Source organism: Rhodobacter capsulatus (assembly GCF_005144475.1).
GTDB lineage: Bacteria > Pseudomonadota > Alphaproteobacteria > Rhodobacterales > Rhodobacteraceae > Rhodobacter > Rhodobacter capsulatus_C.
The window spans coordinates 1-55,790 of the sequence record NZ_SWJZ01000082.1; the positions used below are offsets into that span (position 1 = coordinate 1).

Here is a 55,790-nt window from a genome sequence, read left to right on the forward strand (position 1 = left end):
AAAGCGGCTCGGAGACCGTGATGGGGCTGTCGGTCGATCAGTTCTGATCCGGGCGCGGGTTTCGCCTCGGGCTTGCGCCCGAGGCGACCCGCCGGGGGCTCCGCCCCCGGACCCCCGGACTTCAGATGCGTATTTGACCCAAGAAGAAACCAAACCCGGTCTTGCGTTTCGGACATGGAAAAGGGGCCCCGCCGTCACCGGAAGGGCCCCTTTCTTTGAAACGGCGGGACGATCAGCGGCGCGGATCGTGGCTGTCGTCTTCGTCCTCGTCGTCGTCGCCATGCGGCAGGTTGAAGAAGCTGTCGGCATCCGAGAAGTCTTTCGGATCCTCCGCCTCTTCTTCGCGCGGGTCGTGGCCGAAGCCCTCGATCCCGGTGCCGGGCAGGCGCGGTTCGGTGGTCATGCCAAGGCTCTGCTCGGTCGAGACCAGTTTGCGGCGCTCGTCATCGCTCATCACGCCCTCGGCGGCGCGTTTCTTCGCGGCCTTCTGCACTTCGCCATCCAGTTCCGACTGACGGCACAGGCCGAGCGCCACCGGGTCGATGGCGGTCATCGAGCCGATGTTCCAGTGCGTGCGTTCGCGGATCGAGGCGATGGTGGGTTTCGTCGTGCCGACCAGGCGGGCGATCTGCGCATCGGCGAGTTCCGGGTGGAACTTGACCAGCCAGAGGATCGCATTCGGCCGGTCCTGCCGCTTCGACAGCGGCGTGTAGCGCGGGCCGCGGCGCTTGTCCTCGCCCAGGGCGGCGGCATTGAATTTCAGCCGCAGCTTGTAGACCGGGTCTTTCTCGCCCTTCTCGATCTCGCGCGGGTCGAGCTGGTTCGAGCCGACCGGATCGAAGCCCTTGACGCCAACCGCGACGTCGCCGTCGGCAATCCCCTGCACTTCCAGTTCGTGCATGCCACAAAAGTCGGCGATCTGTTTGAAGGTCAGGGTCGTATTGTCCACGAGCCAAACGGCGGTGGCCTTCGCCATCAGGGGCTTGTTCGTCATCGGAGCGATCCTCTACACATATCTCTCCCGGGCCGAGAAACCGGCTGCGGCCCGGTTCCCCCCGGCCGCGGTCCATTTCTGGTGGGGAATTGCCGGTTTATATAGGGCCGAATGGCTGCGGAGGAAAGAGAAAATGAGGCTTTTCGCCATTTGTGCCGCAGGTCTGCTTGCCTGTCCTGCCTTTGCCGAGGGCGAGCGGGCGGGGGAGTTCGATTATTACGTCCTCGCATTGAGCTGGTCGCCCGGCTGGTGCGCGACCGAGGGCCGGGACCGGGCAGCGCGGCAATGCGACCCGGGCAGCGGTGCCGATTTCGTTCTGCACGGGCTTTGGCCGCAGTTCGAGGCGGGCTGGCCGAGTTACTGTCGCAGCGCGTCGCGCGATCCTTCGCGGGCGCAAACGGCGGCGATGGCGGACATCATGGGGGCGGATGGCGCGGCCTGGTACCAATGGAAGAAGCACGGCCGCTGTTCCGGCCTTGCGGCGGCGGACTATTACGCCCGGGCGCGGCAGGCCTATGAGAGCATCGCCATTCCCGTTCCGTTTCAAGAGCTTGCGCAAGATGTCCGGCTGTCGGCCGCCGCTGTGGAAGCGGCGTTTCTGGCGGCCAATCCGGGGCTGTCGCCCGAGGGGGTGACGGTGACCTGTGCGGGCGAGCGGATCGACGAGGTGCGGATCTGTCTGACAAAGGATCTGCTGCCGCGGCCCTGCGGGGCGGATGTGCGGCGCGATTGCCGCAAGTCCGATGCGCTGATGGAGCGCCTGCGATAGGCGCCGAAAAGGGCGTATTTGGGCCAAGAAGAAGCCGCAGGGTTTTTTCCTGGTGCAAATCGCCCTTTCCGGGGGCGTTCTCAGGACAGGCGCAGCACGATCTTGCCGATATGGGCGCTGGTTTCCATCCGCGCATGGGCGGCGGCGGCCTCTTCCAGCGCGAAGCTGCTGTCGTGCACCACCTTCACCTTGCCCGCTTCGATCATCGGCCAGACATGGGCGCGCAGCTGCCTTGCGATCTCGGCCTTGGCGGTGTCGGATTGCGGGCGCAGCGTCGCGCCGGTGAGCGTCAGGCGGCGCAACATCACCTGGGCGAAGTTGATCTCAGCCTTCGGGCCCTCAAGGAAGGCGATGAAGACCAGCCGCCCGTCATCGGCCAGAGCCTTGATATTGCGGGCGATATAGCTGCCCCCCACCATGTCGAGGATGAGGTTCGCGCCGCCCTCGGCGCGCAGGATTTCGGCGAAATCGGTCTCGCGATAGTTGATCGCGGTGGCGCCAAGGCTGTCGCAGGCGGCGCATTTTTCCGCGCTGCCCGCGGTGGCCCAGACCCGGGCGCCGAGCGCGCGGGCGATCTGGATCGCCGTCGTGCCGATGCCCGAGGAGCCGCCGTGCACGAGGAAGCGCTCGCCCGCGGTCAGGCCGCCGCGCATCACCACGGTCGACCAGACGGTGAAGCAGGTTTCCGGCAGGCAGGCGGCGTCGCGCAGGCTGATCCCCGCGGGGACGGGCAGGGCATGGGCGGCGGGGCAGGTGGCATAATCGGCATAGCCGCCGCCGGGCAGCAGCGCGCAGACCGGATCGCCGACCGCCCAGCCCGAGACACCGGGGCCAAGCGCTGCGACATGGCCCGAGCATTCGAGCCCGGGCAGGTCCGAGGCGCCCGGAGGGGCCTTGTAGGCGCCCGCGCGTTGCAGCGCATCGGGGCGGTTCACCCCGGCAAAGGCGATCTCGATCAGGATCTCGCCCGGACCCGGCACCGGCACGGCGCGACTGGCCGGTTTCAACACCTCGGGGCCGCCGGGGGCGGTGATCTCGATGCAGCGCATCGCTTGCGGCAGGGTGTTCACGGCCTGTCCCCCCGCGGCGACAGGCTGCCCGGCGCCTGCATCGGTTCCGGCGCGCGAATCACATCGAGGACCCCGCGCAGGCCGGGCAGGCGCAAAAGCCCGCCCTTGAGTTTTTCGAACTGCAGCACGTTTTCGATCCGGTGATCGAGGAAGGCCCAGGTGTCGGCGCGATCGGGGCTTTCGTCGCCGATCCAGAACAGCACCGTCGCCGAGAACACGCCCGAAAGGGTCAGGCGCTTCGAATACCAGTTGTAATCGCGGCTTTCGTCGCCAAGGCCAAGCCAGATCGTGTCGGCGGTTTCCCAGACAAGGCGCCCGCCCAAGGCCATGTTCTGCGGCAAGGCAAAGGCGGAACTGGCGCGGCGGACGAGTTCCGCATCGACCAGACCGATCCGCATCTTCACCGCCGCCGCGACCTTGTCCCGAAAACGAAGACCTTGAAAATCCTGCGCTTTCAGCGCCTCGGCCAGGGCGCGGTCGGCGCCTCGGTGGTATTCGGCGACCAGATCGATGGCGCCGCGCGGGCAGACCAGACGCGCCAGCGCCGGATCGACGCCCAGATCGGTCACCGCCGCCGCAAAGGCCGGATCGGACCAGCCATCGAAAGGCACATGCGGGGTGATCGCCTCGAGCAGCTCGGCCCGCAGGCGCGATGCCTCCAAATGGTCGTTTTTCATTGCTTTTCCCTTGCGCGGCAGCGGTGGACAAATGTCCGGACCTTTGCTATATGGCCGCTTCCTGCAAACTGATGCAACTCAAACTTAGGAAGGTGGTGACACCACATGCAGGTCAGCGTTCGCGACAACAACGTCGAACAAGCGCTTCGTGCCCTGAAGAAAAAACTTCAGCGCGAGGGGGTTTTTCGCGAAATGAAGCTCAAGCAGCATTTCGAAAAGCCGTCCGTGAAGAAAGCGCGCGAGAAAGCTGAAGCCGTTCGCCGTGCCCGTAAACTGGCGCGGAAGAAAGCTCAGCGCGAAGGCGCACTTTAAGAGGCGTTTGATAACGCTGGCGGGCTTGCCCGCACCGCGAACCCCCGTGGCCCTGCCAACGGGGGTTTCTGGTTTTTGGGGCCCGGGTTTGGGGCCGTGCCGGGCTCAGGCCACCCGGCGCTGCGCTGCCGCCACCGACTCGGTGCGAAAGAGCACCATCGCCTCGCGCAACTGCCCCGACATGCCCGAAAGCACCCGGCTTGCCGCCGTCGTCTCCTCGAACATCGCGACATTCTGTTGCGTCACCGCGTCCAGCTGCTCGACCGAACCGTTGATCTCGGTCAGCGCGCGCGCCTGTTCCTCGGCCGAGCGGGCGATTTCGGCGACCCGGGCGGAGATATTCTCCACCGCCGACACGATGCTGTCGAGCGTGGTGACCATCTGATTGACCAGATCCACCCCGGTCTTCACCTGCCGTTCCGACGACTGGATCAGGGTCGAAATCTCGCGCGCCGAGGCCGAGGAGCGCTGCGCAAGGTCGCGCACCTCCGAGGCGACGACGGCAAAGCCGCGCCCGGCCTCGCCCGCGCGGGCGGCTTCCACCCCGGCATTCAGCGCCAGAAGATTGGTCTGGAAGGCGATGTCGTCGATGACCGAGGTGATCGAGGCGATCTGATGCGAGCTTTGCTCGATCTCGCCCATCGCCTGGATCGAGGCGTTGACGACATGGGTGCTGTCGCGCGCCATCTTTTCCGCCGCCTGCGCCGCCTGCGCGGCCGCGGTCGCCATCTGCGCCGCCGAACCCACCGAACTGGACAATTCATTCATCGCCGAGGCGGTATTGGCCAGCGCATGCGCCTGCCGTTCGGTCCGGGAGGACAGATTTTCCGACGCCGAGGTGATGTCGGCAATCTGCGCGGTGATCTCCTCGGAACAGGAGAGCGCCACCCCGATCGCCTGCGCCAGCTGGGTCACCGCGGCGTTGAAATCCTCGCTCAAAGAGCCGTAATCGCCGCCCTCGATCCGGGCCAGCCGCACGGTCAGATCGCCGTCCGACAAGGCCCGCAACACGTCGCGCAGACGGGTGACGACCGCTTCCTGACGCGACGCATGGCTGTTGCGTTCATCGGCCAGACGGGCCGAAGCCTCCATCGCGCGGGCATTGGCCTCGGCGGCGGCGCGGGCGGTTTCCTCGGCCTCGGCGCGCAGCCCTTCGGCGTCCTGCGCCATCCTTTCGGACTCGTGGCGGCGGGTTTCGGCCTGCGCGGCGGCTTCTTCGGCGCGGCGTTGCGCGGCCTCGGCGCTTTGAGAGATCTGTTGCACGCTGTCGAGCTGCGCGGAGAGCGAGGCTTCCATCCGTTGGCGATAAATCACGCTGGCGACCAGCACCGCGGTTTCCGCCACCACCACCGCGCCGTGGAACAGGGTGCGCAGGATGTTCGGCCACAGCTCCGTGCTGGGATAGACGAGGCTTGGCAGCAGAACGCTGAGCGTCAGGTGATGCAGCGCGATCGTCGCGGCCGAGATCAGCAGCACCCGAACATCGACCATCGCCCCCAGCGCCGCGAGGACGGCGAAATAGATCATGTGGCTGTCGATCTGCCAGGGATGCCCGGAGAGCGCCGCGGTGAAGGCGATCGCCTGCCCCACAAGCCCCTGCGCGACCAGCATGCGGCCGGTCGTGGTGTCGCCGCGCAGCGTGCCAAGCCCCGCCACGGCCGCGAAACTCCAGGCGATCAGGGAAGCGGCGACGGCGGCCGTGCCGACCAGAAGCGCAACGCCGGTGACAAGGACGGCACAGGCGAGCGTGGCGATCAGGAACACGCGCAGCCGCATCGGGATCCTGTCCTGGTCCGTCGCAGGGATCATCATGTCAGTATTCTCCACAAAACCGGGCGACCGACGCGGCATCGAGGACCGCCCAGGCCCCCGCCTCCGCAAGGCGCTGCGCGGCGGTCGGGTCCGTCGCAGCCACCATATGTCCGAGAGGTGCCCCGGTCGGGCCGATCAGCCGTGCGCCCGCCTGCGCGGCGACCAGATCGGCGCTGCGCCAGGGGGGCACGACCATGACCCAGGGGCCCGCGCCCGATGCCTTGGCATCCAGCAGCGTCGCCGCCGGGGCGATCGTGATCGAGAGAGCCAGAACCAGGAATTCGAGTCGCATCGGAACCTCCGCCCGGAAGCCTAGACGCAAGCTCTTAACAACCAATTTTCAGGCGTTTCCGGCTCAGATCGGCAGCGCGGTGGTCTTGAAGACGGTGCGCAGCGCGAAGGAGCTTTGCATCCCCTGCACCCCGGGCAGCCGCGCCAGCTTCGAGCGGTGGATGCGGGCGAAATCTTCGGTATCCTCGGCCACGACCTTGAGCAGATAATCGGCCGAGCCCGCCATCAGATGGCATTCGAGCACGTCGGGGATCTTTTTTACCTCGTGTTCGAAGGCTTCCAGCACCTCGTCGGCCTGACCCGAGAGCGTGATTTCGACAAAGACGGTGGTCGGGCGGCCGAGGCGGCGGGCGTCCACCAGCGCGACGTAATCCTTGATGTAGCCCTCGTCCTCAAGCCGCTGCACCCGGCGGTGACAGGCCGAGGCCGAGAGGTTGACCCGCTCGGACAGTTCCGCATTCGAGATGCGGCCCTGTTTTTGCAACACCGTCAGGATGCGGCGATCTGTGGCGTCAAGGGTCATGGGCGCGCAAGTTTCTTCGAAGGTTTTGCGGATCGGTGGAAGATATGCGCGCAGAAACGGGTGTTTTGCAAGCATATTTGAACGCATTTTTCATGCCGACACGCGCAGAGTGGGGGCAGAAATGGCAGGGAGGAACGCCATGAAGATCGGATGCGTGAAAGAGATCAAGGCACAGGAATTCCGGGTCGGCATGACCCCGGCGGCGGTGCAGGAGGCGGTGGGGCAGGGCCATGCGGTCTTGATCGAGACCGGGGCGGGGCTTGGCGCGGGCTTTGCCGATGCCGATTATGTCGCCGCCGGGGCGGGGATCGCGGCCGATGCCGCGACGGTCTGGGCCGAGGCCGAGATGGTGGTGAAGGTGAAGGAACCGCAGGCCGCCGAGCGGGCGCAGCTGCGCCCCGGGCAGGTGCTGTTCACCTATCTGCATCTGGCGCCCGATCCGGAACAGACCGCGGATCTGCTCAGATCCGGGGCGACCTGCATCGCCTATGAGACGGTGACCGACCGTATGGGCGGGCTGCCGCTTCTGGCGCCGATGTCCGAGGTGGCGGGGCGGTTGGCGCCGCAGGTGGGCTCCTGGGCGCTGCAAAAGGCCAATGGCGGGCGCGGCGTGCTGATGGGCGGTGTGCCCGGGGTGCGTCCGGCGAATGTGGTGATCATCGGCGGCGGGGTCGTCGGCACGGCGGCGGCGCGGGTGGCGACCGGGATGGGGGCGCATGTGACGGTGCTGGACCGCTCGATCCCGCGGCTGAGCTATCTGGACGATGTCTTCATGGGGCGGCTGACGACGCAATATTCCGACCGCGCCGCCACGGCCGAGCTGATCCGGGATGCCGACATGGTGATTGGCGCGGTGCTGGTGCCGGGGGCGGCGGCGCCGAAACTGGTCAGCCGCGCGATGCTGAAGACGATGAAACCGGGCGCGGTGCTGGTCGATGTGGCGATCGATCAGGGCGGCTGCTTTGAGACCTCGAAGGCCACGACGCATCAGGATCCGATCTACGAAGTCGATGGAATCATTCACTATTGCGTGGCGAACATGCCCGGAGCCGTGGCCCGGACCTCGACGCTCGCGCTGGGCAATGCGACGCTGCCCTTCCTGCTGGCGCTGGCGAACAAGGGCTGGCGGCAGGCCTGCGGCGACGATCCGCATCTGCTGGCCGGGCTCAATGTCCATGCGGGCCGGATCACCTGTGCCCCGGTCGGCGCGGCGCAGGGGCTGACGGCGATCGACCCGGTGACGGCGCTGAAGCTGTAAGACATTCCCTGTTCCGGCGTGCAGGCCGGAACAGGGGCTGTTCGCGGCTGCGGCTTGCGCGCGGGCGGATTTCGGGCAGTCTGAGCCGACAGGAGGCCCCCATGACCGATCTTTCGTCCTTCCCGATCACCCGGCGCTGGCCCGCGACCCGTCCCGAAGTGATCCAGCTTTATTCCCTGCCGACGCCGAATGGCGTCAAGGTCTCGATCCTGCTGGAGGAGACCGGGCTGCCCTACGAGCCGCATCTGGTCAGGTTCGACACGCAGGACCAGATGACGCCCGAGTTCCTCTCGCTCAACCCCAACAACAAGATCCCGGCGATTCTGGATCCGAACGGGCCGGGGGGCAAGCCGCTCGCGTTGTTCGAAAGCGCGGCGATCCTGATCTATCTGGCCGAGAAATCAGGACAATTCCTGCCCGAGGCGCAGCGCTATCAGGTGCTGCAATGGCTGATGTTCCAGATGGGCGGCGTCGGGCCGATGTTCGGGCAGCTGGGCTATTTCCACGCCTATGCCGGCAAGGAGATCGGGGATCCCCGCCCGAAGGAACGCTACCGCGCCGAGGTGGCGCGGCTCTTGCGGGTGCTCGATGGCGTGATGGCCGACCGGGACTGGATCGCGGGCGACTATTCCATTGCCGATATCGCGATCTGTCCGTGGTTGCGCGGGTTGAACGTGCATTACAAGGTGACCGATCTGGTCGGATGGGAGGATCTGCGCCACGTGCCCGCCTGGCTCGACCGGTTCCTCGACCGCCCCGCCGTGCAGCGCGGTCTGTTGGTGCCCGAACGCCCTCAGCCCTGAGACGGGCTTTCCGTCATGCCGCGGCCGACCCGTTCGGCGATCCGCGCGGCAAGCCAGGCCATCCAGCCCTCGGGCTGGGTGAAATGGAAGGGCGAGCCCTCGGGCATCGGGATCGGCGCCCCGGCCTGACGGGCCTCGGCCTCGCGGCGGGCGGCGGCGATGATCTGCGCCGGGCTGCGTTCCAGCGCGGCCATGGCCAGTTCGACCGCCTCCTCCCGTGTCAGGGCCGGATCGAACAGGTCGGGCTGCATCCCCACGGTTTCGATGAAGGTGCGCAGCCGCGATTGCGCGGCTTCGATGCGGGCGACGGCATGGTCGCGCTGATCGGCGCGGAAGGCGCGTTCGAGCGGCAGGGTTTCCTCGAACGACGACAGCTCTTCGCCCAGACCATCGATCGCGGCGGCCAGTTCCATCGCCACTTTCGACTCCTGGCTCCGGGCGATTTCGCTGCGGCAGGCCTCGATCATGTCGCGCAGCACGGTGATCCGGTGCAGCGCGATCACATCGGCGGTTTCGGCAAAGGCAATGTCGCGCGCGGCGCGGCCAAGATCGTCCATCGCCGATTCGAGCGGGTAAAGCGCCCGGGCAGGGCGGGCGGCGCCGAAGATGTTTTCGGCAAGTGTCCAGGCAGCGTCGTGAAGCATGGTGCATCCCCTTCTGGTGATGCGGCCACCCTGTCATAACGGGGTGAACAAGCGGTGAACGCGCAGCGCTGTGTTCGCGTTGCGTTCACGCTTTGGGCGGATCAGTTCACGTCGCGGATGATCTTGCACAGCGGTTCGAACAGCTCGCCGTTGCCCGCGATCACCGTGCCGCTTTCGAAAATGCCGCGGTCGGCGCGCACCGGGCCGACGAAGCCGCCCGCTTCCTTGACCAGAATCAGGCCGGCGGCCATGTCCCAGGCGTTGATGCCGCGTTCCCAGTAGCCGTCATAGCGGCCCGAGGCGACATAGGCGAGGTCAAGCGCCGCCGAGCCGAAGCGGCGCACGCCCGCGCAGACCGGCATCAGCCGCGCCAGATCCTGCAGCGTCGCGGGCAGGGTGGACCGGCCGCCAAAGGGCACGCCGGTTGCAAACAGCGCCTCGATCATGTGGCGCCGCCCCGACACGCGCAGCCGGCTTTCGTTCATGAAGGCGCCAAGGCCTTTTTCCGCATAGTAAAGTTCGTCCTTGGCCGCGTCGAAGACGACGCCCGCGACGACCTCGCCCTTGTGTTCCAGCGCGATCGACACCGCCCAATGCGGCAGGCCGTGCAGGAAGTTCGTGGTGCCATCGAGCGGATCGACGATCCAGCGCCGGGTCGGATCTTCGCCCGCTTCCTCGCCGGTTTCCTCGCCCAGCCAGCCATAGGTCGGACGCGCGCCGCGCAGCTCTTCCTTGATGATCCGTTCGGCCTCGCGGTCGGCTTTCGACACGAAGTCCCCCGGCCCCTTGGAGGAAACCTGCAGGTTCTCGACCTCGCGGAAGTCCTTCACCAGAGCCCGCCCCGCCTTGCGCGCGGCCTTGATCATCAGGTTGAGGTTGGCACTGCCTTGCATCGGGGGGGCTCCTTCGGTTCAAGCGCCTGCCTTACACGGCAGAGGTGAAGATTCCAAGAGGTCAGCCGCGGATCAAATCGGCGCGTTTCGGCAGGAACACGGTCAGCACGCCCATGACGGGCAGGGCCGAGCAGATCAGATAGACGGTGCGGATGCCCCAATGGTCGGCCATCAGCCCCAGACCCGCCGCGGCGATGCCGCCCATGCCGAAGGACAGGCCGAAGAAGATCCCGGCCACCATGCCGACACGGCCGGGCAACAGTTCCTGTGCCAGCACGACGATGGCGGAAAAGGCCGAGGCGAGGATCAGCCCGATGCAGACCGTCAGCACGCCCGAGGCGACAAGCCCGACATGCGGCAAGGCCAGGGTGAAGGGCAGCACGCCCAGGATCGAGATCCAGATCACCACCATCGGCCCGAAGCGGTCGGCGACCGGCCCGCCCAGCACGGTTCCGGCGGCCACCGAGCCGAGGAACAGGAACAGCATCAGCTGCGCGGTGCGGGTGTCGACGCCGAAGCTCTCGATCAGGTAGAAGGTGTAATAGGAATGCAAGGACGCCATGTAGGCGTTCTTCGAGAAGGTCAGGATCACCAGCACCGAGATCGCGGCGATGGTCCGGCCCTTCGACAGCGGCAGGGTCTTGTCCACCCCCCGTTTCGCCCGCGCGGCCAGATGGTCGGCATACCAGCGGCTGACCTGCACCAGCACGATCCCGGACAGCACGGCGAGCCCGGCAAAGATCGCGACCGAGGGGCGGCCAAAGGGCAGCACGACGAAAGCCGCCAGCAGCGGGCCGATCGAGGTGCCGAAATTGCCGCCGACCTGAAACACCGATTGCGCCAGGCCGAACCGCCCGCCCGAGGCGACGCGGGCGACGCGGCTCGATTCGGGGTGGAAGATCGCCGAGCCAAGCCCGACCAGCATCGCCGCCGCGATCAGCGCCGGGTAGCTGGGCGCAAAGGCCAGCCCCATCACGCCCAGAAAGGTGCAGCAGGACGCCAGCGGCAGCGACCAGGGCTGCGGCTTGGCATCGGTGTAAATCCCGATCGCCGGTTGCAACAGCGAGGCCGTGCCCTGAAACGCCAGCGTCAAAAGCCCGATCTGCCAATATTGCAGCGCGAAATCCGCCTTCAGGATCGGATAGATCGACGACAGCATCGACTGCATCACATCATTGAGCATGTGACAGGCGGACACGGCCAGAAGGATCGGGAACACGGTCGCTTGCGCGGCGCGCGGCTGGGGAATGGCGGTCATCGGAGGTCCTCGGGCTGAAGCCGCGATCTAACGCCGGTGTCGACAGCCCGTCACGCGCAACTTTGTGACGGTTACATCACCCTTGCGTGACGACCCCTACGCCCGTTGCAGCTTGACCGGCTCGGTCCGCGCCAGCCGCAGGAAATGCGCCATGTAAGGGGCGGTCACGTCTTCCTCGCGCGTCGCGGCATAAAGCCGCTTCGTCAGGCCGTGTTCCGTCACCCGCTTCGTCACGTAATCGGGCTGGTATTTCGCCTCGCGCAGCACCCAGTCGGGCAGCACCGCCACGCCCCGCCCCGAGGCGACAAGCATCAGGATGACGGTGGTCAGCTCCACCTGCCGATGCGCTTTCGGCTCCACTTTCGCGGGGGTCAGCAGCAGCGAGAACACATCCGACCGCGCCCGGTCGATCGGATAGGTGATCAGCGTCTGATCGGCGAAATCCCGCGCCTCGACATAGGGTTTCGCGGCGAGCGGGTTGCTGGCGGACGCGATGAAGGTCGGCGAATAGTCGAAAAGCGGGTTGAAGGTGATGCCCTCGAGCCGATCAGGGTCGGAGGAGATCACCAGATCGACGTCTTCGCGCGCCAGCGCCTGCAGCGCGGTGAAGGCGAGGCCGGGGCGAATGTCGATGTCGATTTCCGGCCAGACGCGGCGAAAGGCTTCCAGCACCGGGAAAAGCCATTCGAAACAGGCGTGGCATTCGATGGCGATATGCAGCCGCCCGGCCCGTCCCTGCCGGATCGCGGCGAATTCCGCCTCGGTCGCGTCGATCTCGGGCAGGATGCGCTCGGCCAGACGCAGCAGCTTCAGCCCCGCGGCGGACAGGCGCAAGGGCTTGGAGCGACGCGCAAAAAGCTCGACCCCCGCCTGATCTTCCAGCCCCTTCACCTGATGCGACAGCGCCGATTGCGTGATGTGCAGGATCTCGGCCGCCTTCGCGAGGCCGCCTGCATCGTGAATCGCCTTGATCGTGCGCAGGTGCCGAAACTCGATGTGCATTATGAGGCGGCCTCATCACCTTCTTGAAGATTATGAATTTGTCTCACATCGCAGAATCGGCGACAAGGGGGCAACACAAAAAGGACGCCCCCGATGACCACGCCGAAAGTCAGCTTTGAATTCTTCCCGCCGCAGACGCTCGACGCCTCGTTCCGGCTGTGGGAGACGGCGCAGGTTCTGGCGCCGCTGAAACCCGGGTTCGTCTCGGTCACCTATGGCGCGGGCGGCACCACGCGCAAGCTGACCCACGAAGCCGTGGCGGCGATCCACAAGAATTACGGGCTCAATGTCGCCGCGCATCTGACCTGCGTCGATGCGACGAAAGCCGAAACGCAAGAGATCATCGACGCTTACGCCGAGGCTGGCGTGACCGAGATCGTCGCGCTGCGCGGTGATCCGCCGAAAGGCGCCGCCCGCTTCACGCCGCATGCCGAGGGTTTTGCCTCCTCGGTCGATCTGATCGAATGGCTGGCCAAGGACGGCCGCTTCACCCTGCGCTGCGGCGCCTATCCGGAACCGCATCCGGAAGCCGCCGACACGCTTGCCGATGTGCGCTGGCTGAAACGCAAATGCGAGGCGGGGGCGACCTCGGCGATCACGCAATTCTTCTTCGAGGCCGAGACCTTCTTCCGCTTCCGCGACGCCTGCGTGAAGGAAGGGATCACCGCGAAGATCATCCCGGGCATCCTGCCGATCCAGTCCTGGAAAGGCGCCAAGGGGTTCGCGCAGCGCTGCGGCACCTCGATCCCGGCCTGGGTCGAAGAGGCCTTCGATCATGCGATCCGCGACGACCGCGAGCAACTTCTGGCCACGGCGCTGTGCACGGAACTGTGCGACAACCTGATCGCGGGTGGGGTGGAGGATCTGCATTTCTACACGCTGAACCGGCCGCAAATGACCCGCGATGTCTGCCATGCGCTGGGCGTGAACCCGGATGTGGTGCTGGAAAACGTCGCCTGAAGTGACGTGACGGAACTTTTGCGGGGGGCTTCGGCCCCCTTTTCCGTTTCCTTCCCCTGCGTCACGCTGGCGCAAAGGGAGAGAGAGATGACCGAACCGAACTATGCCGCGGGGCCCGCGGATTTCCTGACCCTGGCCGAGGTGCAGGCGATGACCGGGCTTGAGTACATGCGGGCGATGCTGGCGGGGCAGGTGCCCACGACCACTTTTGCGCGCGGCTGCAATTATCGCGTCACCCGGGTCGAGCCCGGGCTGGTCGAGGTGACGGGCACGCCGGGGCACGATCACACCAATGCCTTTGGCGGCGTGCATGGCGGCTGGTATGGGGTGCTTCTGGATACGGCCCTGACCTGCGCGGTGATCACCGGGCTGAAGCGCGGGCAGTATCAGACGACGACCGAATACAAGGTCAACATGCTGCGCGCGATCCCGCCGGGCACCGAGGTCCGCGCCCTGGGCCGGGTCGAGCATGTCGGGCGGTCAACGGGCGTCGCACGGGGCGAGATTGTCGGCACCGCCGATGGCAAGACCTATGCCCTTGGCACGGCGACCTGTCTGATCATGGGCGGTTCCGGCTGAAACGGCACCAGCGCCAGTTCGGGTTTCGGGCCGCGGCGTTTCAACCCGGTGCCGACGCGGATCCACCATTCCAGCTTGCGCTTGCGCACCGAATCGTGCAGCCGCTCCGACCCGTCCACGCCGACCCGGCGCGGCTGGCGCATGATGTAAAGCTTGCCCCAGCCGCCCCAGCTGCCGACCGAGGGCGCGGCGGGATCACAGGGAAAGTCCCCCCGCCAGCCCTGCGGCAGCGCCAGGCCCAGATTTTCCGCCTGCTCCAGCATCCAGACGAGGGGGATGTTCGACAAGGGCCGCGCCGCATCGTAATCGGCCAGCTGCCCGCCCACATCGGCATGGCAGCCGCGAAACCAGACCTGCTCGATCCGCGCCGCGCCGGTGCCGTTGCTGTTCCACAGCAGCGGCGACAGCACCGGCCGCGTTTCATGCAGCGCCAGCGCCTGAAACCCGTGCCGGACCGACCGGCCCAGCCGGTGATCGTGAAACCGCACCCGATCCGCGCTCATCGTCCAGAACAGCGGCAGCCGCACGCCCAGCGCGGCGACGGTATCGAACACCCCCACCATCTCGATCGGCGCGGTGGGGTGACAGAGCGCATCGCGAAAGGCCACGGGCGAGACTTCGGCCCGGTAATGCCGCCAGGCCTGTTCGACATTGCGTTCGGTCGCGGCATCCTTGCGCAGCAGACCAACGCGGTCGATCAGCCCCGCCAGCGAGCGCGCCGCAAAGGCCCCCCGCGAATAGCCGATCAGGAAGATTCGGTCGCCCGGACGGTAGCGCATCGCCAGCCAGCCATAGGCGCGCAGGATCTGCGCCTCCACCCCCCAGCCCAGCCAGATGTCCTTGATGTCGCGCCATTCGCGATATTGCAGACCTTTGCCGTAATAGACCGAGGCCCGCGGCGAGGACCGGCGCAAAAAGCGGTAGATCATCCCGATCGAGGTCAGATGCGCCGGCGAGAGCGAGCCGAGCGTGCCATCCAGCAAGATGACATGATCGACCGATCCGCGCGCCGGTCGCGGGGGCGGACTTGGATCGACGCGCGCCGAACTGGCCTTGCGTTGCCGCCAGTTCCCGATCACGCGATGCAACAGTCCGACCATGACGCGACCCCATCGTCTGCGGCCCTGAATCTCAACGGCCTCGCCTCGAATTTAAGGCAAGGCCGTTAATCCTCAATTACGCAGGCGCCAAAGTGTCGCGGATGTCGGCGCCTGTTGCTTTCGGGTCAGCCCTTCAGCGCCAGCGCGGTGACGATTTCCATCTGCCCGAAGCCGTTGAAGCGGGTGTTGGTGGCCGAGCAATAGGCGCCCATGCCGTGGAACACCAGATAATCGCCCTCGGTCAGTTCGCTCGGCAGCGCGACGTCGCCCGGCAGACGGTCGACCGAATCGCAGGTCGGGCCGAAGACGATGCGTTCGACCATGTCGCCGCCGCGTTCGAACCCCTCGGGCGACCAGACCTCGATCCGCTCGATGTTGCCGATCAGCGGCAGTTCCGCCAGACCGCCATAGACGCCGTCGTTCAGGAACACATGCGTGTCGTCGCGCAGCGCCTTGACCTTGGTGATATGGGTGAAGGCATCCCCCACCAGACCGCGGCCGGGTTCGCAGACCAGAATCGGACGGTCACTGCCGAAGGCTTCGGTGGTGGCGCGGTCGATCAGCGCGAAGATGTCTTCGAGCACCGGCGCCGGGCCCATCTTGCGATGGTTCGGGAAGCCGCCGCCGACGTTCAGCCGATGCGCCTGCACCCCCGCGGTGGCACAGATTTCCGACGCGACCAGGATATAGGCCTCCCACGCCGCCGGATCGGTGCATTGCGTCCCCGGATGGAAGGTGAGCGAGGGGATGAACCCCGCCTCTGCCGCCCGGCGCAAAAGCTCCGCCGCCAGATCCGCGGTGGCGCCGAACTTGGCGCCGAAGTTGTAGGCCGCGCCCTGTACCGGCAGCTTGAAGCGCACCGAGATTTCGCAGCCCTCGGTGGGCACCAGCGCGATCAGCTTTTCAAGCTCGCTGCGCGAATCGACCGACCAGGTCTTCACCCCCGCCCGCACCGCATGGGCGATTTCCTCGCGGCCGCGGACCGGGTTGTGATAGTGCAGCGCGGCACCGGGTGCGAGACGACGGATCAGGTCGATCTCGAAGGGCGAGGCGACGTCGAACCCCTTGACGCCCGCGGCGACGAGGTTCTGGATCACCATTTCATCCGGGTTCGACTTCACCGCATAGGTGACGACGCCCGGAAAGCCCTTCAGGAACCGCCGCGCGGTCGCCTGCAACGCGGTGGGCGAGAACACCAGCACCGGATGATCGGGTTGTTTCGTCCGGATGATTTCGGACGGTTGAGTCCAAATAGTTTTGGAAAGTCCCATCGGCTTCTCCTCGCCAATAGAACGCAGCCACCTCTTGCCCCGGCTATGTTACGGGTGGGGAGACGCTTACGACGCGTTTCGACCTAACCCAGGCCAGGTGCGTATGAGCCGCCCTTTTCCTGCTCTCTCATGTTGCGCGATATGAGGCACATTTTCACCGATCAAAAGAGTAGAAATGCTGCGATCTATCGTTATAATGACGAAAGCATCGGTCAATCTGCAAGTGTTGCACAATGGACGAACTTGATACGGCAATCGTGGGGCTTCTGTCGGGCGACGCCCGGATTTCGGTGGCGACGCTGTCGCGCCGATTGAAGGTGGCGCGCTCGACGATTCAGGCCCGGCTGGAGCGGCTGGAGACCTCGGGGGTGATCGCGGGCTACACCGTGAAGCTGGGCGAAGCGGCCCGGGCGGGGCGGCTGCGGGCCACCGTTTTGCTGATGGTGGAACCCCGCGCGCAGGCGGGCATCCTGACCCGGCTGAAGTCGATCCCCGAGGTCGAACGGATTTCGACCACCTCGGGCCGGATCGATCTTTTGCTGCAGGTGGCGGCGAATTCGACGGCGCAGCTGGATGTGGTGCTTGACCAGATCGGCGAGATGCAGGGGGTGCGCAGTTCCGAAAGCCTGATCCATCTGAGCACGAAGCTTGACCGGGCGGTCTGAGCGGCCGGTTGCGGCGCGGGGGTTTCACACCCCGTTCGACGGGAAAGCCTTCCACCGGAAGGCTTTTCGATCCCGTCTCACCCCGTGGGATATTTGCGCCAAGGTGAAAGCAGGACGCAGGGCTGTCATTCGAATCGTGCTAGGCTGAGGTGTCTTTTCATCCGGAGGTTTTCATGTCCTTTCATGGTGTTCCCTGCTGGTTCGAGGTGATGGTGGCCGACCCCGACGCGGCGCAGGACTTCTATGCCAAGGTCTTCGGCTGGGACTGGGTTGATGCCGGGATGGAGGGCTTCGATTACCGCCTTGCCCGGTCGGGCGCCGACCTGGTGGCCGGGCTGATGGCGCTCAAGGACTGCACCGAGGGGACGCCGCCGAACTGGACGCTCTATCTGGCGGCAAAGGATTGCGACGCGACGGCGGCGCAGCTGCGCGATCTGGGCGGGCAGGTGTTGAAGGCCCCGGCCGACATTCCCGGCACCGGGCGCTTCGCGGTTCTGGCCGATCCGCAAGGTGCGGTTTTCGGCATCCTCACGCCCCTGCCGATGGATCCGCCGCCGCCGGGCGGGGCCTGGAACCAGCGGGCGCCGGGCCATGGCGCCTGGATCGAGCTGATGACCCCCGATCCGAAAGCGGCGCTGGAAACCTATCGCAAGCTCTTCGACTGGCGCCCCGACATGCATGTCGACATGGGCCCGGCCGGGGTCTACCACGTCTTTGCCCATCGCGGCGCGCAGATCGGCGGCATGATGGGGCTGGGGCAGGCCCCCTGTCCGACCTGGCTGCCCTATTTCGGCGTCGCCTCGGTCACAAGGACGATCGCGGCGATCACGGCGGCGGGCGGCACCGTGCTGCATGGCCCCACCGAGGTTCCAGGTCCGGCCTATGTCGCCGCCTGCCGCGATCCGCAAGGCGCGCATTTCGCCATCGTCGGTCCCAATCGCTAGGCCGAAACGTCTCAGAGGCTTTTCCTTGCAGGGGCTGCGCGCTAAACAGCCTCAAGCCCTGAAAGGACAGAACCGATGAGCATGGAAAAGACCTTCGACGCGCGCGAAGCCGAGCCGCGGCTTTATGCGAAATGGGAACAGGCAGGCGCCTTCAAGGCCGGGGCCAATGCCTCGCGTCCGGAGACCTTCTGCATCATGATCCCGCCGCCGAATGTCACCGGCGCCTTGCACGTCGGCCATGCCTTCAACAACACGGTGCAGGACATCCTGATCCGCTGGCACCGGATGCGCGGCTTCGACACGCTCTGGCAGCCGGGGCAGGACCATGCGGGCATCGCCACCCAGCTGATGGTGGAGCGTGAACTGGCCAAGACCGGCCAGCCCTCGCGCGCGGACCTCGGCCGCGACGAATTCCTGAAAAAGGTCTGGGACTGGAAGGGCAAATACGGCTCGACCATCATCAACCAGCTGAAACGGCTGGGCTCTTCCTGCGACTGGGAGCGCAATGCCTTCACCATGTCGGGCGCGCCGAATGCGCCCGCGGGCGAGGAGGGCAACTTCCATGACGCGGTGATCAAGGTCTTTGTCGATCTTTACAACAAGGGCCTGATCTATCGCGGCAAGCGGCTGGTGAACTGGGACCCCCATTTCGAGACCGCGATTTCCGACCTTGAGGTCGAGAATATCGAAGTCGCCGGGCATATGTGGCACTTCAAATATCCGCTCGCGGGCGGGGAAACCTATGAATATGTGGAAAAGGACGCCGAGGGGAATGTGACCCTGCGCGAAACGCGCGGCTACATTTCCATCGCCACGACGCGGCCGGAAACCATGCTGGGCGATGGCGCGGTGGCGGTGCATCCGTCCGATGAACGCTATGCAGCCATCGTCGGCAAGCTCTGCGAAATTCCGGTCGGGCCGAAGGAACACCGCCGTCTCATTCCGATCATCACCGACGAATACCCCGATCCGACCTTTGGCTCCGGCGCGGTGAAGATCACCGGCGCGCATGATTTCAACGACTATCAGGTGGCCAAACGGGCGGGCCTGCCGATGTATCGGCTGATGGACACCCGGGCGAAGATGCGGGCCGACGGGGCGGATTACGAAACCTGCGCCCGCCGGGCGATGGAGATTTCGAAAGGCGCGGCCTTCACCGAAGCCGAAGTCGACACGCTGAACCTGATCCCCGACACTCTGCGCGGCCTTGACCGGATGGAGGCCCGCAAGATCGTGGTCGAGGAGATCAACGCCGAGGGTCTGGCGGTGATGATCGCCAATCCGAAGGCGGGCGAGGAAGGCCAGCCGGACCTCATCCCTTACGTCGAAGCGAAACCGATCATGCAGCCCTTCGGCGACCGCTCCAAGGTCGTGATCGAGCCGATGCTGACCGATCAATGGTATGTGGACGCCGAAAAGGTCGTCGGCCCCGCGCTCGACGCGGTGCGGAGCGGCAAGACGAAGATCATGCCCGAGGCGGGCGAGAAGACCTACTACCACTGGCTTGAGAACATCGAGCCCTGGTGCATCTCGCGCCAGCTCTGGTGGGGGCATCAGATTCCAGTGTGGTATGGGCCGAAAGTTGTCGACAGCTCTGGTGTTTCCCTATTCGGTCAACATGAGACTTTCTGCGCTTCAAACCAAGATGAGGCCATTGCTCTCGCCCATGCCCACTATGGAAAGCTCCTTGAGGGCGAATTTAGCGTGGTCGTTCGCTCGCAGAATTTCATGGAAGCCGTCGGGGTTGAGAAACCCGGTGTCGGTCAAGAGAGTTTGGCTACTGGCGCGGGCTTCGACGCAAACGATCAAATTCAGATCGAGCTTTGGCGTGACGAGGACGTGCTCGACACTTGGTTCTCCTCGGGGCTCTGGCCGATCGGCACGCTGGGCTGGCCCGAGGACACCGAGGAAATGCGCAAGTATTTCCCCACCGATGTTCTGGTGACGGGCTTCGACATCCTGTTCTTCTGGGTCGCCCGGATGATGATGATGCAACTGGCGGTGACCGGCGAAATCCCCTTCCACACCGTCTACCTGCACCAGCTTGTCCGCGACGAGAAGGGCAAGAAGATGTCGAAAACGGCGGGCAACGTCATCGACCCGCTCGAAATCATCGACGAATACGGCGCCGATGCGCTGCGCTTCACCAATGCCTCGATGGCCGCCATCGGCGGGGTGCTGAAGCTTTCGAAAGACCGCATCGCGGGCTATCGCAACTTCGGCACGAAACTGTGGAACGCCACCCGCTTTGCCGAAATGAACGGCGTCTTCGAGGCCGAGGTCGCGGGCATTCCCGCGCCCACGCAAACGGTGAACCGCTGGATCATCGGCGAAACCGCCAAGGTCCGGGCCGAGGTCGATGAAGCCTTCGCCGCCTATCGCTTCAACGATGCCGCGAATGCGCTTTACGGCTTTGTCTGGGGCAAGGTCTGCGACTGGTATGTCGAATTCTCGAAGCCGCTTTTCGATGGCGAACACGCGGCCGAAACCCGCGAAACGATGCGCTGGGTGCTGGATCAGTGCTACATCCTGCTGCATCCGATCATGCCCTTCATCACCGAGGAGCTGTGGGGCCTGACCGGCACCCGCGCGAAGATGCTCGTGCATGGCGACTGGCCGAGCTATGGCGCCGAGCTGATCGACGCCGAGGCGGATCGCGAGATGAACTGGGTGATCGCGCTGATCGAGGAAATCCGGTCTTCCCGCGCGCAGATGGGCGTGCCCGTCGCGATGAAGCTGCCGATGATGCTGGCCGAGGCCGATGGACAGGCCCGCGCGGCGCTGGCGCGCAACGAGGCGCTGATCCTGCGTCTGGCCCGGCTCGAGGCGATCACCGAGGGCGCGGTCGCCAAGGGCTCGATCTCGATCCCGGCGGCGGGGGCGCTGTTCGGCCTGCCGCTGGAAGGCGTGATCGATGTGGCGGCCGAAAAGGCCCGGCTGGAAAAATCGCTGGCCAAGGTCGAGAAGGAAGCGGCGGGGCTGAAGGCGCGGTTTGCCAACCCGAAATTCGTCGCCAATGCCGCCGAAGAGGTGATCGAGGAAGCCCATGATAACCTCGCCGCGCGCGAGGAAGAGGCGGCGAAGATCGGCGCCGCGCTGAAGCGTCTGGCCGAGCTTGGATAGAAGACGGGGGGCTCTGCCCCCCTCTTGCCTTCGGCAATTCACCCCCCGGGATATTTGGAGCAAGATAAAGGGCCGGAAGCTTTCATTTTATCTTGCCGGAAATATCCCACGGGGGTGCGGGGGTGTGAAACCCCCGCCACTGCCGCCGGTTCAGCCGCCCATCCCGAACCATTGCGCCCAAAGACCCGCCGCCCAGAACATCAGGCTCAGTGTCATCATCAGGATGCCGAGCCCGAACTTGTCGCGCAGCGCGAAGACGATCGGGTCGTGATCCTGCTTGCCGAACCAGCCGAGCGCCACCATGCGGACAAGCCACCCGCCCATCGGCAGCATCGCCAGCCACAAAAGCCAGGTGTCGGGGTAAAGCAGCCGCGCCTGATCCGAGATCGAGTAAAGAAAGAAGACCACCAGCGCGCCCACGACGCCGATCGCCGCGACATTGAGCAGATCGCCGCGGTCCGGGCGGCCATAGCCGCGGCCGGGCAGGGGCTCGTTTTCCGTGGCAAGGGTCAGTTCCGTCAGCCGCTTCACGCAGCCGAGGCTGAGGAAGATCGGGAAGATGAAGATCAGCATGTAGATCGAGACATCGACCGCCCCCGCCGCGGCCCCGGCGACGACGCGCAGCGTGTAAAGCGCCGCCAGCGTGGTGATGTCGATCCAGCGCATGCGTTTGAGCTTCAGCGAATAGGCAAGCGACATCGCCATATAAAGCGCGAGGATGCCGAGGAAGCCCGCGTTCAGCGCCGCCGCAAGGCCCAGCGCCGTCAGCGCCAGACCGGCGCTGGCGATCATCCCCACCCTGATCGGCACCGCGCCGCAGGCGAAGGGGCGGCGGCATTTCACCGGATGCAGCCGATCGGCCTCGAGGTCGAGCAGGTCGTTGACGATGTAGATCGCCGAGGCGGCCAGCGAAAACGCCACCATCCCGATCAGGATCGGCAGCAGCGTGGCGGCGTCGAAACGATGCGCCGCGATCATCGGCAACAGCAGCAGCAGGTTCTTCACCCATTGATGCGGCCTGAGCGCCTTCAGAAGCGCCGCGGGTCTCCAGCCGCCGGGCAGGGTCACCACGCCGATGCCGCGCGCGGGCAGGGCGGCGGTCTCGGGCACCCGGCCCACCACCACCGCGGTTTCCGCATGTTCCCAGACCGCCATGTCGGTGGCCTCGTTGCCCGCATAGACGAAACCGCGCGGCCCGAAGACCCGCACCAGCGCCCCGGCCTTGGCCGCGCCCTTCAGATTGAGCCGCCCGTCCGAGGCGAAGATCCGCTCGGAAAGCCCGTGATCCGCCGCCAGCTGCGCCACCAGCCGCTGATCCGAGGCCGAGGCCAGACAGACCTCCCGGCCCTCGTTCAGCGCGCCGATCACCACCTCGGCCACGGCGGGGGAAACCGGCATCAGATCGGTGCGCAGGGGCCCCAGCGCGGCCAGTTCCGCCTTCAGCCGGGCGCGGTCGCGAAATGTGGTCGCCGCGATGCGCAGCGTGCGCAGCGGCGCGCGGCCCAGACCGGCCCAGAAGCTTTCCTGCAGCAGATCCGTGCGCAGAAAGGTGCCGTCGACATCCAGCACCAGCGGTTTGTCGTTGCTCATCCTCATCCCTTCGATGCGAAGACGCAGCCGTCGGTGACCAGTTCGGGCGGGCTGAGGCACAGGCCCCGCGCCACCTGCCAGGCCGCCAGCACCTTGGGCACGTAATCGCGCGTTTCGGCATAGGGCGGCACGCCGCCATTGCCTTTCACCGCGTTTTCCCCGGCATTGTAAGCGGCGATCACCATCAGCGGATCGCGGTCGAATTCCTTCATCAGCCAGTTCAGATAGGCGACGCCGCCCTTGATGTTCTGGCTCGGATCGCGGCTGTCGGAGACGGCGAAGCGGGTCGCCGTCGCCGGAATGAGCTGCATCAGCCCGACCGCCCCCGAGCGCGAGATCGCATCGGCCTGCCCGCCGGATTCGGTCGAGATCACCGCCAGCACCAGCGCGGGCGAGACCTCGGTGCCGATCGTCGCGGCGAGGATGTCGCGGCCATGCGTCTGGGCGATCGCCTGCAGGCTGGCCAGCCGCGGTCCCCGCACCGCCTGTCCGCCCGGGCCCATGCTCAGCGCGTCGATCGCCTGCTGGAATCGCCCCGAGCGGTCGGCAAGCGCGGGCGAGACGACATTCCAGAACCAGGCATAAGAGGCCGCGCCGCCATCCGCCGTCCGGCCCGTCCCTGTTCCGGTGGCGGGCGGCGGGGTCGCGGTCAGCGGCGCGAAGGGTTTGGCCGCCTGGGCCGCCAGCGCCGCCGCCTGTTCCTCGGGGTTGATCTGGATCGTCAGGAACCGCGTCTGCCCGGCTTTCGGCGGCAGCACGCGGCGGGGCTCGAAATGATGCACGGTCGGCGATTTCGGGCCGATTTCGGCACGGGCGGGCACGACCGCAACGGTCGCGCTCAGGGCGAGACTGACGACAAATATCCGGCGCATGTGCGCGATCCTGCTCTGGTGATCCGGTTTTGGACCTTTTGTCCGGCGAAGGCCGGTTGCGAGCACTATTCCCGAAACCCGGTCAAAAACCAAGAAAAACGCGATTTCCATGCAAAGCCGGGGCGATATTCCCGCCGACCTGTTGCACGAAGGCTTGTCTGGCAGGCCCCGGGGCGGCTGCCGCCGGGCGTCGGTCCGATTCTCCGGCTGTCGTGACAAACCCGCGGCAATGACGCGGAAATGGTTAAGATTGCATTTACTTCGGCAGGTTTTCGGCCTTGCCGCGAAGATATACCGCTTCCGCCCCAATCAGGTCACGATTCACCGCCAGAAAGAGCCCATACCGCGAGGCTGGATGCAACGAAGCCCGGCAGCAGCGCGGAGCAACCTGAACCGAAGGAGAGACCCGATGAAATTCTTCAAACTCGCCCGCAAGATCCGCACCGAAGAAGACGGCGCCGTGACCGTTGACTGGGTCGTGCTGACCGCTGCCGTCGTCGGCCTCGGCGCTGCCGCCCTGACCCTGGTGCGCGGCAAGACCGAAGGTCTGACCGAAAAGATCGGCACCTACCTCGACAACGCCGAAGTCAAGACCACGTTCTGATCTCCCTTCGGGATCGATCGCAAGGGCCGCCTTCGGGCGGCCCTTCGCCTGTTTCGGGCTGATCTTGCGCATTGGGCGGCGGGTTCGTCGAAAAAAATGCGCCGATCCGCCCCAATTGTGCCGCCTTGCGGCGCCAGGATGGCGCAGAATTGCTCAGTGCAGAAGGGAACACCGAAATGCGAGAAGGACTTTTGTCGGCCGCCCTGGTCGGGATCTGCCATGACGACGAAGGCGCCATCACCGTCGACTGGGTGGTGCTGACCGCGGCCGTGGTGTCGCTGGGCATGGTTGCGGGCTCGCTGATCTGGAGCAATTCCGGCAGTGTCGCCCGCAATGTCGGAGATTTTCTGGACACGCAGTCGGTGAAGGCCACCTTCTGATCCGCGGACGGCGGCGCTTGCGCGTTGCCGGGCCGGATGGTGTCTGGGCAGTGACCGAGGGTTCGGTCTGAAAGGGAAAAGGGGGCGCGGATGCGTACGATTGTCGCTTTGGTGCTGGTGCTGGGTGTCGCCCTTGCCGGTCTTGCGGTCTACATGGCGCAGCAGCAGATCTCTCAGTTCCAGGCCGAACGGGACATGCTGGTGGCCGAACGGCGCAATGCGCCGCAACTGGTCGACGTGGTGGTGCTGCGCCGGCCGCTGGCCTATGGCGAACGCTTCACCGCCGCCGATCTGGGCGTGATCAAGATGCAGGTGGGCCACCTGCCCGCGGGCATCTTCCACAGCGTCTCGACGCCCCAGGGCGCCCCCGAAGAGGCGCAGACCGCCTCGGTCTTCCCCGGCGGCGAGACCCGTCCGCGCGCGGCCCTGCGCGCCTATGACGCCTATGAGGCGATCCTGGCGAACAAGATCACCGCCCCCGGCGTCGATGCCGGGATCACCGCCAGCCTGTCGCCGAACATGCGCGCCTTCACCATTTCGGTCAACGCCACCACCGGGGTTTCGGGTTTCCTGCGGCCGGGCGACCGCGTCGATGTCTATTGGTCGGGCGAGGTGAACGGCGAACGGGTGACGAAGCTGATCGACACCAACCTGCGGCTGATCGCCATCGACCAGAGCGCCGATGCCGACCGTGCCGAGGAAACCCAGATCGCCACCGCGGTCACCGCCGAGGTGACGCCCGAACAGGTCGCCTCGCTGACGCTGGCGCAGGGCACCGGAGAGCTGACCCTGTCGCTTGTGGGCATGCAGAACACCGCCGATCTGGGCGCGATCGAGATCGACCGCAACAAGCTTCTGGGCATTCAGGCGCAGGAGGCCGTCAAGGTCGAGGCCGAGCGGGTCTGCAGCATCAAGATGCGCAAGGGCACCGAAGTGGTCGAGATGCCGATCCCCTGCAAGGATTGAGCGCGGCCGGTGCCGGGCACGGCCCGCGGCGGCGCGGCAGGAAACGGGCCGCCAAACCGGTTGATTCTTGCAAAAAAATCAACACTCGGGCATTGTCTGCACCACACGGGTGAAAATCACCGATACCGGGCGACAGATCCGGGGGTAGCAGCGTGATCGGAGAGGCAGGATCACCATGAAAATGAAGAGTTTCTTCGGGGCTTGCGCGCTGGGTGCCGCGCTGGCGACTGCTGTGTCCCTGCCGGTTGCCGCGGAGACGCTGCGCATCGTCTCGGGAACGGGCAGCACGCCGCTGGCGGTGCCGATGAACCGTGCCGTGGTGGTGGAAAGCGACCAGCCGTTTTCGGAACTGTCGATCGCCAATCCCGGCATTGCCGATGTCACCACGCTCTCCGACAAGACGATCTATGTGCTGGGCAAGGTTCCCGGCCGCACGACGATGACGATTCTGGGCGCCGATGGCACGCTGCTGTCGAATGTCGAAGTGCAGGTCACCCCCGACATCGCCGAATTCAAGGAACGGCTGAAACAGATCCTGCCCGGCGAGAACATCGAGGTCCGCACCGCCAATGACGGCATCGTGCTGTCGGGCACCGTGTCGTCCTCGGCGAAACTGGACCGCGCGCTGGATCTGGCGCGCCGCTACGCGGGCGACCGGGTGTCGAACCTGATGAATGTCGGCGGCACGCAGCAGGTGATGCTGAAAGTCCGCTTCGCCGAGATGCAGCGCTCGGTGTCGAAGAACCTCGCCTCGTCGCTGGCGATGCGCGGCACGGTGGGCGGCGGCAATGCCCAGACCGGCGTCGTCACCGGCACCGGCAATTTCACCGCGACCGATGCGGTGGGCAATGCCTTCGACAAGGGCACGATGCCGATTTCCCCCAACACCCAGGGCGCGCTGGGTCTTGGCTTCACCGTCGGCAACATGGAGTTCGGCGTCCTGCTGGAAGCGCTGGAAAGCAAGGGCATGGTCCGCACCTTGGCCGAGCCGAACCTGACCGCGCTGTCGGGGCAGCAGGCGAAGTTCCTGGCGGGCGGCGAATATCCGATCCCGGTGGTGGACGACGATGGCGTGTCGATCGAATACAAGCCCTTCGGCGTCGAGATGTCCTTCATCCCGCGCGTCGTCGACGGCGATCTGATCAACCTCGAAATCGCCGCCGCCGTTTCCGCCATCGACACCTCGGTGACGATGTCGAACAACGGCACCACGGTGAACGCCTTCAAGCGCCGCGAGACCTCGACCACGGTCGAGATGCGCGACGGCGAAAGCTTTGCCATCGCCGGGCTGCTGCAGGACGATTTCAACGATCTGAACACGCAGATCCCGTGGCTGGGCGATGTGCCGGTGCTGGGCTCGCTGTTCCGCTCGACCGCGTTCGAACGCAAGCAATCCGAGCTTGTCATCATCATCACGCCGCATCTGGTCACGCCGACGCATGGCGAGGCGCTGGCCTTGCCGACCGACCGGATCCGGCTGCCCAGCGAATCCGAGCTGTTCCTGCGCGGCAAGACCGAGGGCGGTGCCGCGGGCGAAGTGGCGCGGCAGGATTTTTCCGGCTCCTACGGCTATGTGATGGAGTGACGGGATGAAGCTGGGGGGCCAGAGGATGCGCTATGGGGTGATCGTCGCGGGCGCGCTGGCGCTGGCCGGGTGCAGCAGTGGCGAAGTGGGCAGCCAGTATGAAACCGGCGGCTTCGGCAATGCGACGATGAACAACACCCTGATGATGACCGGACAACGCGATTTCGCCGTCAGCCTGACGCGCAAATTCGCCCAGGACGTGCCCAATACCGTCAACTTCGCCTTCAACTCGGATCAGCTGGACGGCACGGCGCAGGCGGCGCTCGTGCAGCAGGCGAACTGGATCCGGCAATTCCCCGAAGTGAAATTCCGCGTCTACGGGCACACCGACCTTGTCGGCTCGGATGCCTACAACAAGGCGTTGGGCCTGCGTCGCGCCCGCGCCGTCGTCGCTTTCCTGACCGGGCAGGGGATTTCCCGGTCCCGGCTGGAAGCGGTCGTGTCCTACGGCAAGACCCAGCCGCTGGTCTATGACCCGGGTCCGAATGCGCAGAACCGCCGCACCGTCACCGAGGTTTCGGGGTTGGTCAAGCGCACACCGCAATATCTGGATGGCCAATATGCGGAACTGGTGTTCCGGCAATATGTCGTCTCGGCCATGCCGGTCAGCATCATCACGCTGTCGACCGGCCAGAGCAACGGCGGCAGCGGCGGCGGCAGCGGTGGTGGCGCAAGCGGCGGCGCGCCGCAATAAGCCCGACGCAGATCTTCGTCTCGGGCGGGCTTTGGCAACAAGGCCCGCCTGTTTCATCGATCGTCGCCAAATACCCCACAATTGGAACAATCCGGCCCAAATGTTGCCCTGATTGGCCGCGACCTTCGGACAGCAGGAAATGGCGCGTCCCCGAGTCGTGCCCCTTTCGTGGCTGTGCCGGGCGCAGGCTTCCCCGGTTCCGGTCGCGAAATGCGTAACAAAGGACCGAGGCAATGAGTGCAGCAGCAAGTCTTTCTCCGGAACCGGCCCCGATCGTGGCCTGCACGGTCTCGCGGGACGTCTCGAATTTCGACCTGCTGATCGAGGACATGGAAGCCGAATTGGGCGAAAGCTGGGGCGACCTGACCTTCGAGGATGCGGTGGTCTTCCTCAACCAGCCCGATTCCGAACTGCTCGAATTCATCGCCATCGCGGTCGACAACGAGGATGAAAACAACCTCGCGCGGATTTCCGGCATCATCGGCACCGCCAAGGAAAAGGGCATCCGCGTCATCCTGATCGCCGAGGAAGTCAGTCCGATCGCCCTGCATCAGCTGCTGCGTCTGGGCGCCGATGATTTCGTGCCCTATCCGCTGCCCGAAGGCGCCCTGCACGAGGCGATCGAGCGGCTGGGCCAGTCCGATCTGCCGCCCGAACTGCCCGCTGCCGCCGCGCCGCCCGCCTTCAAGGCCTCGGGCGGGCGCGATGGCGTCGTGTTGCCGGTGCATGGCCTGTCGGGCGGGGTGGGGGCGACGACCTTTGCCGTCAATCTGGCCTGGGAACTGGCCACGCCCGAGGCCTCGAAGAAATCCCCGGCGCCGGCGCCGCGGGTCTGCCTGCTCGATTTCGACCTGCAATTCGGCTCTGCCTCGACCTATCTGGACCTGCCGCGCCGCGATCTGGTGTTCGAGATGCTGCAGGATACCGCGCATATGGATGCCGAAAGCTTCAATCAGGCGCTTCTGACCTTCAACGACCGGCTGCATGTGCTGACCGCGCCGTCGGAAATGCTGCCGCTCGACATCCTGACCGCCGAGGATATTTCCCGCATCATCGAGATGGCGCGGTCGAATTTCGATTTCGTGGTGATCGACATGCCGACCACCGTCGTCAGCTGGACCGAAACCGTGCTGAGCCAGGCGCATCTTTACTTCGCGCTGATGGAGCTGGACATGCGCTCGGCGCAGAACACGCTGCGGATGATCCGGGCGCTGAAGGCGGAAAACCTGCCGATCGAGAAGCTGCGCTTCGTGCTGAACCGGGCGCCGAAATTCACCGATCTGTCGGGCAAGTCGCGGGTGAAGCGGCTGGCCGAAAGCCTGGATATCGGGATCGAGGTGCTGTTGTCGGATTGCGGCCGGATCGTCACCCAGGCCAATGACCACGGCCTGCCGCTGGCGCTGTCGGCGGCCAAGGCGCCGCTGCGCAAGGAAATCCAGAAACTCGCCCAGTCCATCGTCGAATTGAACCGCGCCGCGGAAGCCGCCACGGCCTGAGCCGAGCCCGGAGATCGCCATGTTCTCGCGTTACAAGAAATCCGCCACCGCTGCGCCCACCGGGGGGGCCCTTGCCGCCCGGCCTGCCGCCGCGGCCCCGGTGCCGCAGGTGCCGATCGCCGCCGCGCCCGAGCCGCCGAAACCCGGCGTGCAGCGCCGCGTGATGCCCGGGGCGCCGGTGTCGGCGCAGGCGGCCGCCGCCGACAAGGAACGCAAGCGCAAGGAGCGCATGGGCGAGCTCAAGGTCGAGCTGCACAAGCGGCTTTTGGAAAACCTGAACCTTGCCGCGCTGGAACATGCCTCGGAAACGGAGCTGAAATCCGAGATCGCGGCGATCTCGGGCGAGGCGATGACCGAGATGTCGGTGGTGCTGAACGCCGCCGAACGGCTGAGCCTGCATCAGGAACTTTACGACGAGGTGATGGGCCTTGGCCCGCTCGAGCCGCTTTTGAAGGACGAGACCGTCTCCGATATTCTGGTGAACGGGCCCAATCAGATCTTTGTCGAACGCTTCGGCAAGCTGCAGCTGTCGGATGTCACCTTCAAGGACGAAAAGCACCTGTTGCGGATCATCGACAAGATCGTCTCGGCGGTCGGCCGTCGCGTCGATGAATCAAACCCCTATGTCGACGCCCGTCTGGCCGACGGTTCGCGCTTCAACGCGATGGTGCCGCCGGTCGCGGTGGATGGCTCGCTCGTCTCGATCCGGAAATTCAAGAAGGACAAGCTCGCCATCGACGATCTGGTCCGCTTCGGCGCCTTCACCGAGGAGATGGCGGCCTATCTGCAGGCCGCCGTGGCGACGCGTCTGAACGTGATCGTCTCGGGCGGGACGGGGTCCGGGAAAACCACGACGCTGAACGCGCTGTCGAGTTTCATCGACAACTCCGAACGCATCCTGACGATCGAGGACACGGCCGAATTGCAGCTGCAGCAGACCCATGTCGGCCGGATGGAAAGCCGCCCGCCGAACGTCGAGGGCAAGGGCGCGGTGACGCAGCGCGACTGTTTGCGCAACGCGCTGCGGATGCGTCCCGACCGGATCATCGTCGGCGAAACCCGCGGCGAGGAAGTCATCGACATGTTGCAGGCGATGAACACCGGCCATGACGGCTCGATGACGACGATCCACGCCAACAACGCCCGCGACGGCATCTCGCGTCTGGAAAACATGGTCGCCATGGCGGGCATCGAAATGCCGCTCAAGGCCGTGCGCAGCCAGATCGCCAGCGCGGTCAACCTGATCGTGCAGGCCTCGCGTCTGCAGGACGGCTCGCGCCGGATGGTCTCGATCACCGAACTGACCGGGATGGAAGGCGACGTGATCTCGATGCAGGAAATCTTCCGCTACGAACGGCTGGGCCTTGCGCCCGACGGCAAGATCATCGGCCGCTTCACCGCGACCGGGGTGCGCAGCCATTATTCGGACCGGTTCCGGCAATGGGGCTATGACCTGCCCGCCGCGATCTACGAACCGGTTCAGGACTGACAGGGGGCGCCATGATCATTTCCGCCACGCCGATCATCTATGGGCTGATCTTCGTCGCCGTGCTGCTTCTGGTCGAGGGCATCTATCTGCTGGTCTTCGGCAAGTCGATCTCGCTCAACAACCGGGTGAACCGCCGCCTTGAGCTGCTCGACAAGGGGCAGCGCCGCGAACAGGTGCTGGAGCAGCTCCGCAAGGAGGCGACGCAGCATTCGAAGGCGCAGGGCATTCCGCTTTATTCCCTGCTCGCCTCGAAGGCGCAAAAGGCCAATATCGCCTTTTCCCCGATGGCGCTGATCGGCGTGATGGCGCTGGTCAGCTTCGTCGCGTTTCTGGGCCTGACGCTGGGCACCGAGGCCTCGCCCCCGGTGCGGGCGGCGCTGGCGGTGGGGATGGGCGTCGGCGGGGTCTATTTCTGGGTCAACGGCAAGGCCAACAAGCGGCTGAAACTGGCCGAGGATCAGCTTCCCGACGCGGTCGAGCTGATGGTGCGCAGCCTGCGCGTCGGCCATCCGCTGGCTTCGGCGATTCAGGCGGTGGCGCGGGAAATCCCCGATCCGCTGGGCACCGAATTCGGCATCATCGCCGACGAGGCCGCCTATGGCCGCAATGTGGTGGATTGCCTGCGCGATCTGGCCGAACGGCTCGACATGCAGGATCTGCGCTTCCTGGCCGTGGCGGTGTCGATCCAGCAGACCTCGGGCGGCAACCTGGCCGAGGTGCTGGAAGGTCTGGCCAAGGTGATCCGCTCGCGGTTCCGGCTGTTCCGTCGCGTCCGCGCCATCACCGCCGAGCCGAAATGGTCGGGCATTTTCCTGTCGGGCTTTCCGGTCGCCGTGCTGGTGGTGATCCAGGTGGTGGCGCCCGATTACTATGACAACGTCAAGGACACGCCCTCCTTCGTTCCGGCCGCGCTGATCGTCTTCGCGCTTCTGGCGGCGAATGTGCTGTTCATGAAGATCATGACGACGATCAAGGTCTGAGGAGACAGGGATGTCCGCACAAGCGATCACCGAGATGCTGACCGGCTGGCTGGGTCCGATGGGCCCGGTCATTGCCGTTGCGGCGCTGGGCGCCGTTCTGGTGCTGGCGGCGCTGCCCGCGCTTTTGTCGAAACGCGAAGACCCGCTCGACAAGCTGCGCAAAAGCATCGCGGCGGGCGGCGGCACGGTCGGTGCGGCGCAGGCGACGACGAAAAAGGCGCAAAAGCTGCGCAACACCTCGGGCCCCGACAAGCTGCAGAAATTCGCCGGGTTTCTGGAACCGCAAAGCAAGGAAGAAATGTCCGAAAGCCGGAAATGGCTGCACAAGGCGGGTTATCGCGGCCCGCATGCGGTGCGCCATTTCCACGCCGTGCAATTCGCGCTGGCGATCTCGTTGCTGGGCCTCGGCGTGCTTTACGTGCTGTTTTACAATGCCGGACACGAAATCCCGCTGGAATCGACCAATGCGATCGCGGCGATCCTTGGCCCGGCGGTCGGCGGCTATTACGCGCCGCGCCGCTGGGTGAACCAGCGCGTCGCCGCCCGCACCCAGGAAATCCAGGACGGCTTTCCCGATGCGCTCGACATGCTTCTGGTCTGCGTCGAGGCGGGGCAATCGCTCGATCAGGGCATCATCCGGGTGTCGAAGGAACTCGCCAATTCCTATCCCGCGCTGGCCGAGGAATTCGAGACCGTCGCCCACGAGATCAAGGCCGGTCTGGACAAGCCCACCGTGCTGCGCGCCTTTGCCGAACGCTCGGGCGTGTCCGATGTCGCCTCCTTCGTCACCGTGATGATCCAGAGCCAGCAATTCGGCACCTCGATCGCCGAGGCGCTTCGGCTTTACGCCGCCGACATGCGCGACAAGCGGATCATGCGCGCCGAGGAAGCGGCGAACAAGATCCCGACCAAGATGACGCTGGGCACGATGCTCTTCACCGTGCCGCCGCTGCTCATCATCCTTGTCGGCCCCTCGGTCCATGATATGATGGAAAACTTCGCCGCCATCGGTGGTGGCCCTTAAGATGTGATCCATGCGCCTGACCCGTTTCGCGCCGCTTGCCGCGCTGTCGCTGTGCCTTCTGGCCGCCTGCATGCCGGGCGGCCTTGGCGCGTCGAAGGGCAGCCCCTTTGCCCCCGGCGCGGCCGAGGGCGAGGGCGTTGACGGGTTGATCGTCGGGCATCGGCTGATGGCGGCGGGCGAATACGAACTGGCGCTGAAGGCCTATTACCGTGCCGCGGGCGAGCAGGGGGCGACGGTCGATGTCCTGTCCGCGATCGGCTCGGCCGATCTGAAGCTGGGCCGTCTGGGGCAGGCCGAACAGATCCTGCGCCGCGCCACCGAAAAGGACGAACGCTTCGTGCCCGCCTGGAACAATCTTGGCGTCGTGCTGATGGAACAGGGCAAGGCCGCCGAGGCGGCGCGGGTGTTCCAGATCGCCTATGGGCTCGACAGTGGCGAATCCGACGCGATCCGGCAAAACCTGCGCCTGGCCCTCGCAAAGAAAGAGAAACCCGCCTATGATCCGCCGACGGACCGACCGTTCAAGCTGGTGCGGCGGGGGGTTGGAGAATACCTTCTGCTGACCGAGCAGTGAGGCACGAGCAAGAGGACGCAGCAACATGCGCCACCCGATCATCCTTGTGCTCCTTGCGGGCTGTTCCTTCGCGCTTGCCGGCTGCATGGGCCGCGACAAGGCCGAGGTCGACAAGGCGCTCGACTCGGTCAATGCGGTCGATGCGACGAACCTGTCGGACATCATGCTGACGGTGGGCGACCCGCGCGAGGCGGTGGCCTATTTCACCCGCGCGACGAACGAACACCCCGAGCGGATCGACCTGCAGCGGGGGCTGGGCAAGTCGATGGTGCGGGCCGGTCAGGCCGAAGCCGCGATCGGCGTCTGGACCCGGGTCATCGCCATGCCCGAGGGCGGCAATGACGACAAGGTGGCGCTGGCCGATGCGCAGATCCGGGCGGGCAAGTGGGAAGCGGCCAAGGCGACGCTGAACACCATTCCGCCGACGCACGAGACCTTTGAACGCTACAAGCTCGAAGCGATGGTCGCCGACAGCGAGAAGAACTGGAAGAAGGCCGACAGTTTCTACGAGACCGCCGCGGGGCTGACGACGCGGCCCTCGGGGGTGCTGAACAACTGGGGCTTTTCCAAGTTGACGCGCGGCGACGCCAAGGGCGCCGAGACGCTGTTCTCCGAGGCGCTGAGCTATGATTCCACCTCGTTCACCACCAAGAACAATCTGGTGATGGCGCGGGCGGCGCAGCACAAATACGATCTGCCGGTGGTCGACATGACCCAGACCGAACGGGCGAAGCTGCTGTATACGGCGGCGCTTTCGGCGATCAAGCAGGGCGATGTGACGATCGGCAAGGGTCTGTTGCAGGATGCGGTCGATACCTCGCCGGTCTATTTCGAGGAAGCGGCACGGGCGCTTGAAGCGCTGGATGCCGGGGGCAAGCGGGGCTGAGATGCTGGGTCTGAGCGTGTCGCAATCGGCTCTGGCGCTGTTCGTCGCCGTGCTGCCGATCTGCGCCTGGGTAAGCTATACCGATCTGAAATACATGAAGATCCGCAATGTCGCGGTGCTGGCGCTGATGGCGGTCTTTGCCGTCGTCGGCGTTCTGGTGCTGCCGCTGGAGGTCTGGGCCTGGCGCTGGCTGCATCTGCCGGTGGTTCTGGTCATCGGCCTTGTGCTGAACATGGCGCTGGGCGTGGGCATGGGCGACGTGAAATTCGCCGCCGCAAGCGCACCGTTCTTTTCCGCCGATCCGGGCCGGGTGATGCTGGCGATCGTGCTTTTGCAGGTCTGCCTGATCCTGGCCTTCGTCACCCATCGCATCGCCCGCGCCATTCCGGCGGTGCGGGCGGCGACGCCCGACTGGGCCAGCTGGGGGCATCGGAAATTCCCCTTCGGCCTGGTGCTGGTGGGCACGCTGCTGAGCTATCTCGGGCTGATCGCCGCGCTCACCTGATCTGCGGCGCGGCTTTCTGCGCCTGATCGCCAAGGCTGCCATGCGCGCTCCACCAGCCCGGATGACGGGCGGCCAGCGTCGCTTGCGCCGCTGCGGCCTCGGCTTCGGTGCCGAACAGACCAAAGCAGGTCGCCCCCGATCCCGACATCCGCGCCAGTTTGCAGCCGGGCAGGGCGGCAAGCACCGCCAGAACCTCGGCGATCACCGGGGCCTGCGCCACGGCCGGGGCCTGCAGGTCATTGCGCTGCGCGGAAAGCCAGGCGATGCAGGCATCCGCATCCCCAAAGGTCGGGATCTCGGGCAGGGGCGGATTGTCCTTGCGGCTCAGCGCCTTGAAGACCGAGGGCGTGGGCACTTCGACGCGCGGATTGACCAGAACCGCGGGCAGGGCGGGCAGGGCGACCGGGGTCAGATCCTCGCCGATGCCGCGGGTGCGGGCCGGGCGCGGATCAAGGCACATCGGCACGTCGGCGCCCAGTTTCAGCACCGCGCCCGCCTCGGGCAGGGGCTGTCCGGTCAGCGCCGCCATGCCGCGCAAGGCCGCCGCCGCATCCGACGACCCGCCGCCGATCCCCGAGGCCGCAGGCAGGCATTTCTCCAGCGTCACCGCCGCCCCCGCGCCAAACAGCGCCGCCGCCTTCAGCACCAGGTTTTCCGGGCCCGCGGGCACGGCCGCGCCTTCGGGGCCGGACACCTTCAGCCCCAGCCCCAGCCCCTCGGCCGGGGCCAGCGTCAGCCCGTCGCCCACGGGCGAAAAGGCGACCAGACTGTCAAGCAGATGATAGCCATCGGCGCGCTGGCCGGTGACATGCAGGGCCAGGTTGACCTTGGCCGGGGCGAAAACGTCAATTCTGCGCATGGTCCGGGTGCAGCGGCGCGGCACCTTCCTCCTTCAGCACGGCATCCAGCCCGACTTCGAGCTTGCGGCGGACGCGGTTGGGGTCAAGATCGGGCGAGGGCCCCAGATTGAGCGCCCGACGCCACTGGAATTCCGCCTCGCGCTGGCGTCCGACGGCCCAGTAGACATCGCCCAGATGGTCGTTCAGCAACGGATCGGCCGGGGTCAGCTCGACCGCCTTTTCCATCTGCACCACCGCTTCGTCATAGCGGCCCAGCCGGTAATAGGCCCAGCCCAGACTGTCGGTGATATAGCCGTCATCCGGCCGCCCGGCGACGGCCTTTTCGATCATCTTGAGCGCTTCTTTCAGGTTCTGCCGCTTCTCCACATAGGAATAGCCCAGATAATTCAGCACCATCGGCTGATCGGGGGAAAGCTTCAGCGCCTCGCGGAAGCCCTTTTCGGCCTTGTCCCACTGCCCCGAACGTTCCTGCGCGATGGCGCGCGAATACCACAGGCTCCAGTCGGTCGGGCGCGGCGTGCCGGTCAGCGCGATCGCCTTGTCATAGGCCGTGGCGGCCTCGGCGTAGCGTTCCTCGCGACGCAGCGTGTCGCCCAGCGAGGACCAGGCATTGGGCAGGTCGGGATGGCTGCGGGAAAGCTCTTCGAGCACGCCGATCGCCGCATCGGATTGCCCGGCCGAGACCATCGCCTGCGCCCGCCCCAGTTCGGCGGCATAGAAGGCGGGATTGTCCGGGCCGATCTCGGCATAGGCGGCGATCGCCAGATCATATTGTTCCTGCGATTCCAGGATGTCGGCGATCAGCAGCGCGGCATCGACATCGTCGGGGCGCAGCCACAGCGCCAGCCGGGCATGGATCAGCGCGAAACCGGGCAGCGAATCCGCGCTCAGCGCCAGCGCGACCGACTGGAACACCTCCGCCACGCCGTCGCGGGCCGATCCGATCCGGGTGAAGGGCAGGGTTTCCCCGGCCGCCAGCTGCTTGCGGATCGCGGCGATCTCGGGCGGGGCGGTGTCGCCATAGGCCCGATCGATCAGCGCCACCGCATCACTGTCGCGTTCCAGCTGCGAGAGCACCTGCGCATGGGCCAGAATGCCGCGCCGGGTGCCGTTGAAGTAATCGGCATATTTGCCGGAAAAGATCTTCTCGGCGCCCTCGTGATCGCCGACCAGCGCCGCGGCCAGCGCGCGGTGATAGGCGGCAAAGCCCTCGAGCCCCTCGATCTTGCCCAACGCCTCAAAGCTTTCCATCGCCTCGGACATCTTGCCCGCGCCCGCCAGCGCCCAGGCCTTGTAAAGCCCGCCCACCAGCTGACCGGCATCGCCGCCGCGGTCCAAAAGCGCCTGGCCCGCGGCGAAATCGCCCGAGCGCGCCGCCTCGGCCAGCATCACCAGCACCGCCACCTGCGAGGGCTGCTTGGCGGTGACCATCTGCGCCGCCAGATCGCGGGCGGCGGTCATGTCACCCAGCGACAGAAGGCTGACCAGCAGCCCTTCCTGCACCCGTTCATCGGTGGGATTGTCGGCCAGAAGGCGTTGATAATAGGTCGCCGCCGCGGCGTAATTGCTGTCCGTCGCCGCCGCCTGCGCGGCCAGATAGGCGCCCGCATCCTCGGACCGGACCGCGGTCGCGGGCAGGGCCAGGCCAAGCCCAAGGGCCGCGGCAAGGCAGAGAACAGGCGAAAGTCGGGAAAGGAAGGGCACGGATGGGTCCTTTTGATCGGGCTGGCCCAAAAGGTAGCGAGGCCCATCGTGCAAAGCAATCGGGGGCGGCGAAAGCCCCCCCCGCAACACGCCGATGTGACGCGCAAGACTCACATGTTGGGGTAGTTCGGCCCGTCGCCGCCCTGCGGCGTGGTCCAGGTGATGTTCTGCGACGGATCCTTGATGTCGCAGGTCTTGCAATGCACGCAGTTCTGGAAGTTGATCTGGAACTTCGCCTGATCGCCCTCGCCCAGCACCTCATAGACGCCCGCCGGGCAGTAGCGCTGCGCCGGTTCCGCATAGTCGCGCAGGTTGACCGTCAGCGGGATCGCGGCATCCTTCAGCCGCAGGTGGCAGGGCTGGCTTTCCTCGTGGTTGGTAAAGGCGAAGCTGACATTGGTCAGCCGGTCGAAGCTGATCTTGCCATCGGGTTTCGGATAGTCGATCGGCGCGAAATCCTTGGCCAGCCCGGTATGGGCGGCGTCGGTCTTCTTGTGCTTGAGCGTGCCGAAGAAGGAAAAGCCCAGCAGCGCATTCGTCCACATGTCGAGCCCGCCGAGGAACATCGAGGCCCAGATCCCCCACCAGGACCACATCGGCTTGACGTTGCGCACCGGGATCAGATCCTTGGCGATGGCGCCCGAGCGGACATCGGCCTCGTAATCCACCAGCTCGTCGCCTTCGCGCCCGGCCTTGATCGCTTTCGCGGCGGCATCGGCGGCGGCAATGCCCGAGAGCATCGCATTGTGGTTGCCCTTGATCCGCGGCACGTTCACGAACCCCGCCGAGCAGCCCAGAAGCGCCGCCCCCGGCACGGTCAGTTTCGGGATCGACTGCCAGCCACCCTCGGAAATCGCCCGCGCGCCGTAAGCCACGCGCTTGCCGCCCTCCAGCAGCTGCGCCACCATCGGGTGATGCTTGAAGCGCTGGAATTCCATATAGGGGTAGAGATAGGGGTTCTGGTAGTTCAGGTGCACCACAAGCCCGATATACACCTGATTGTTTTCAATGTGATAGATGAAGGACCCGCCGCCCGCGTTATGGTCAAGCGGCCAGCCCATCGTGTGCGACACCGTGCCCTCGCGGTGCTTCTTCGGGTCGATCTCCCAGATTTCCTTCATGCCGATGCCGAATTTCTGCGGGCATTTGCCGTCGGACAGGTTGTAGCGCTCGATCAGCTGTTTGGAGAGCGAGCCGCGCACCCCTTCGGCGAGGAAGACATATTTGCCGCGCAGCTCCATCCCGGGTTCGTAATTCGGGCCCGGCGTGCCATCGGCGGCCAGCCCCATTTCCCCCGCGACGACCCCGGCGACGCGGGTGTTGCCCGCGGCGTCCTTGTCCCAGACCAGTTCCGAGCACGACATGCCCGGGAAGATCTCGACGCCCATGCCCTCGGCCTGTTCGGCCAGCCAGCGGCAGACATTCGCCATGGACACGATGTAATTGCCGTGATTCGACATCAGCTTCGGCATCGGCCAGTTCGGGATGCGGGTCTGCCCGGCGGAGGAAAGCAGGAAGAAATTGTCTTCCTTGACCGGCGTCGTGATCGGCGCGCCCTTTTCCTTCCAGTCCGGAATGAGCTTGTTGAGGCCCCGCGGGTCCAGAACCGCGCCCGAAAGGATATGCGCGCCGACCTCGGAGCCCTTTTCCAGCACGACCACGTTCAGATCCGGGTCGATCTGCTTGAGCCGGATCGCCGCAGAAAGCCCCGACGGACCGGCCCCCACGATCACCACATCGTATTCCATCGACTCGCGTTCGATCTCGGCCATCTGGGGGCTCCTTCGTTCAGGCAGCAGCAGCGCGTTCCGGGGTGGTGGTAACGCGAATGGGAACATGAAGCAATTGTTACGCAGCGCTGCGACGCAACAATGTTTCGCATCTGCAGAACGGCCACGCCGGTCCGGATGCGGCACCCGGTCGGCGGAAAACGCCCTGCCACCCTTGACACCGGACCCGCTTGGCGGATTTACCTCACAGGGCTAAGAAGAAGAATTGGCAGCCAGCACAGGTCAAGGACCGCCATGGAAAAGATACCGATGACGCGCGCCGGCTACGACGTGCTCGACGAGGAACTGAAAACGCTGAAGTCCGTGGAACGGCCCGCCGTCATCAAGGCGATTGCCGAGGCGCGCGAACATGGCGACCTTTCCGAAAACGCCGAGTATCACGCCGCCCGCGAAAAACAGAGCTTCGTCGAGGGCCGGATCAAGGAACTCGAATCGGTTCTGAGCCGCGCCGAGGTGATCGACACGGTGAAGCTGTCGGGCTCGATCAAGTTCGGGGCCACGGTGACGCTTGTCGACGAGGACACCGACGAGGAACGCACCTATCAGATCGTCGGCGAGCACGAGGCCGATCTGGAACGCGGTCTTCTGAACATCAAGTCGCCGCTGGCGCGGGCGCTGATCGGCAAGGATGAAGGCGACAGCGTCGAGGTCCGCACCCCGGGCGGGCAGCGCAGTTACGAGATCCTGTCGGTCCGTTTCCTGTAAGCGGATCTGTACAAAGGTGGCGAGATGGGCGAGCCCCAGTCCGAGCGCAAGACCCCCGAGAGCGGTGCGGTGCCATGGTCGCCCGCGCCGCTGCCCGCGGCTGCGGCCTCGAACCGCACGGCATGGGTGGCGGGCGGGCTGACGGCGCTCTGGCTGGCGCTGGTCGGCGCCGTCTGGCTGTTCATGCCCGCGGGCGAGGTCTCGGGGCTGACGGCCGCCTCGCTGGTGGTGACGGTCGTGGGCGTCCTGCTGCCGGTGGTGATGATCTGGGTCGCCGCCGTCACCGCCCGCACGGCACAGGAAATGCGCGCCGAGGCGCAGGCGCTCAAGGTCGCGCTGGAGGCGATGCGCTCGGCCTGGCTCAATCAGAACCAGATCCGCGGCGGTCAGGCGCTGGAAAAGAAGCTCGACGAGGTGGCGATCGCCGCAAGGCAGGCGGAATCGGCGCTGGCGACCTTTTCGACGCGCCGCGACAATGCGGCGACGCATCCCCCGGCCGACCGCAAGGCGGCGTTGGCCGTGCCCAAGCCCGCGGCCCCGGTCGATGACCAGCCCCGGCTGGCCCTGGGCACGCCCGCCGAAGAGTTCAAGACGCCGGTTTCGGTGGCCGATTTCATCCGCGCCATGCAGTTCCCCGACAATGCCGAGGACAAGGAGGGCTTCCGCGCCCTGCGCCGGGCGCTGGAAGACCGGACGATGGCGAAGCTTTTGCGCGCGGCGCAGGATGTGCTGAACCTGCTGGCGCAGGACGGCATCTACATGGACGATCTGAAACCCGACCGCGCCCGGCCCGAGTTGTGGCGCCGCTTTGCCAAGGGCGAGCGCGGCCGCGAGATTGCCGCGCTCGGCGGCGTGCGGGATCGCTCGTCGCTGGCGCTGACCTCGGGGCGGATGCGCGCCGACACGATCTTTCGCGATGCGGCGCATCATTTCCTGCGCCAGTTCGACCGCACCTTCACCGAATTCGAGCAGAACGCCAGCGATCAGGAAGTCGCGGAACTGGCGGAAACCCGCACCGCCCGCGCCTTCATGCTGTTGGGCCGCGTCACCGGCACATTTGATTGAAGAACGGGTGACTGAAGATCGGGGCCCGCAGGCCCCGACCTTTGGGCCTTACAGGCTGTCGCCGAAATCGGCGCGGAACTTCGCCGCCAGTGTCTGTTGCCAGTCGCCCAGCGGATCCAGCCGCCCGTAGAAGAAGCGCAGGATTTCCGGTTCCTCGACAAAGACCAGCCCGCCGATCAGATCGCGGTTCTGATACAGCCAGTCGATCCGGTCGATGGCATATTTGACCTGAGACAGGGTGAAGACCCGCCGCGGCATCGCCAGCCGCAGCAGTTCCATGTTCGAATAGACTTCCGTCCCGTCCGGGTTGCGCTGTTCCGACAGCGAGCCGCGTTCCATGCCCCGGATTCCGCTGGCGATGAACAGCGCCGAGGCCAGCGCCCCGGCGGGATATTGCGACTGCGGGATATGCGGCAGGAAGCGCATCACGTCGATATGGCAGCCAAGGCCCCCGGGCGGGGTGATCACCGGCACGCCGCGCTTGTCGAGTTCCCGCACCATGTAGTCGATGAAGAGCGGCCCTTGCGAAATCATGTCCACGTCCATGGTTTCCTCAAGGCCCACGGTCAGCGCCTCGATTTCGCGCACCGACATGCCGCCATAGGTCAGGAAGCCCTCGTAGAGCGGCACCAGCACCCGCATCTTGCGGTAAAGCTCTTCCGAGCGGATGCAGATCGCGCCGCCCCGCGCGCAGCCCAGCTTGCGCGCCGAGAAATAGATCACGTCGCACAGATCGGCGATCTGCCGGGTGATCGCGGCAATGCTCAGATCCTTGCAGCTGTCCTCGCGGGTCTTGTTGAACCACAGGTTGTCGGCCAGAAGCGAGGCATCCAGAACGAAGAGCATCCCGTGCGTGTCGCAGGCGGCGCGGATCTCGCGCAGGTTGGCAATCGAGATCGGTTGCCCGCCAATCAGGTTCGTCCCCGCCTCCATCCGCACGAAGGCGATCTTCTCGGCGCCATGGGTGGCGACCAGCGCCTCGAGCTTGGCAATATCCATGTCGCCCTTGAACGGATGGGTCGAGGTGACCTCAAGGCCGCGGTCATGGGGTATTTCTTCGACCGTGCCGCCATTGAGCACGATATGCGCCTTGGTGGTGGTGAAATGGTAGTTCATCGGCACGATCATGCCCGGCTTCACCAGCACCTGAGAGAGGATGTTTTCGCAGGCGCGGCCCTGGTGGGTGGGCAGGATGAAGGCCATCCCGAACAGCTCGACCAGCTTCGCCGCGAATTTCTCGTAGGTGGCGGATCCGGCATAGCTGTCATCGGCGACCATCATCGCCGCCATCTGCCGGTCGGACATCGCGTTCACGCCGCTGTCGGTCAGCATGTCCATGAAAATGTCGCGGTTTTGCAGCAGGAAGGTGTTGTTGCCCGCCGCGGCGATCGCCGCCAAGCGGTCCTCGATCGGCGCGAGGGTGAGCTTTTGCACCACCCGCACCTTGTGCATTTCCAGCGGCACGGTCTCGCCGCCATAGAATTTCACGACCATCTCTTCCTCCCCGGGCCGGTGGCCCTGTTTCCCGCGGCGATTGAGCGCCAGAGCGCGGCTCCGATCAATCCGCGGCACCTGCGGCACAAGATCACGGCGAGGCGGCGTGCCCTCTGGCCTTCGCCGCCGCCGCCGCTTAGCTTGCGGCGGTCACAAGGGATCAGATCCATGCCCAAACGCCTGCGCCTGACGCGCCGCTTTCCGGTGGCGCTGACGAATGACGCCTATCGCGTGCTGCACCGCTTCGCCGAAGACGCCGGGCTGAGCCCGGACGAGGCGCTGTGCTTTCTCTTCGAGCATTTCAACTCGGTCACGCATCATGAAAATCTTGCGGTGCGGCTGCGGCTGTTCAAGGCGGAACTCGAGGATCGCAAGGCCTGAGGGCGCGCTTGCGGCCGGTCTCGGCAAGGGCGTATTTGGGCCAAGAAGAAACGGCAATCGCAAGAGGAAGGGGGCGGGTGCGCCCCGGCTGACGGAGGTCACTCAAGCCTCTGAGGAAGGTCATTCCCCGCGCCGGGGCGGCTTCTCTTTGGGCGGTCATCGGCTCGCCAGCCTGTACCGCGCGCCCAGCTTGGCAGGGCATGGTTAACAAAAGATTGCGCTGCGTCTTCTTGGCACAAATACGCCCTTTTCGCCGGTCGTGCCCTCGCTCCCTCGTGACGTTGCGCCACTTTGTCGCCAGGCTACTTACGCGCACGTCAATTCGTTGCAATATGGGTGCCGACGCGGGGCTTTCCGCGACGGGAGCAGGCCCGGCCTCGTCCGGGCAGAGGAGGATCGATGACCGAAGCCTATATCTATGACGCCTGCCGGACGCCGCGGGGCAAGGGGCGCGCTGATGGCAGCCTGCATGAAGTCACCTCGGTCGCGCTGTCGGCGCGGCTGCTCGATGCGGTGGCCGAACGCAACGGCCTGACGGGTCCCGCGGTCGAGGATGTGATCTGGGGCAATGTCACGCAGGTGGGCGAGCAGGGCGGCTGTCTGGCGCGCTCGGCGGTGCTGCTCTCGGGGCTTGATGAATCGATCCCGGGGCTTTCGATCAACCGCTTTTGCGCCAGCGGCATGGAGGCGGTGAACCTCGCCGCCAATCAGGTCAAGGCGGGGGCGGGCGCGGCCTATATCGCGGGCGGCGTCGAGATGATGAGCCGCGTCGCCATGGGCTCGGACGGGGCGGCGATCGCCGTCGATCCGTCGCTGGCGATGAAGACCTGTTTCGTGCCGCAGGGGATTTCCGCCGATATCATCGCCACCGAATACGGCTTCACCCGCGAGATGGCCGATGCGCTTGCGGTCGAGAGCCAGCGCCGCGCCGCCGAGGCCTGGGCCGAGAACCGTTTCGCGAAATCCATCGTGCCGGTGAAGGATCAGAACGGGCTGACGATTCTGGACCGCGACGAATATTTGCGTCCCGGCACGACGATGGAGGATCTGGCCAAGCTCAAGCCCGCCTTCAAGGACATGGGCGAGGTGATGCCGGGCTTCGACAAGGTGGCGATGCTGAAATATCCGCATCTGGAGCGGATCGCGCATATCCACCATGCGGGCAATTCCTCGGGCATCGTCGATGGCGCGGCGGCCGTGCTGATCGGCTCGAAGGAGTTCGGCGAGGCGCATGGGCTGAAGCCGCGCGCCCGTATCCGCGCCACCGCGAAGATCGGCACCGATCCGACGATCATGCTGACCGGCCCTGTCCCCGTCACCGAAAAGATCCTGCGCGACAGCGGCATGTCGATCCGCGACATCGACCTGTTCGAGGTGAACGAGGCCTTTGCCGCCGTCGTTTTGCGCTTCATGCAGGCTTTCGACGTTAGCCAGGACAAGGTCAACGTGAACGGCGGCGCGATGGCGCTGGGTCATCCCTTGGGCGCGACGGGCGCGATCATCATCGGCACGCTGCTGGATGAGCTGGAACGCCGCGATCTCTCCACCGGGCTGGCGACGCTGTGCATCGCCAGCGGCATGGGCGCGGCCACGATCATCGAGAGGGTCTGATGCCCAAGCTCGACCTGTCCAAGGCCCCGGTGAAGACCGGCTCGATCTACCCGGCGCCCTATGCCGTGCAGATGGCCGGGCGGTCCTCGATCCGGCTGGGCGATCTGGCCGGGCTGACGCAGTTCGGCGTCAACATCGTGACGCTGGAACCGGGCGCGGCGGCGTCCTTGCGGCACTGGCACCTGCGCGAGGATGAATTCGCGCTGGTGTTGGAAGGCCGCCTGACGCTGATCGAGGACGCGGGCGAGACCGAGATGACCCCGGGCGATTGCGCGGCCTGGAAGGCGGGGACGGCGAACGGGCATCGCTTCGTCAACCGCGCCGACGTGCCGGGCAAATTCCTGATCGTCGGGACCAAGGCCGCCGAGGAGGTGGCGACCTATTCCGACGTCGACATGCAGATTCACATTGCGGGCGGCAAGGCCCGCTTCACCTACCATGACGGCAGCGATTGGGCGGGCCCCCGCGACCTTGCGCCGAAGGGAGAGAGCAAATGACCGATTTCACCTGCGAGTTGGGCGCCGATGGCGTCGCCATCCTCACCTGGGATGTGCCCGGAAAGTCGATGAACGTGATGAGCCTCGAGGGCTTTGCCCAGCTCAGTGCGCTGGTTGACGGCTGTCTGGCCGATCCGGCCTGCAAGGGCATCATCCTGACCAGCGGCAAGAAGGATTTCGCCGGCGGCATGGATCTGAACGTCATCGCCAAGATGCGCGAAGGCGGGGCGGAGGCGATCTTTGCGGGCGTGATGCAGATGCATGCCGTGCTGCGCAAGATCGAACGCGCCGGGATGGACCCGAAGACGCTGAAGGGGGGCAAGCCGATCGCCTGCGTCCTGCCGGGCACCGCCTTGGGCATCGGGCTGGAACTGCCGCTTTCGTGCCACCGCATCTTCGCCGCCGAGAACCCGAAGGCGAAGATCGGCCTGCCCGAGATCATGGTCGGCATCTTCCCCGGCGCGGGCGGCACGACGCGGCTGGTGCGCAAGATGGGCGCGATGATGGCGGCGCCGTTCCTGCTCGAAGGCAAGCTTTCCGACCCCAAGGCCGCGAAAGCGGCGGGGATCATCGACGAGGTCTCGGCCGATCCGATGGCCGCCGCGCGCGACTGGGTGCTGAAGGCGACCGAGGCCGATCTGGTCAAGCCCTGGGATGCCAAGGGCTACAAGATGCCCGGCGGTGCGCCCTATCACCCGGCAGGTTTCATGACCTATGTCGGCGCCTCGGCGATGGTTTCGGCCAAGACCATGGGCGTCTATCCGGCGGCCAAGGCGCTTTTGTCGGCGGTCTATGAAGGGGCGCTGGTGCCCTTTGATCAGGCGCTGCGGATCGAGGCGCGCTGGTTCACCAAGGTGCTGATGAACCCGTCCTCGACGGCGATGATCCGCTCGCTTTTCATCAACAAGGAGGCGCTGGAGAAGGGCGCGAACCGGCCCAAGGTCGCCGATCAGTCGGTGCAGAAACTGGGCGTGCTGGGCGCGGGGATGATGGGGGCGGGCATCGCCTATGTCGCCGCCAATGCGGGCATCGAGGTCGTGCTGATCGACAGCACGCAAGAAGCCGCCGAGCGCGGCAAGGCCTATTCGACCGGCATCCTCGACAAGGGCATCCAACGGCGCAAGGTGACCGAGGCGAAGAAGGCCGAGGTGCTGGGCCGGATCGCCGCCACCACCGACTATGCCGCGCTGGCGGGTTGCGATCTGGTCGTCGAAGCCGTGTTCGAAGATCCGAAGGTCAAGGCCGAGGTGACGGCGAAAGCCGAAGCGGTGATCCCCGACACGGCGATCTTTGCCACCAACACCTCGACCCTGCCGATCTCGGGTCTGGCCAAGGCCTCGAAACGACCGGAAAACTTCATCGGCATCCATTTCTTCAGCCCGGTGGACAAGATGATGCTGGTGGAGATCATCCGCGGCAAGGACACCGGCGAGATCGCCGTGGCGAAGGCGCTCGATTTCGTGCGCGCGATCCGCAAGACCCCGATCGTCGTCAATGACGCGCGCTTCTTCTACGCCAACCGCTGCATCATCCCCTATATCAACGAGGGCATCCGCATGGTGGCCGAGGGGGTGAACCCGGTGCTGATCGAGAATGCCGCGAAGCTGGTCGGCATGCCGCTGGGGCCGCTGCAGCTGGTCGATGAAACCTCGATCGATCTGGGCGTGAAGATCGCCAAGGCGACCCGGGCCGCGATGGGCGAGGCCTATCCCGACAGCGCGGTCGATGCGGTGGTGTTCTGGATGGCGGACCAGGGGCGGCTGGGGAAAAAGGCCAATGCCGGGTTCTACGCCTATCCCGAGGGCAAGCGCGGCGGCATGTGGGAGGGGCTGGCGGCGCAGTATCCGCGCGCCGCGGAGCAACCCGAGCTGACCCATGTGCAGCATCGGCTGCTGATGGTGCAGGTGCTGGAAGCCGTCCGCGCCTTTGAACAGGGCGTCTTGACCGACATCCGCGAAGGCGATGTCGGCGCGATCCTGGGCTGGGGTTTCGCGCCCTGGTCGGGCGGCCCCTTCGCCTGGCTCGACATCCTTGGCGCGGCCCGCGCGGTCGAGATCTGCGATGCGCTTGCCGCCCAATACGGCGCCCGTTTCGAAACTCCGGCGCTTCTGCGCGACATCGCCGCCAAGGGCGACAGCTTCTACGGCCGCTTTGGCGCGGGCACGGCGGCGCAGGCCGCCTGAGCCCCCGGATCACGCGAAAGGGGGCGGTGCCGCGGGCATCGCCCCTTTTCCTTTGCGCCCGCGCAGCCTAGCTTTGGCTCAAAGGAGTGACCCCATGACCAATCCGCTTCTGGCCGAGGGCCTTGGCCCCTTCGCGCTTCCCGATTTCGCCGCGATCACCGACGCCGATTTCGGCCCCGCCTTCGATCAGGCCCTGACCGAGGCGCGCGCGAATATCGCCGCCATCGCCGAAAATTCCGAACCGCCGAGTTTCGCCAACACCATCGAGGCGCTCGAACTGGCCGAAGGCCTGCTCGACCGGGTGTCGGGGGTGTTCTACAATCTGGCGGGCGCCGACAGCACCCCCGCGCGTGAGGCGCTGATGCGTGATCTGGCGCCGAAGATGGCGGCCTTTGCCTCGGAAGTGACGATGAACCGGCCGCTCTTCGCGCGGATCGAGACGCTCTGGGCCGCCCGCGACGGTCTGGATCTGAGCCCGGAACAGGCCCGGGTGCTGGAGCTTTATCACCAGATGTTCCTGCGCTCCGGCGCGGCGCTGCAGGGGGTCGATGCCGACCGGATGAGCGAGATCAAGGAACGTCTGGCGGTGCTGTCGACCGCCTTTTCGCAAAACCTGCTGGCGGACGAACGCGACTGGTTCCGGCCGCTCGCCGAAGACGAGTTGCAGGGCCTGCCCGATTTCGTCATCGCCGCCGCGAAGGCGGCGGGCGAGGAGCGCGGGCAGGCGGGTCCGGTGCTGACGCTGAACCGCTCGCTCATCGTGCCGTTCCTGCAGTTTTCTTCCCGCCGCGATCTGCGCGAACTGGCCTATGAGGCCTGGGGCGCGCGCGGGGCGAATGGCGGGCCGACCGACAACCGGCTGATCGCGGCGGAAATCCTGAACCTGCGCGAGGAACGCGCGAAGCTTTTGGGCTATGACAGTTTTGCCGCCTACAAGCTTGACCCCGAGATGGCGAAGACCCCCGCCACGGTTCGCGATCTCTTGATGCGGGTCTGGGCGCCCGCCAAGGCCGCCGCCGAGGCCGATGCGGCGAAACTGACGGCGATGATGCATGAAGACGGCATCAATGGCGATCTGGAGGCCTGGGACTGGCGCTATTATTCCGAAAAGCGCCGCGTCGCCGAGCATGATTTCGACGAGGCGGCACTGAAACCCTATCTCTCGCTCGAGGCCATGCTGGCGGCGATGTTCGACACCGCGAACCGGCTTTTCGGGCTCGACTTCCGCCCGATCGCGGGGCCGTTCTATCACCCGGATGTGCGCGGCTGGGAGGTCAGCCGCAAGGGCCGCCATATCGCGGTGTTTCTGGGCGATTATTTCGCGCGGCCTTCGAAGCGTTCGGGCGCCTGGTGTTCGGCGATGCGGTCGCAAAAGAAACTGGGCGGCGAGACCCGGCCGATCGTAGTGAACGTGTGCAACTTCGCCAAGGGCGATCCCTGCCTGCTGAGCTACGATGACGCGCGCACGCTGTTCCATGAATTCGGCCATGCGCTGCATCAGATGCTGTCCGACGTGACCTATCAATTCGTCTCGGGCACCTCGGTCGCGCGGGACTTCGTGGAGCTGCCGAGCCAGCTTTACGAACATTGGCTGGAAGTGCCCGAGGTGCTGGAGCGTCACGCCCGGCACTGGCAGACCGGCGCGCCGATGCCGAACGCCCTGCGCGACAAGCTTCTGGCGGCGGCGACCTATGATCAGGGCTTCTCGACGGTGGAATTCGTCGCCTCGGCGCTGGTCGATCTGGCCTTCCACGAAGGCGCGGCCCCCGCCGATCCGATGGCGCTGCAGGCGCAGGTTCTGGCCGGGATCGGCCTGCCGAAGGCGATCCGGATGCGCCATGCCACCCCGCATTTCGGCCATGTCTTCAGCGGCGACGGCTATTCCGCGGGCTATTACAGCTACATGTGGTCCGAGGTGATGGATGCCGACGCCTTCGCCGCCTTCGAGGAAACCGGCGATGCCTTCGACCCCGCCACGGCGGAACGGCTCGAACGCTGCATCCTCTCGGTGGGCGGATCGGTGCCCGCCGATGCCGCTTGGCTGGCCTTCCGCGGTCAGACCCCGGGGGTCGAGGCGTTGCTGAAAGGCCGCGGTCTTCTGAACGCCTGAGGGACCGGTTCCGACCGGCAGAGGCGGGGGTTTCACACCCCCGCACCCCCGTGGGATATTTCCGCCAAGGTGAAAGGGAACCCGGGCTCTGCTTTCACCTCGGTGCAAATATCCCGGGGGGAGCCTCCGCAGGAGGCCGGGGGGCAGCGCCCCCCGCCTTGCCTAACCTTGCCAGACATCCATGTGGATGATCACATCGGTCTGCGGATAGGCCTCGCGGATCGCGCGTTTCAGGCTGCGGGCGATCGCATGGGCCGCGTCGAGCGATTGCTCGCCATCCAGCTCGATATGCAGCTGCACGAAGACCCGCGCGCCGGCCGTGCGGGTGCGCAGGTCGTGAAAGCCGCGCACCCCGGGCCAGAGCGCGGCGATCTCGGCGATGCCCTGCACCACATCGGCGGGGGCGGCGCGGTCCATCAGCGCGTGCCAGCTGGCGATGCCGATCTGCAGCGCGCCGCGCAGCATCAAAAGCGCCGCGAAAATCGCGATCACGCTGTCGGCCCGCGACCAGCCGAACCGCGCCGAAAGACCCAGCGCCAGAATCGCCCCCAGCGTCGGCAGCAGATCGCCCACGTAATGCAGCATGTCGGCCGCCACGACCTTGTTGCCGGTCAGCCGCGCCACGCGGCGTTGCCACAGCACCAGCGCCGCCGTCAGCCCGGCCGAAACCGCCATCACCGCGATCCCCGCGCCCTCGGCGGCAAGCGGCACCGACGGCGCCAGCAGCCGCTCGGCCGAAGCCCAGAGGATCAGCCCGCCCGAAGCCGCGACAAAGATCGCCTGACCGAGCGAGACCAGATCCTCGACCGAACTGTGCCCGAAGGTGTGATCGTCATCGGCGGGCCGCGCCGCATAGACGATCGCCGCCAGACCCGCGGCCGAAACAAAAAGATCCATCGCCGAATCGGCCAGAGACGCCGCGATCGACAACGCCCCGGTGGCCAGCAGCGCCCAGAGCTTCAGGCCGACCAGCACCGCGGCGACCGAGACCGAGGCGAACCCCGCCGAGAGGTTCAGTTTCTGCGAAGGGGCATCATAGGGCATGCGCGACTCGGGGCTGGGATGCGGGCCCTGTCCCTAACCGATCTGCCCGCCTCAGTCACGGAGTTCCTCGGGGTCGACGCCCCAGATCGCGGTTTTCGGCACCCAGCCGTCGGCCTCCTCGGCGCTGATCTCGCACCAGTCCGGGGTGCAGCTTTCCAGCTGGGCCACCGCCCCCATTTCCGCCAGCGCCACCACGGCCGATTTCGCATCGGCGCGGGCGTGCAGCTCGGTCATGTCATCCTCGACGATCACCGTGCGCACGCCCGACAAAAGCGCGTAATGCACCCAGCCGCCCGCGCCGTCGCGGTCTTCGACCCGGCGCCAATGGCCGAATTCCGCGGTGACCCGCAAGGGCATGCCGGGATGGGTGAAGACCCAGTCGATGCGGTGCGACAGCGAGGGGCCGCGCCGCGCGTTGCCCTCGGAGCCCTTGAGCGAGACATAGCGCGGCAGCGGCAGGTTCGTCACCGGACCGCGGCCGCTTTGCGCGGCCAGCGCCTGCGCCACCGCCTCGTCCGTGGGCGTCGGGCTGTCATCCAGCTCCTGCGCGGGGGCAGGCAGCGTGCCAAGTCCCAGCGCCGCGGCCAGGATCAGCCCCGCCAGCCTGGGCGACAGGTGTCGTTCACGATCGCGCGCGCAACAAAATTGCGCTAACACGCCAAAAATCGTCATTTCTGCTCTCTCCGGGCCTTGTAACTTGCCCCTTTGACGGTCAATTTGCACGCAAGCACACGAGTTTGGAAGAGAGGAGAGACAACCATGCCCGCACCGCGACTGAGTGTTGTCGTGACGCGACGGTTGCCCGAGGTGGTCGAAACGCGGATGAAGGAACTCTTCGATGTCACCCTGCGGGAGACGGACGAGAAGATGACCCGCGAGGAGTTGGTGGCGGCGATGCAGCGGGCCGACGTTCTGGTGCCGACACTGACCGATCACATCGATGCCAACATGCTGGCCGCGGCGGGTAACCGCTTGCGTCTGATCGCGAATTTCGGCGCCGGGGTGGATCACATCGATGTCGCCTCGGCGCGCTCGCGCAATGTGCTGGTGGCGAATACACCGGGCGTGGTGACCGAGGACACCGCCGACATGGTGATGTCGCTGATCCTGGCCGTCACCCGGCGCATCCCCGAGGGGCTGGCCGGGATGGCGCGCGGCGACTGGCAGGGCTTCGCGCCGATGGCGAATCTGGGCGGGCGGATCGGCGGCAAGCGGCTGGGCGTCATCGGCATGGGCCGGATCGGTCAGGCGGTGGCCCGTCGTGCCGCCGCCTTCGGGATGGAGATCCATTACCACAACCGGCGCCAGCTGCGCCCCGAGACCGAGGCCGATCTGAAGGCGACCTTCTGGGACAGTCTTGACCAGATGGTGGCGCGGATGGACGTGATTTCGGTGAACTGCCCGCACACGCCCTCGACCTTCCATCTGCTCAACGCGCGGCGGCTGAAGCTGATGAAGCCCTCGGTGGTGATCGTGAACACCTCACGCGGGGAGGTGATCGACGAAAACGCGCTGGTGCGGGCGCTGAAGGCCGGAGAGGTGGCCGGGGCGGGGCTGGATGTCTATGAGCACGGCGCCAACATCAACCCGGCGCTGCGCGAGCTGCCCAATGTGGTGGCGCTGCCGCATATGGGCTCGGCCACGCGCGAGGGCCGGATCGAGATGGGCGAGAAGGTGATCTTGAACATCAAGACCTTTGCCGATGGCCATCGGCCGCCGGATCTGGTCGTGCCCGGCTTGCTGTAAGCGAAAGGGCGGCCGCGGGGCCGCCCTTTTCACAGTCTTTCGATCACGGGGCGGCTTCACATCGTCAGCCGGACGGCCCGCCCGTTCTGGCGGTCGGGGCTGACGGCGGCCAGCGACAGGGTCGAATAGGCGCCCTCGCGCGCCTGCGCGGCTTTCTGCTGGCTTTGCATCTGTTCCTGCGCATTCGGTTTGTCGGTCAGGCTGGTGCCACGCCGGGCGCGTCCCTCGGCCAGGGCCTGATCGCTCATCTGCCGCAGGGCGTCGTCCTGCTTGCTGACATCGGTGCGGGTCTGCGCCAGATCGGTCTTTTGCGCCAGCGGCGAGGTCTGTTCGATCAGCGCGTTCAGCTCTTCGACATTGCCGCCGGGTTTGCCGCCCGCCTGCTGGTCCTTGAGCACCTCGACCGGGGTCGGCTCGCGGTCCTTCATTTCGCTGGCGGCTTCCACCGCGATCTTCTTGACCGAATAGACGGCCCCGGCGGGCTGGGCCTCGGTGCTGGCGATTTCCCGTCTCAGCCTGTCGGAGGCCGGGTTTTCGGGCATCTTGCCCGCCTCTTGCGAGATGTCGCGCAGGCCGCCCAGCGGGGTGCTGTCGCGGCTTTTGGCCAGCGTCACCGGGCCGAGCAGCGTTGCTTCGACGACCTGCCCCATCAGGCTGCGCGACGGCGCGCTGTTGCCCGAGACCGCCCCGGCCGCCGTGGCGGGGCCGCCGGTGCTTGCCGCCGGTTGCGCGGCAGCCGCGCTGCCCGCCCCGCGCGAGACGGAGGGAACGGAAGAGACGGCAGAGACGGAAGCAACGAGCGACATGGCAGCCTCGGACGACGATTACCGTGCAACCTTACACCCGAAGGCGTCGCAGATCATGGAAAAGCTCACCAAATGGTAAACTTGCGGCGGCGTGAGGGGGGCATGTCGTTTTTTGCCATCAAATGTCGGCGACGCTTGCCCGAAGCTTCGCCAACCTGCGACAACGGGGGAAACGCTTCAGGAGTGTCCGATGAAGACCCATGTCAAAGCCCTTGTCGTCGGCGGCGGTGCCGTTGGCTGTTCGATTGCCTATCACCTGGCCAAGGCGGGCTGGGAGACGATGCTTGTCGAGCGCGACGAGCTGACCTCGGGCTCGACCTGGCACGCGGCCGGTCTGCTGCCGCTCTTCAACATGAGCTATGCGACGACGCATATCCACAAATACTCGGTCGATCTTTACAAGCAGCTGGAGGCCGAGACGGGCCTGAACGCGGGCTTTTCGGTTTGCGGCAACCTGCGCATGGCGCAGACGCAGGACCGGATGGACGAATACATGCTCTATTCGAGCGTGGCGGAAACTGCGGGCGTCTATCACGAATTCCTGACGCCCGCGCAGATTGCCGAACGCTGGCCGCTGGTGCGGACCGATGACCTGAAGGGGGCGCTGTTCCACCCGCAGGACGGCTACATCAACCCCGCCGATGTGACCCAGGCGATGGCCAAGGGCGCCCGGCAGCGCGGTGTGGACATTGTCCGCAAGCTGCAGGTGAACGGCTACAAATGGACCGGCTCCGAATGGATCGTGACGCTGGAAAAGATGGTCGAGAAGGGCGGCAACCTTGTCGGTTCCGGCGAGCTGATCGACGTTCACGCCGAACATGTGGTGACGGCGACGGGCAACCACGCGCAGCGCACGGCGCGGCTTCTGGGCATCAAGATCCCGGCGATTCCGGTCGAGCATCAGTTCATCGTCACCGAGCCCGATCCGATGCTGCAGGAATGGCGCAAGTCGAACCCGGAACACCCGGTTCTGCGCGATGCCGATGCGAAATGGTATGTCCGCGAGGAACGTGGCGGCTGGATTTTGGGGCCCTATGAGAAGGGCGCCCCGGCCCGGTTCCTGTATGACGTGCCGGAAACCTTCCGCGCCGATCTCTTCCCGCTCGATCTGGAACGGATCGAGGCGGAATACATGTCGATGATCCACCGGCTGCCGTCCTCGGAAACCGTTGGTCTGAAAGACGATTTCAACGGCCCGATCTGCTACACGCCCGATGGCAACCCGCTGGTCGGCCCCGCGCCCGGTCTGCGCAACATGTGGCTGGCGGAAGGCTTCAGCTTCGGCATCACCGCGGCGGGCGGCACCGGCTATTATCTGGCGCAGCTGATGGTGAATGGCGAGGCCGAGATCGACATGGCTTCGCTGGACCCGAAACGCTACGGCAGCTGGATGACCAGCGAATATGCCGCGCGCAAGAACGAGGAATGCTACGATCACGTCTTCATCCTGCACCACCCCGATGAAGAACGCGAAGCCTGCCGCCCGCTGCGCACCGCGCCCGCCTATGACCGGCAACTGGCCTTGGGCGCGCAGATGGGGCAGGTGAACGGCTGGGAACGGCCGAACTACTATGGCCCGCTCGATGCGGCCCCGGATTTCGATCACAATTCCCGCAGCTTCCGGCGCGGCGCCTGGTGGCCCCATGCCGTGGCCGAGGCCACCGCGATCCGCGAAACCGCAGGCATCATCGACGCCTCGGCCTTCACCAAGCATCTGCTGCGGGGCCCCGGGGCGACGGCCTTCCTGGACCATTTCACCTGCAACAAGCTGCCCGCCGTGGGCCGGATCAACCTGACCTATGCGCTGACCGATGCGGGCACGACGCGGACGGAATACACCATCGTCCGGCTGGCCGAGAATGAGTATTACCTGATCTCGGCCGGGGCCTGGACGGCTTATGACTATGATTTCCTGCAGAAATCGGCCGATGATTTCATGGCTTCGGGCGGTGGTTACATCGATATCCACGATGTCACGACGCAATGGGGCGTCTATGCGCTGGCCGGTCCGAATGCCCGCGCGATCCTCGCCGAAATCGTCAAGGATGCGAATCCGGAAACTGTGCTGGGCAACAAGCGCTTCCCTTGGCTGAGCTGCCGCAACATCGAACTGGGCATGTGCCCGGTCCGCGCGATCCGCGTCGCCTATACCGGCGAACTCGGCTGGGAGTTGCACTATCCGATCGAATTCGGCCGCTACCTCTGGGATCTGATCTGTTCGGTTGGGGAAAAACACGGGCTCAAACCGGTCGGCGCCCGGGCGCAGAACTGGCTGCGGCAGGAAAAATCCTACCGCGCCTTCGGCAACGAACTGGGCCGCGATGCGACGCCGATGGAGGCCGGGCTCGACCGTTTCATCGACCTGTCCAAGGACTTCCGCGGCAAGCAGGCCATGCTTTCGACCGGCATCCGGGCGAAATGCGTGACGCTGCTCATTGACGGGCCGGCGGACACCGATCCCTGGGGCAAGGAAGCGCTGATCCACAACGGCGAAAAGATCGGACGTCTGACCTCGGGCGGCTGGTCGGTGGCCTTCGGCAAGCAGATCGGCATGGGCTATGTCCGCCCCGATCTGGCCGAGGTCGGCACGAAGCTGAAGGTGAAGATCCAGCTGAAGGAATGGGATGCGGTGGTGACCGAAGACAGCCCGCATGACCCGACGAACGCCCGCATCCGCAAGGATGGCTGAAACAGGCGGGCCGGGGGAAACCCCGGCCCTTTCGCGTCGGGTCTGCCGTCGCAAGGGCGTATTTGGCCAAGAGGAAACCCTGCGGTTCACCTTGGCGCAAATATCCCGGGGGGAGTCCCGCAGGGACGGGGGGCAGCGCCCCCCCCTTTTTTCGCTTCAGCGCTGGGCGCGGGCGGCGAGCCAGCTTTCCCACGTCCCGCGCGCGCCCGCGAAAGCGTTGATGTCGACGATGCCGCCGACGCCGGGCACGACGCCGGTGCCGGTATATTGCCAGAAGGTCCAGCGCTCGCCCGGGTAGCGCTCGGAGGGATGCGCCGTCACCGCGCGCAGCCAGAAATCCACCCCCGACAGGCTGCCCAGATCGTTGTCCTTGTAGAAATCGGGCGTGGTGTAGACGACGGGTTGGGTGCCGTAATGGCGTTCGAGCAGGCTCAGGAAGGTCCGCATTTCCGAGCGCACCGTGGCGGCATCGGGGCGCGCCTTGCAGCTGGGCGAATCGGGGTTCCATTCGA

The 55,790-nt window shown here is 65.9% G+C and carries 52 protein-coding genes (1 of these 52 running past the window's edge); 30 read left to right on the plus strand and 22 right to left on the minus strand.

All coding sequences use genetic code 11. The features are described 5' to 3' along the window. Positions 1-232: 232 nt before the first annotated feature. Positions 233-994, minus strand: a complete 762-nt coding sequence (locus FBT96_RS16245; protein ID WP_136908449.1) for a DUF1013 domain-containing protein — start codon at positions 992-994, stop codon at positions 233-235. 133 nt (positions 995-1,127) lie between these two features. On the opposite strand from FBT96_RS16245, the gene FBT96_RS16250 reads away from it, so the two are divergent. Then, complete coding sequence (locus FBT96_RS16250; RefSeq protein WP_136908452.1) at positions 1,128-1,763, plus strand: ribonuclease T2 family protein; 636 nt, start codon at positions 1,128-1,130, stop codon at positions 1,761-1,763. 80 nt (positions 1,764-1,843) lie between these two features. Here FBT96_RS16250 and FBT96_RS16255 read toward each other — a convergent pair whose 3' ends face one another. Together FBT96_RS16255 and FBT96_RS16260 are read right to left on the minus strand one after the other, a co-directional pair. Continuing rightward, on the minus strand, positions 1,844-2,812 hold the full coding sequence (locus FBT96_RS16255; RefSeq protein ID WP_136908616.1) for an NAD(P)H-quinone oxidoreductase: 969 nt from the start codon (positions 2,810-2,812) through the stop codon (positions 1,844-1,846). 17 nt (positions 2,813-2,829) lie between these two features. After that, positions 2,830-3,510 (minus strand): COQ9 family protein, encoded by a 681-nt coding sequence (locus FBT96_RS16260; protein WP_136908454.1) that lies wholly within the window; start codon positions 3,508-3,510, stop codon positions 2,830-2,832. Between the two features lie 105 nt (positions 3,511-3,615). On the opposite strand from FBT96_RS16260, the gene rpsU reads away from it, so the two are divergent. Then, a complete protein-coding gene (gene rpsU, locus FBT96_RS16265; RefSeq protein WP_011748553.1) occupies positions 3,616-3,822 on the plus strand; it encodes a 30S ribosomal protein S21 in 207 nt (68 codons plus the stop codon). A 105-nt stretch (positions 3,823-3,927) separates the two neighbouring features. On the opposite strand, the gene FBT96_RS16270 is transcribed toward rpsU, so the two are convergent. The 3 genes from FBT96_RS16270 to FBT96_RS16280 all read right to left on the minus strand — a co-directional run bounded on the left by FBT96_RS16270 (position 3,928) and on the right by FBT96_RS16280 (position 6,448). Next, positions 3,928-5,634: a methyl-accepting chemotaxis protein gene (locus tag FBT96_RS16270; RefSeq protein ID WP_169583531.1), complete on the minus strand. Its 1,707-nt coding sequence runs from the start codon at positions 5,632-5,634 to the stop codon at positions 3,928-3,930. A 1-nt stretch (position 5,635) separates the two neighbouring features. After that, positions 5,636-5,926 (minus strand): hypothetical protein, encoded by a 291-nt coding sequence (locus FBT96_RS16275; protein ID WP_136908456.1) that lies wholly within the window; start codon positions 5,924-5,926, stop codon positions 5,636-5,638. Positions 5,927-5,989: 63 nt separating this feature from the next. Further along, positions 5,990-6,448, minus strand: coding sequence for an Lrp/AsnC family transcriptional regulator (locus tag FBT96_RS16280; RefSeq protein ID WP_136908458.1), 459 nt, complete (start codon positions 6,446-6,448; stop codon positions 5,990-5,992). A 139-nt stretch (positions 6,449-6,587) separates the two neighbouring features. Here FBT96_RS16280 and ald point away from each other — a divergent pair, with 139 nt between their 5' ends. Together ald and FBT96_RS16290 are read left to right on the plus strand one after the other, a co-directional pair. Next, entirely contained in the window at positions 6,588-7,706 is a 1,119-nt protein-coding gene (ald, locus tag FBT96_RS16285; RefSeq protein ID WP_136908460.1) for an alanine dehydrogenase, read from the plus strand. A gap of 101 nt (positions 7,707-7,807) precedes the next feature. Next, the gene (locus FBT96_RS16290; protein WP_136908462.1) at positions 7,808-8,509 is read left to right on the plus strand and encodes a glutathione S-transferase N-terminal domain-containing protein; all 702 of its coding nucleotides are present in this window, start codon (positions 7,808-7,810) and stop codon (positions 8,507-8,509) included. Here the strand turns inward: FBT96_RS16290 and FBT96_RS16295 are convergent. From FBT96_RS16295 to FBT96_RS16310, 4 genes are all read right to left on the minus strand, one after another. Continuing rightward, a complete protein-coding gene (locus tag FBT96_RS16295) occupies positions 8,500-9,153 on the minus strand; it encodes a hypothetical protein (RefSeq protein ID WP_136908464.1) in 654 nt (217 codons plus the stop codon). The two genes, FBT96_RS16290 and FBT96_RS16295, sit on opposite strands and share 10 nt — an antisense overlap. Before the next feature lie 101 nt (positions 9,154-9,254). Next, positions 9,255-10,046, minus strand: coding sequence for an inositol monophosphatase family protein (locus tag FBT96_RS16300; protein ID WP_136908466.1), 792 nt, complete (start codon positions 10,044-10,046; stop codon positions 9,255-9,257). A gap of 61 nt (positions 10,047-10,107) precedes the next feature. Then, positions 10,108-11,304: an MFS transporter gene (locus tag FBT96_RS16305; protein WP_136908467.1), complete on the minus strand. Its 1,197-nt coding sequence runs from the start codon at positions 11,302-11,304 to the stop codon at positions 10,108-10,110. Between the two features lie 96 nt (positions 11,305-11,400). Beyond that, positions 11,401-12,306, minus strand: coding sequence for a LysR family transcriptional regulator (locus FBT96_RS16310; protein ID WP_136908469.1), 906 nt, complete (start codon positions 12,304-12,306; stop codon positions 11,401-11,403). A gap of 93 nt (positions 12,307-12,399) precedes the next feature. Here FBT96_RS16310 and metF point away from each other — a divergent pair, with 93 nt between their 5' ends. Both metF and FBT96_RS16320 read left to right on the plus strand, forming a co-directional pair. Continuing rightward, positions 12,400-13,266, plus strand: coding sequence for a methylenetetrahydrofolate reductase [NAD(P)H] (metF, locus tag FBT96_RS16315; protein ID WP_136908471.1), 867 nt, complete (start codon positions 12,400-12,402; stop codon positions 13,264-13,266). An 87-nt stretch (positions 13,267-13,353) separates the two neighbouring features. Continuing rightward, positions 13,354-13,845 carry a PaaI family thioesterase gene (locus FBT96_RS16320; protein ID WP_136908473.1) on the plus strand — a complete coding sequence of 164 codons (492 nt, stop codon included), beginning with the start codon at positions 13,354-13,356 and terminating at the stop codon, positions 13,843-13,845. Here the strand turns inward: FBT96_RS16320 and FBT96_RS16325 are convergent. Both FBT96_RS16325 and FBT96_RS16330 read right to left on the minus strand, forming a co-directional pair. Beyond that, positions 13,797-14,945 (minus strand): DUF2235 domain-containing protein, encoded by a 1,149-nt coding sequence (locus FBT96_RS16325; RefSeq protein ID WP_136908475.1) that lies wholly within the window; start codon positions 14,943-14,945, stop codon positions 13,797-13,799. The two genes, FBT96_RS16320 and FBT96_RS16325, sit on opposite strands and share 49 nt — an antisense overlap. Positions 14,946-15,070: 125 nt before the next feature. Further along, positions 15,071-16,216 (minus strand): type III PLP-dependent enzyme, encoded by a 1,146-nt coding sequence (locus FBT96_RS16330; RefSeq protein WP_136908478.1) that lies wholly within the window; start codon positions 16,214-16,216, stop codon positions 15,071-15,073. A 233-nt stretch (positions 16,217-16,449) separates the two neighbouring features. Here FBT96_RS16330 and FBT96_RS16335 point away from each other — a divergent pair, with 233 nt between their 5' ends. The 3 genes from FBT96_RS16335 to FBT96_RS16345 all read left to right on the plus strand — a co-directional run bounded on the left by FBT96_RS16335 (position 16,450) and on the right by FBT96_RS16345 (position 20,948). Continuing rightward, positions 16,450-16,881 (plus strand): Lrp/AsnC family transcriptional regulator, encoded by a 432-nt coding sequence (locus tag FBT96_RS16335; RefSeq protein ID WP_013066238.1) that lies wholly within the window; start codon positions 16,450-16,452, stop codon positions 16,879-16,881. A gap of 173 nt (positions 16,882-17,054) precedes the next feature. Beyond that, entirely contained in the window at positions 17,055-17,825 is a 771-nt protein-coding gene (locus FBT96_RS16340) for a VOC family protein (protein ID WP_136908480.1), read from the plus strand. Positions 17,826-17,900: 75 nt separating this feature from the next. Beyond that, positions 17,901-20,948 carry a valine--tRNA ligase gene (locus tag FBT96_RS16345; RefSeq protein ID WP_136908482.1) on the plus strand — a complete coding sequence of 1,016 codons (3,048 nt, stop codon included), beginning with the start codon at positions 17,901-17,903 and terminating at the stop codon, positions 20,946-20,948. 150 nt (positions 20,949-21,098) lie between these two features. Here FBT96_RS16345 and FBT96_RS16350 read toward each other — a convergent pair whose 3' ends face one another. Both FBT96_RS16350 and FBT96_RS16355 read right to left on the minus strand, forming a co-directional pair. Next, a complete protein-coding gene (locus FBT96_RS16350) occupies positions 21,099-22,538 on the minus strand; it encodes a UbiA family prenyltransferase (protein WP_136908484.1) in 1,440 nt (479 codons plus the stop codon). A gap of 2 nt (positions 22,539-22,540) precedes the next feature. Then, positions 22,541-23,410, minus strand: coding sequence for a lytic transglycosylase domain-containing protein (locus FBT96_RS16355; protein ID WP_136908486.1), 870 nt, complete (start codon positions 23,408-23,410; stop codon positions 22,541-22,543). A 409-nt stretch (positions 23,411-23,819) separates the two neighbouring features. On the opposite strand from FBT96_RS16355, the gene FBT96_RS16360 reads away from it, so the two are divergent. From FBT96_RS16360 to FBT96_RS16415, 12 genes are all read left to right on the plus strand, one after another. Continuing rightward, a complete protein-coding gene (locus FBT96_RS16360) occupies positions 23,820-24,014 on the plus strand; it encodes a hypothetical protein (RefSeq protein ID WP_136908488.1) in 195 nt (64 codons plus the stop codon). A 176-nt stretch (positions 24,015-24,190) separates the two neighbouring features. Further along, positions 24,191-24,394, plus strand: a complete 204-nt coding sequence (locus FBT96_RS16365) for a hypothetical protein (RefSeq protein ID WP_136908490.1) — start codon at positions 24,191-24,193, stop codon at positions 24,392-24,394. 90 nt (positions 24,395-24,484) lie between these two features. Continuing rightward, positions 24,485-25,360, plus strand: coding sequence for a Flp pilus assembly protein CpaB (gene cpaB, locus FBT96_RS16370; RefSeq protein WP_136908492.1), 876 nt, complete (start codon positions 24,485-24,487; stop codon positions 25,358-25,360). Between the two features lie 175 nt (positions 25,361-25,535). Beyond that, entirely contained in the window at positions 25,536-26,945 is a 1,410-nt protein-coding gene (locus FBT96_RS16375) for a type II and III secretion system protein family protein (RefSeq protein ID WP_136908494.1), read from the plus strand. A 4-nt stretch (positions 26,946-26,949) separates the two neighbouring features. Further along, positions 26,950-27,639, plus strand: a complete 690-nt coding sequence (locus FBT96_RS16380) for an OmpA family protein (RefSeq protein WP_136908495.1) — start codon at positions 26,950-26,952, stop codon at positions 27,637-27,639. Between the two features lie 233 nt (positions 27,640-27,872). Next, positions 27,873-29,135, plus strand: a complete 1,263-nt coding sequence (locus FBT96_RS16385) for an AAA family ATPase (protein WP_136908497.1) — start codon at positions 27,873-27,875, stop codon at positions 29,133-29,135. A gap of 19 nt (positions 29,136-29,154) precedes the next feature. Beyond that, positions 29,155-30,624, plus strand: coding sequence for a CpaF family protein (locus tag FBT96_RS16390; protein ID WP_136908499.1), 1,470 nt, complete (start codon positions 29,155-29,157; stop codon positions 30,622-30,624). 11 nt (positions 30,625-30,635) lie between these two features. Beyond that, positions 30,636-31,604, plus strand: a complete 969-nt coding sequence (locus tag FBT96_RS16395; RefSeq protein WP_136908501.1) for a type II secretion system F family protein — start codon at positions 30,636-30,638, stop codon at positions 31,602-31,604. A gap of 10 nt (positions 31,605-31,614) precedes the next feature. Continuing rightward, positions 31,615-32,628 carry a type II secretion system F family protein gene (locus FBT96_RS16400; protein WP_136908503.1) on the plus strand — a complete coding sequence of 338 codons (1,014 nt, stop codon included), beginning with the start codon at positions 31,615-31,617 and terminating at the stop codon, positions 32,626-32,628. Positions 32,629-32,638: 10 nt separating this feature from the next. Then, positions 32,639-33,202 carry a tetratricopeptide repeat protein gene (locus tag FBT96_RS16405; RefSeq protein WP_136908505.1) on the plus strand — a complete coding sequence of 188 codons (564 nt, stop codon included), beginning with the start codon at positions 32,639-32,641 and terminating at the stop codon, positions 33,200-33,202. Between the two features lie 25 nt (positions 33,203-33,227). Beyond that, positions 33,228-34,088 (plus strand): tetratricopeptide repeat protein, encoded by an 861-nt coding sequence (locus FBT96_RS16410; RefSeq protein WP_136908507.1) that lies wholly within the window; start codon positions 33,228-33,230, stop codon positions 34,086-34,088. Further along, on the plus strand, positions 34,066-34,593 hold the full coding sequence (locus FBT96_RS16415; RefSeq protein ID WP_346655945.1) for a prepilin peptidase: 528 nt from the start codon (positions 34,066-34,068) through the stop codon (positions 34,591-34,593). Before FBT96_RS16410 ends, FBT96_RS16415 begins: the two co-directional genes overlap by 23 nt. Here the strand turns inward: FBT96_RS16415 and FBT96_RS16420 are convergent. From FBT96_RS16420 to FBT96_RS16430, 3 genes are all read right to left on the minus strand, one after another. Further along, positions 34,586-35,452 (minus strand): 4-(cytidine 5'-diphospho)-2-C-methyl-D-erythritol kinase, encoded by an 867-nt coding sequence (locus tag FBT96_RS16420; RefSeq protein ID WP_136908511.1) that lies wholly within the window; start codon positions 35,450-35,452, stop codon positions 34,586-34,588. The genes FBT96_RS16415 and FBT96_RS16420 overlap by 8 nt on opposite strands. Further along, the gene (locus FBT96_RS16425) at positions 35,439-37,157 is read right to left on the minus strand and encodes a tetratricopeptide repeat protein (protein WP_136908513.1); all 1,719 of its coding nucleotides are present in this window, start codon (positions 37,155-37,157) and stop codon (positions 35,439-35,441) included. Before FBT96_RS16425 ends, FBT96_RS16420 begins: the two co-directional genes overlap by 14 nt. A gap of 110 nt (positions 37,158-37,267) precedes the next feature. After that, entirely contained in the window at positions 37,268-38,929 is a 1,662-nt protein-coding gene (locus tag FBT96_RS16430; protein ID WP_136908516.1) for an electron transfer flavoprotein-ubiquinone oxidoreductase, read from the minus strand. A 252-nt stretch (positions 38,930-39,181) separates the two neighbouring features. Here FBT96_RS16430 and greA point away from each other — a divergent pair, with 252 nt between their 5' ends. Together greA and FBT96_RS16440 are read left to right on the plus strand one after the other, a co-directional pair. After that, positions 39,182-39,652 (plus strand): transcription elongation factor GreA, encoded by a 471-nt coding sequence (gene greA / locus FBT96_RS16435; protein WP_169583533.1) that lies wholly within the window; start codon positions 39,182-39,184, stop codon positions 39,650-39,652. A gap of 24 nt (positions 39,653-39,676) precedes the next feature. Then, positions 39,677-40,717 (plus strand): hypothetical protein, encoded by a 1,041-nt coding sequence (locus tag FBT96_RS16440; RefSeq protein WP_136908520.1) that lies wholly within the window; start codon positions 39,677-39,679, stop codon positions 40,715-40,717. Positions 40,718-40,765: 48 nt separating this feature from the next. Here the strand turns inward: FBT96_RS16440 and FBT96_RS16445 are convergent, their stop codons facing one another. Continuing rightward, positions 40,766-42,211 carry a tryptophanase gene (locus FBT96_RS16445; RefSeq protein WP_136908522.1) on the minus strand — a complete coding sequence of 482 codons (1,446 nt, stop codon included), beginning with the start codon at positions 42,209-42,211 and terminating at the stop codon, positions 40,766-40,768. Between the two features lie 168 nt (positions 42,212-42,379). On the opposite strand from FBT96_RS16445, the gene FBT96_RS16450 reads away from it, so the two are divergent. From FBT96_RS16450 to FBT96_RS16470, 5 genes are all read left to right on the plus strand, one after another. Continuing rightward, entirely contained in the window at positions 42,380-42,592 is a 213-nt protein-coding gene (locus FBT96_RS16450) for a hypothetical protein (protein ID WP_136908524.1), read from the plus strand. A 399-nt stretch (positions 42,593-42,991) separates the two neighbouring features. Beyond that, complete coding sequence (locus tag FBT96_RS16455) at positions 42,992-44,203, plus strand: acetyl-CoA C-acetyltransferase (RefSeq protein ID WP_136908526.1); 1,212 nt, start codon at positions 42,992-42,994, stop codon at positions 44,201-44,203. Continuing rightward, the gene (locus FBT96_RS16460) at positions 44,203-44,700 is read left to right on the plus strand and encodes a cupin domain-containing protein (protein ID WP_136908528.1); all 498 of its coding nucleotides are present in this window, start codon (positions 44,203-44,205) and stop codon (positions 44,698-44,700) included. The genes FBT96_RS16455 and FBT96_RS16460 overlap by 1 nt, the downstream gene beginning before the upstream one ends. Next, on the plus strand, positions 44,697-46,883 hold the full coding sequence (locus FBT96_RS16465) for a 3-hydroxyacyl-CoA dehydrogenase NAD-binding domain-containing protein (RefSeq protein ID WP_136908530.1): 2,187 nt from the start codon (positions 44,697-44,699) through the stop codon (positions 46,881-46,883). Before FBT96_RS16460 ends, FBT96_RS16465 begins: the two co-directional genes overlap by 4 nt. 94 nt (positions 46,884-46,977) lie before the next feature. Then, positions 46,978-48,993, plus strand: a complete 2,016-nt coding sequence (locus tag FBT96_RS16470; RefSeq protein ID WP_136908532.1) for a M3 family metallopeptidase — start codon at positions 46,978-46,980, stop codon at positions 48,991-48,993. A gap of 162 nt (positions 48,994-49,155) precedes the next feature. On the opposite strand, the gene FBT96_RS16475 is transcribed toward FBT96_RS16470, so the two are convergent. Continuing rightward, positions 49,156-50,037, minus strand: a complete 882-nt coding sequence (locus FBT96_RS16475) for a cation diffusion facilitator family transporter (RefSeq protein ID WP_136908534.1) — start codon at positions 50,035-50,037, stop codon at positions 49,156-49,158. A 51-nt stretch (positions 50,038-50,088) separates the two neighbouring features. Beyond that, positions 50,089-50,709, minus strand: a complete 621-nt coding sequence (locus FBT96_RS16480) for an SH3 domain-containing protein (RefSeq protein WP_136908536.1) — start codon at positions 50,707-50,709, stop codon at positions 50,089-50,091. A gap of 87 nt (positions 50,710-50,796) precedes the next feature. Here FBT96_RS16480 and FBT96_RS16485 point away from each other — a divergent pair, with 87 nt between their 5' ends. Next, a complete protein-coding gene (locus FBT96_RS16485; RefSeq protein WP_136908538.1) occupies positions 50,797-51,783 on the plus strand; it encodes a 2-hydroxyacid dehydrogenase in 987 nt (328 codons plus the stop codon). Positions 51,784-51,839: 56 nt separating this feature from the next. Here the strand turns inward: FBT96_RS16485 and FBT96_RS16490 are convergent, their stop codons facing one another. Beyond that, a complete protein-coding gene (locus tag FBT96_RS16490; RefSeq protein WP_136908540.1) occupies positions 51,840-52,589 on the minus strand; it encodes a hypothetical protein in 750 nt (249 codons plus the stop codon). A 190-nt stretch (positions 52,590-52,779) separates the two neighbouring features. Here FBT96_RS16490 and FBT96_RS16495 point away from each other — a divergent pair, with 190 nt between their 5' ends. Then, the gene (locus FBT96_RS16495) at positions 52,780-55,278 is read left to right on the plus strand and encodes a GcvT family protein (protein WP_136908543.1); all 2,499 of its coding nucleotides are present in this window, start codon (positions 52,780-52,782) and stop codon (positions 55,276-55,278) included. Between the two features lie 156 nt (positions 55,279-55,434). On the opposite strand, the gene FBT96_RS16500 is transcribed toward FBT96_RS16495, so the two are convergent. Continuing rightward, a protein-coding gene (locus tag FBT96_RS16500) for a glycoside hydrolase family 25 protein (protein ID WP_136908545.1) crosses the window boundary here: on the minus strand, positions 55,435-55,790 show its end. The gene runs 478 nt beyond the window's last position; only the last 356 of its 834 coding nucleotides appear in the window; the start codon falls outside the window, past its right edge; its stop codon occupies positions 55,435-55,437.

What these genes read in the sequence shown, in the direction of transcription:
- FBT96_RS16245 (WP_136908449.1), bottom strand. Translation starts at nt 994, where the DNA reads ATGACGAACAAGCCCCTGATGGCGAAGGCCACCGCCGTTTGGCTCGTG.
- FBT96_RS16250 (WP_136908452.1), top strand. Translation starts at nt 1,128, where the DNA reads ATGAGGCTTTTCGCCATTTGTGCCGCAGGTCTGCTTGCCTGTCCTGCC.
- FBT96_RS16255 (WP_136908616.1), bottom strand. Translation starts at nt 2,812, where the DNA reads ATGCGCTGCATCGAGATCACCGCCCCCGGCGGCCCCGAGGTGTTGAAA.
- FBT96_RS16260 (WP_136908454.1), bottom strand. Translation starts at nt 3,510, where the DNA reads ATGAAAAACGACCATTTGGAGGCATCGCGCCTGCGGGCCGAGCTGCTC.
- rpsU (WP_011748553.1), top strand. Translation starts at nt 3,616, where the DNA reads ATGCAGGTCAGCGTTCGCGACAACAACGTCGAACAAGCGCTTCGTGCC.
- FBT96_RS16270 (WP_169583531.1), bottom strand. Translation starts at nt 5,634, where the DNA reads ATGATGATCCCTGCGACGGACCAGGACAGGATCCCGATGCGGCTGCGC.
- FBT96_RS16275 (WP_136908456.1), bottom strand. Translation starts at nt 5,926, where the DNA reads ATGCGACTCGAATTCCTGGTTCTGGCTCTCTCGATCACGATCGCCCCG.
- FBT96_RS16280 (WP_136908458.1), bottom strand. Translation starts at nt 6,448, where the DNA reads ATGACCCTTGACGCCACAGATCGCCGCATCCTGACGGTGTTGCAAAAA.
- ald (WP_136908460.1), top strand. Translation starts at nt 6,588, where the DNA reads ATGAAGATCGGATGCGTGAAAGAGATCAAGGCACAGGAATTCCGGGTC.
- FBT96_RS16290 (WP_136908462.1), top strand. Translation starts at nt 7,808, where the DNA reads ATGACCGATCTTTCGTCCTTCCCGATCACCCGGCGCTGGCCCGCGACC.
- FBT96_RS16295 (WP_136908464.1), bottom strand. Translation starts at nt 9,153, where the DNA reads ATGCTTCACGACGCTGCCTGGACACTTGCCGAAAACATCTTCGGCGCC.
- FBT96_RS16300 (WP_136908466.1), bottom strand. Translation starts at nt 10,046, where the DNA reads ATGCAAGGCAGTGCCAACCTCAACCTGATGATCAAGGCCGCGCGCAAG.
- FBT96_RS16305 (WP_136908467.1), bottom strand. Translation starts at nt 11,304, where the DNA reads ATGACCGCCATTCCCCAGCCGCGCGCCGCGCAAGCGACCGTGTTCCCG.
- FBT96_RS16310 (WP_136908469.1), bottom strand. Translation starts at nt 12,306, where the DNA reads ATGCACATCGAGTTTCGGCACCTGCGCACGATCAAGGCGATTCACGAT.
- metF (WP_136908471.1), top strand. Translation starts at nt 12,400, where the DNA reads ATGACCACGCCGAAAGTCAGCTTTGAATTCTTCCCGCCGCAGACGCTC.
- FBT96_RS16320 (WP_136908473.1), top strand. Translation starts at nt 13,354, where the DNA reads ATGACCGAACCGAACTATGCCGCGGGGCCCGCGGATTTCCTGACCCTG.
- FBT96_RS16325 (WP_136908475.1), bottom strand. Translation starts at nt 14,945, where the DNA reads ATGGTCGGACTGTTGCATCGCGTGATCGGGAACTGGCGGCAACGCAAG.
- FBT96_RS16330 (WP_136908478.1), bottom strand. Translation starts at nt 16,216, where the DNA reads ATGGGACTTTCCAAAACTATTTGGACTCAACCGTCCGAAATCATCCGG.
- FBT96_RS16335 (WP_013066238.1), top strand. Translation starts at nt 16,450, where the DNA reads ATGGACGAACTTGATACGGCAATCGTGGGGCTTCTGTCGGGCGACGCC.
- FBT96_RS16340 (WP_136908480.1), top strand. Translation starts at nt 17,055, where the DNA reads ATGTCCTTTCATGGTGTTCCCTGCTGGTTCGAGGTGATGGTGGCCGAC.
- FBT96_RS16345 (WP_136908482.1), top strand. Translation starts at nt 17,901, where the DNA reads ATGAGCATGGAAAAGACCTTCGACGCGCGCGAAGCCGAGCCGCGGCTT.
- FBT96_RS16350 (WP_136908484.1), bottom strand. Translation starts at nt 22,538, where the DNA reads ATGAGCAACGACAAACCGCTGGTGCTGGATGTCGACGGCACCTTTCTG.
- FBT96_RS16355 (WP_136908486.1), bottom strand. Translation starts at nt 23,410, where the DNA reads ATGCGCCGGATATTTGTCGTCAGTCTCGCCCTGAGCGCGACCGTTGCG.
- FBT96_RS16360 (WP_136908488.1), top strand. Translation starts at nt 23,820, where the DNA reads ATGAAATTCTTCAAACTCGCCCGCAAGATCCGCACCGAAGAAGACGGC.
- FBT96_RS16365 (WP_136908490.1), top strand. Translation starts at nt 24,191, where the DNA reads ATGCGAGAAGGACTTTTGTCGGCCGCCCTGGTCGGGATCTGCCATGAC.
- cpaB (WP_136908492.1), top strand. Translation starts at nt 24,485, where the DNA reads ATGCGTACGATTGTCGCTTTGGTGCTGGTGCTGGGTGTCGCCCTTGCC.
- FBT96_RS16375 (WP_136908494.1), top strand. Translation starts at nt 25,536, where the DNA reads ATGAAAATGAAGAGTTTCTTCGGGGCTTGCGCGCTGGGTGCCGCGCTG.
- FBT96_RS16380 (WP_136908495.1), top strand. Translation starts at nt 26,950, where the DNA reads ATGAAGCTGGGGGGCCAGAGGATGCGCTATGGGGTGATCGTCGCGGGC.
- FBT96_RS16385 (WP_136908497.1), top strand. Translation starts at nt 27,873, where the DNA reads ATGAGTGCAGCAGCAAGTCTTTCTCCGGAACCGGCCCCGATCGTGGCC.
- FBT96_RS16390 (WP_136908499.1), top strand. Translation starts at nt 29,155, where the DNA reads ATGTTCTCGCGTTACAAGAAATCCGCCACCGCTGCGCCCACCGGGGGG.
- FBT96_RS16395 (WP_136908501.1), top strand. Translation starts at nt 30,636, where the DNA reads ATGATCATTTCCGCCACGCCGATCATCTATGGGCTGATCTTCGTCGCC.
- FBT96_RS16400 (WP_136908503.1), top strand. Translation starts at nt 31,615, where the DNA reads ATGTCCGCACAAGCGATCACCGAGATGCTGACCGGCTGGCTGGGTCCG.
- FBT96_RS16405 (WP_136908505.1), top strand. Translation starts at nt 32,639, where the DNA reads ATGCGCCTGACCCGTTTCGCGCCGCTTGCCGCGCTGTCGCTGTGCCTT.
- FBT96_RS16410 (WP_136908507.1), top strand. Translation starts at nt 33,228, where the DNA reads ATGCGCCACCCGATCATCCTTGTGCTCCTTGCGGGCTGTTCCTTCGCG.
- FBT96_RS16415 (WP_346655945.1), top strand. Translation starts at nt 34,066, where the DNA reads ATGCCGGGGGCAAGCGGGGCTGAGATGCTGGGTCTGAGCGTGTCGCAA.
- FBT96_RS16420 (WP_136908511.1), bottom strand. Translation starts at nt 35,452, where the DNA reads ATGCGCAGAATTGACGTTTTCGCCCCGGCCAAGGTCAACCTGGCCCTG.
- FBT96_RS16430 (WP_136908516.1), bottom strand. Translation starts at nt 38,929, where the DNA reads ATGGCCGAGATCGAACGCGAGTCGATGGAATACGATGTGGTGATCGTG.
- greA (WP_169583533.1), top strand. Translation starts at nt 39,182, where the DNA reads ATGGAAAAGATACCGATGACGCGCGCCGGCTACGACGTGCTCGACGAG.
- FBT96_RS16440 (WP_136908520.1), top strand. Translation starts at nt 39,677, where the DNA reads ATGGGCGAGCCCCAGTCCGAGCGCAAGACCCCCGAGAGCGGTGCGGTG.
- FBT96_RS16445 (WP_136908522.1), bottom strand. Translation starts at nt 42,211, where the DNA reads ATGGTCGTGAAATTCTATGGCGGCGAGACCGTGCCGCTGGAAATGCAC.
- FBT96_RS16450 (WP_136908524.1), top strand. Translation starts at nt 42,380, where the DNA reads ATGCCCAAACGCCTGCGCCTGACGCGCCGCTTTCCGGTGGCGCTGACG.
- FBT96_RS16455 (WP_136908526.1), top strand. Translation starts at nt 42,992, where the DNA reads ATGACCGAAGCCTATATCTATGACGCCTGCCGGACGCCGCGGGGCAAG.
- FBT96_RS16460 (WP_136908528.1), top strand. Translation starts at nt 44,203, where the DNA reads ATGCCCAAGCTCGACCTGTCCAAGGCCCCGGTGAAGACCGGCTCGATC.
- FBT96_RS16465 (WP_136908530.1), top strand. Translation starts at nt 44,697, where the DNA reads ATGACCGATTTCACCTGCGAGTTGGGCGCCGATGGCGTCGCCATCCTC.
- FBT96_RS16470 (WP_136908532.1), top strand. Translation starts at nt 46,978, where the DNA reads ATGACCAATCCGCTTCTGGCCGAGGGCCTTGGCCCCTTCGCGCTTCCC.
- FBT96_RS16475 (WP_136908534.1), bottom strand. Translation starts at nt 50,037, where the DNA reads ATGCCCTATGATGCCCCTTCGCAGAAACTGAACCTCTCGGCGGGGTTC.
- FBT96_RS16480 (WP_136908536.1), bottom strand. Translation starts at nt 50,709, where the DNA reads ATGACGATTTTTGGCGTGTTAGCGCAATTTTGTTGCGCGCGCGATCGT.
- FBT96_RS16485 (WP_136908538.1), top strand. Translation starts at nt 50,797, where the DNA reads ATGCCCGCACCGCGACTGAGTGTTGTCGTGACGCGACGGTTGCCCGAG.
- FBT96_RS16490 (WP_136908540.1), bottom strand. Translation starts at nt 52,589, where the DNA reads ATGTCGCTCGTTGCTTCCGTCTCTGCCGTCTCTTCCGTTCCCTCCGTC.
- FBT96_RS16495 (WP_136908543.1), top strand. Translation starts at nt 52,780, where the DNA reads ATGAAGACCCATGTCAAAGCCCTTGTCGTCGGCGGCGGTGCCGTTGGC.